At 48.5% G+C, this 57,671-nt stretch carries 42 protein-coding genes, 3 tRNA genes and 1 rRNA gene (2 of these 46 only partly in view); 36 read left to right on the forward strand and 10 right to left on the reverse strand.

The features are described 5' to 3' along the window. The 15 genes from K0036_RS00780 to K0036_RS00850 all read left to right on the forward strand — a co-directional run. Window positions 1-2,017: ribosomal RNA gene (locus K0036_RS00780) — 23S ribosomal RNA — on the forward strand (it extends 881 nt beyond the left edge of the window). 146 nt (window positions 2,018-2,163) lie between these two features. Then, window positions 2,164-2,235 (forward strand) — tRNA-Asn (locus tag K0036_RS00785). Window positions 2,236-2,454: 219 nt separating this feature from the next. Then, window positions 2,455-3,261, forward strand: coding sequence for a LytTR family transcriptional regulator (locus tag K0036_RS00790; protein ID WP_220430474.1), 807 nt, complete (start codon window positions 2,455-2,457; stop codon window positions 3,259-3,261). A gap of 201 nt (window positions 3,262-3,462) precedes the next feature. After that, the gene (locus K0036_RS00795; protein WP_220430475.1) at window positions 3,463-4,947 is read left to right on the forward strand and encodes a glycoside hydrolase family 32 protein; all 1,485 of its coding nucleotides are present in this window, start codon (window positions 3,463-3,465) and stop codon (window positions 4,945-4,947) included. 28 nt (window positions 4,948-4,975) lie between these two features. Continuing rightward, entirely contained in the window at window positions 4,976-5,965 is a 990-nt protein-coding gene (locus K0036_RS00800; protein ID WP_220430476.1) for a LacI family DNA-binding transcriptional regulator, read from the forward strand. Between the two features lie 141 nt (window positions 5,966-6,106). Further along, window positions 6,107-6,865, forward strand: a complete 759-nt coding sequence (locus K0036_RS00805; RefSeq protein ID WP_220430477.1) for an acyl-CoA dehydratase activase — start codon at window positions 6,107-6,109, stop codon at window positions 6,863-6,865. A gap of 15 nt (window positions 6,866-6,880) precedes the next feature. Further along, complete coding sequence (locus K0036_RS00810; RefSeq protein WP_220430478.1) at window positions 6,881-8,029, forward strand: double-cubane-cluster-containing anaerobic reductase; 1,149 nt, start codon at window positions 6,881-6,883, stop codon at window positions 8,027-8,029. A 318-nt stretch (window positions 8,030-8,347) separates the two neighbouring features. Further along, window positions 8,348-9,214 carry an Rpn family recombination-promoting nuclease/putative transposase gene (locus K0036_RS00815; protein WP_220430479.1) on the forward strand — a complete coding sequence of 289 codons (867 nt, stop codon included), beginning with the start codon at window positions 8,348-8,350 and terminating at the stop codon, window positions 9,212-9,214. A gap of 227 nt (window positions 9,215-9,441) precedes the next feature. Continuing rightward, on the forward strand, window positions 9,442-10,299 hold the full coding sequence (locus tag K0036_RS00820) for an SDR family NAD(P)-dependent oxidoreductase (protein WP_220430480.1): 858 nt from the start codon (window positions 9,442-9,444) through the stop codon (window positions 10,297-10,299). A gap of 24 nt (window positions 10,300-10,323) precedes the next feature. Further along, window positions 10,324-11,604: an MFS transporter gene (locus K0036_RS00825; protein ID WP_220430481.1), complete on the forward strand. Its 1,281-nt coding sequence runs from the start codon at window positions 10,324-10,326 to the stop codon at window positions 11,602-11,604. 155 nt (window positions 11,605-11,759) lie between these two features. Further along, window positions 11,760-12,320, forward strand: coding sequence for a TetR/AcrR family transcriptional regulator C-terminal domain-containing protein (locus tag K0036_RS00830; RefSeq protein ID WP_025646109.1), 561 nt, complete (start codon window positions 11,760-11,762; stop codon window positions 12,318-12,320). 214 nt (window positions 12,321-12,534) lie between these two features. Then, on the forward strand, window positions 12,535-14,466 hold the full coding sequence (locus tag K0036_RS00835; RefSeq protein ID WP_025646107.1) for an NAD(P)/FAD-dependent oxidoreductase: 1,932 nt from the start codon (window positions 12,535-12,537) through the stop codon (window positions 14,464-14,466). A gap of 290 nt (window positions 14,467-14,756) precedes the next feature. Then, window positions 14,757-15,926 (forward strand): MFS transporter, encoded by a 1,170-nt coding sequence (locus tag K0036_RS00840; RefSeq protein ID WP_238106934.1) that lies wholly within the window; start codon window positions 14,757-14,759, stop codon window positions 15,924-15,926. A 114-nt stretch (window positions 15,927-16,040) separates the two neighbouring features. Then, entirely contained in the window at window positions 16,041-16,481 is a 441-nt protein-coding gene (locus tag K0036_RS00845) for a MarR family winged helix-turn-helix transcriptional regulator (RefSeq protein WP_173694841.1), read from the forward strand. Window positions 16,482-16,494: 13 nt separating this feature from the next. Then, window positions 16,495-17,826, forward strand: coding sequence for an MATE family efflux transporter (locus K0036_RS00850; protein ID WP_025646098.1), 1,332 nt, complete (start codon window positions 16,495-16,497; stop codon window positions 17,824-17,826). Between the two features lie 158 nt (window positions 17,827-17,984). On the opposite strand, the gene K0036_RS00855 is transcribed toward K0036_RS00850, so the two are convergent. Further along, complete coding sequence (locus tag K0036_RS00855; RefSeq protein ID WP_025646096.1) at window positions 17,985-18,587, reverse strand: AAA family ATPase; 603 nt, start codon at window positions 18,585-18,587, stop codon at window positions 17,985-17,987. A 213-nt stretch (window positions 18,588-18,800) separates the two neighbouring features. On the opposite strand from K0036_RS00855, the gene K0036_RS00860 reads away from it, so the two are divergent. From K0036_RS00860 to K0036_RS00915, 12 genes are all read left to right on the forward strand, one after another. Further along, the gene (locus K0036_RS00860; protein WP_173694840.1) at window positions 18,801-20,429 is read left to right on the forward strand and encodes an ABC transporter substrate-binding protein; all 1,629 of its coding nucleotides are present in this window, start codon (window positions 18,801-18,803) and stop codon (window positions 20,427-20,429) included. Further along, window positions 20,429-21,424 (forward strand): ABC transporter permease, encoded by a 996-nt coding sequence (locus tag K0036_RS00865; protein ID WP_220430482.1) that lies wholly within the window; start codon window positions 20,429-20,431, stop codon window positions 21,422-21,424. Before K0036_RS00860 ends, K0036_RS00865 begins: the two co-directional genes overlap by 1 nt. Continuing rightward, complete coding sequence (locus tag K0036_RS00870) at window positions 21,421-22,245, forward strand: ABC transporter permease (protein ID WP_220430483.1); 825 nt, start codon at window positions 21,421-21,423, stop codon at window positions 22,243-22,245. The genes K0036_RS00865 and K0036_RS00870 overlap by 4 nt, the downstream gene beginning before the upstream one ends. An 11-nt stretch (window positions 22,246-22,256) precedes the next feature. Then, window positions 22,257-23,174 (forward strand): ABC transporter ATP-binding protein, encoded by a 918-nt coding sequence (locus K0036_RS00875; RefSeq protein WP_025646089.1) that lies wholly within the window; start codon window positions 22,257-22,259, stop codon window positions 23,172-23,174. 88 nt (window positions 23,175-23,262) lie between these two features. After that, a complete protein-coding gene (locus K0036_RS00880; RefSeq protein WP_220430484.1) occupies window positions 23,263-23,883 on the forward strand; it encodes an ABC transporter ATP-binding protein in 621 nt (206 codons plus the stop codon). Window positions 23,884-24,014: 131 nt separating this feature from the next. Continuing rightward, the gene (locus K0036_RS00885; RefSeq protein WP_220431254.1) at window positions 24,015-25,352 is read left to right on the forward strand and encodes an MATE family efflux transporter; all 1,338 of its coding nucleotides are present in this window, start codon (window positions 24,015-24,017) and stop codon (window positions 25,350-25,352) included. Next, window positions 25,327-25,965 (forward strand): YczE/YyaS/YitT family protein, encoded by a 639-nt coding sequence (locus K0036_RS18910; protein WP_025646084.1) that lies wholly within the window; start codon window positions 25,327-25,329, stop codon window positions 25,963-25,965. Before K0036_RS00885 ends, K0036_RS18910 begins: the two co-directional genes overlap by 26 nt. 86 nt (window positions 25,966-26,051) lie before the next feature. Continuing rightward, complete coding sequence (locus K0036_RS00895) at window positions 26,052-27,155, forward strand: DUF3810 domain-containing protein (protein WP_220430485.1); 1,104 nt, start codon at window positions 26,052-26,054, stop codon at window positions 27,153-27,155. Between the two features lie 269 nt (window positions 27,156-27,424). Beyond that, window positions 27,425-28,180: a proline reductase cluster protein PrdD gene (gene prdD, locus K0036_RS00900; protein ID WP_220430486.1), complete on the forward strand. Its 756-nt coding sequence runs from the start codon at window positions 27,425-27,427 to the stop codon at window positions 28,178-28,180. Window positions 28,181-28,210: 30 nt separating this feature from the next. Beyond that, window positions 28,211-28,696: a glycine/sarcosine/betaine reductase component B subunit gene (locus tag K0036_RS00905; protein ID WP_025646078.1), complete on the forward strand. Its 486-nt coding sequence runs from the start codon at window positions 28,211-28,213 to the stop codon at window positions 28,694-28,696. A 5-nt stretch (window positions 28,697-28,701) separates the two neighbouring features. Continuing rightward, entirely contained in the window at window positions 28,702-29,331 is a 630-nt protein-coding gene (locus K0036_RS00910) for a DUF1847 domain-containing protein (protein ID WP_025646076.1), read from the forward strand. Window positions 29,332-29,398: 67 nt separating this feature from the next. After that, entirely contained in the window at window positions 29,399-31,465 is a 2,067-nt protein-coding gene (locus tag K0036_RS00915; RefSeq protein ID WP_220430487.1) for a HelD family protein, read from the forward strand. 63 nt (window positions 31,466-31,528) lie between these two features. Here K0036_RS00915 and K0036_RS00920 read toward each other — a convergent pair whose 3' ends face one another. Continuing rightward, on the reverse strand, window positions 31,529-33,739 hold the full coding sequence (locus K0036_RS00920) for a DNA topoisomerase III (protein WP_220430488.1): 2,211 nt from the start codon (window positions 33,737-33,739) through the stop codon (window positions 31,529-31,531). A gap of 207 nt (window positions 33,740-33,946) precedes the next feature. On the opposite strand from K0036_RS00920, the gene K0036_RS00925 reads away from it, so the two are divergent. Next, window positions 33,947-34,018: transfer RNA gene (locus K0036_RS00925), tRNA-Glu, on the forward strand. Window positions 34,019-34,047: 29 nt separating this feature from the next. After that, window positions 34,048-34,118 (forward strand) — tRNA-Cys (locus tag K0036_RS00930). A 129-nt stretch (window positions 34,119-34,247) separates the two neighbouring features. On the opposite strand, the gene K0036_RS00935 is transcribed toward K0036_RS00930, so the two are convergent. Continuing rightward, complete coding sequence (locus K0036_RS00935; protein WP_220430489.1) at window positions 34,248-35,423, reverse strand: Gfo/Idh/MocA family protein; 1,176 nt, start codon at window positions 35,421-35,423, stop codon at window positions 34,248-34,250. Between the two features lie 189 nt (window positions 35,424-35,612). On the opposite strand from K0036_RS00935, the gene K0036_RS00940 reads away from it, so the two are divergent. After that, entirely contained in the window at window positions 35,613-37,079 is a 1,467-nt protein-coding gene (locus tag K0036_RS00940; protein WP_220429927.1) for an ISLre2 family transposase, read from the forward strand. 363 nt (window positions 37,080-37,442) lie between these two features. Next, entirely contained in the window at window positions 37,443-38,318 is an 876-nt protein-coding gene (locus K0036_RS00945; RefSeq protein ID WP_220430490.1) for a LysR family transcriptional regulator, read from the forward strand. 12 nt (window positions 38,319-38,330) lie between these two features. Here the strand turns inward: K0036_RS00945 and aroE are convergent, their stop codons facing one another. The 7 genes from aroE to K0036_RS00980 form a co-directional block, all read right to left on the reverse strand. Then, window positions 38,331-39,200 (reverse strand): shikimate dehydrogenase, encoded by an 870-nt coding sequence (gene aroE, locus K0036_RS00950; protein ID WP_220430491.1) that lies wholly within the window; start codon window positions 39,198-39,200, stop codon window positions 38,331-38,333. Between the two features lie 126 nt (window positions 39,201-39,326). Beyond that, window positions 39,327-40,508, reverse strand: a complete 1,182-nt coding sequence (locus tag K0036_RS00955; protein WP_220430492.1) for a quaternary amine ABC transporter ATP-binding protein — start codon at window positions 40,506-40,508, stop codon at window positions 39,327-39,329. A gap of 18 nt (window positions 40,509-40,526) precedes the next feature. After that, window positions 40,527-42,386, reverse strand: coding sequence for a glycine betaine ABC transporter substrate-binding protein (locus K0036_RS00960; protein ID WP_025646069.1), 1,860 nt, complete (start codon window positions 42,384-42,386; stop codon window positions 40,527-40,529). Between the two features lie 41 nt (window positions 42,387-42,427). Further along, on the reverse strand, window positions 42,428-43,045 hold the full coding sequence (locus tag K0036_RS00965; protein WP_025646067.1) for a TrkA C-terminal domain-containing protein: 618 nt from the start codon (window positions 43,043-43,045) through the stop codon (window positions 42,428-42,430). A 127-nt stretch (window positions 43,046-43,172) separates the two neighbouring features. Then, entirely contained in the window at window positions 43,173-44,678 is a 1,506-nt protein-coding gene (locus K0036_RS00970) for a catalase (RefSeq protein ID WP_173694332.1), read from the reverse strand. 175 nt (window positions 44,679-44,853) lie between these two features. Further along, window positions 44,854-48,660, reverse strand: a complete 3,807-nt coding sequence (locus K0036_RS00975) for a PAS domain-containing protein (protein ID WP_220430493.1) — start codon at window positions 48,658-48,660, stop codon at window positions 44,854-44,856. 183 nt (window positions 48,661-48,843) lie between these two features. Beyond that, window positions 48,844-51,456 carry a hypothetical protein gene (locus K0036_RS00980; protein WP_220430494.1) on the reverse strand — a complete coding sequence of 871 codons (2,613 nt, stop codon included), beginning with the start codon at window positions 51,454-51,456 and terminating at the stop codon, window positions 48,844-48,846. Between the two features lie 320 nt (window positions 51,457-51,776). Between K0036_RS00980 and K0036_RS00985 the strand changes: the two genes are divergently transcribed. The 5 genes from K0036_RS00985 to K0036_RS01005 all read left to right on the forward strand — a co-directional run. Next, window positions 51,777-53,390 (forward strand): response regulator transcription factor, encoded by a 1,614-nt coding sequence (locus tag K0036_RS00985; RefSeq protein ID WP_220430495.1) that lies wholly within the window; start codon window positions 51,777-51,779, stop codon window positions 53,388-53,390. A 10-nt stretch (window positions 53,391-53,400) separates the two neighbouring features. Next, complete coding sequence (locus tag K0036_RS00990) at window positions 53,401-54,426, forward strand: sensor histidine kinase (RefSeq protein WP_220430496.1); 1,026 nt, start codon at window positions 53,401-53,403, stop codon at window positions 54,424-54,426. Between the two features lie 2 nt (window positions 54,427-54,428). After that, complete coding sequence (locus K0036_RS00995; RefSeq protein ID WP_173694327.1) at window positions 54,429-55,886, forward strand: ATP-binding cassette domain-containing protein; 1,458 nt, start codon at window positions 54,429-54,431, stop codon at window positions 55,884-55,886. 93 nt (window positions 55,887-55,979) lie between these two features. Beyond that, entirely contained in the window at window positions 55,980-56,972 is a 993-nt protein-coding gene (locus K0036_RS01000) for a sugar ABC transporter substrate-binding protein (RefSeq protein ID WP_220430497.1), read from the forward strand. 86 nt (window positions 56,973-57,058) lie between these two features. Then, a protein-coding gene (locus K0036_RS01005) for a sugar ABC transporter ATP-binding protein (RefSeq protein ID WP_220430498.1) crosses the window boundary here: on the forward strand, window positions 57,059-57,671 show its beginning. The gene runs 872 nt beyond the window's last position; 613 of the gene's 1,485 nt are visible here — the first part of the coding sequence; it begins with the start codon at window positions 57,059-57,061; its stop codon lies off the right edge, out of view.

Genomic DNA, 57,671 nt, shown 5'->3' on the forward strand with positions numbered 1-57,671 from the left:
GAGTCTTGCGGAGGTAGAGCACTGAATTTCCTAGGGGGCGTCAAAGCTTACCGAAGAATATCAAACTCCGAATGCCGCGTAGATGATGTATGGGAGTCAGACTGCACGAGATAAGTTGGGCAGTCGAAAGGGAAAGAGCCCAGACCTGCGGCTAAGGCCCCAAAATGTGTGTTAAGTGGAAAAGGATGTGGGATTTCGAAGACAACTAGGATGTTGGCTCAGAAGCAGCCATGCATTCAAAGAGTGCGTAATAGCTCACTAGTCGAGAGGTCCCGCGCCGAAAATGTCCGGGGCTGAAACACACTGCCGAAGCCCAGGGATGTACGAGGTACATCGGTAGAGGAGCATTGGATGCGGGAGGAAGCGGCACCGGAAGGAGCCGTGGACCGCATCGAAGAGAGAATGCCGGAATGAGTAGCGAGAGGAAGGTGGGAATCCTTCCGGCCGAATATCCAAGGTTTCCAGAGTAAAGCTGATCTGCTCTGGGTAAGTCGGGGCCTAAGGCGAGGGCGGGAGCCGTAGCCGATGGACAACAGGTTGAGATTCCTGTACCGCGATATGACAGAACTGTGGGGACACGCGTGGAAAGCATAAGCCGGGAATGGAAAGACCGGCGCAAGCGGGGTAGGGGCTGCATAGGCAAATCCGTGCAGCGCAACCCGAAGCCGCGACGCGAACCGAACTACGAGTAGGGAAGTATGCGAGCCATGCGTCAAGAAAAGCCGCTATCGCTCATATCGCGCCCGTACCGCAAACCGACACAGGTAGATGAGGAGAGAATCCTAAGGCCGACGGGAGAAGCATTGTCAAGGAACTCGGCAAAATGACTCCGTAACTTCGGGAGAAGGAGTGCCATAGAGATATGGCCGCAGAGAATTGGCCCAAGCAACTGTTTAGCAAAAACACAGGTCTATGCGAAGCCGCAAGGCGAGGTATATGGGCTGACGCCTGCCCGGTGCTGGAAGGTTAAGGGGAGAGGTTAGGAGCGATCCGAAGCCTTGAACTTAAGCCCCAGTAAACGGCGGCCGTAACTATAACGGTCCTAAGGTAGCGAAATTCCTTGTCGGGTAAGTTCCGACCCGCACGAAAGGCGTAATGATTTGGGCACTGTCTCGACAATGCACCCGGTGAAATTGAAGTACCAGTGAAGATGCTGGTTACCCGCGCCAGGACGGAAAGACCCCATGGAGCTTTACTCCAGCTTGATACTGGGATCCGGTATTGCATGTACAGGATAGGTGGGAGGCTAGGAAGCGATGACGCCAGTCGTCGCGGAGCCGCTGTTGGGATACCACCCTTGCAGTGCTGGGTTTCTAACCAGCAGCCGTGAACCGGCTGGGGGACAATGTCAGGCGGGGAGTTTGACTGGGGCGGTCGCCTCCGAAAGGGTATCGGAGGCGCTCAAAGGTCCTCTCAGAATGGTCGGAAACCATTCGCAGAGCGCAAAGGCAGAAGAGGGCTTGACTGCGACACCGACGGGTGGAGCAGGTACGAAAGTAGGACTTAGTGATCCGGTGGTATAAAGTGGGATTGCCATCGCTCAACGGATAAAAGCTACCCTGGGGATAACAGGCTTATCACTCCCAAGAGTTCACATCGACGGAGTGGTTTGGCACCTCGATGTCGGCTCATCGCATCCTGGGGCTGAAGTAGGTCCCAAGGGTTGGGCTGTTCGCCCATTAAAGCGGTACGCGAGCTGGGTTCAGAACGTCGTGAGACAGTTCGGTCCCTATCCGGCGCGGGCGCAGGATATTTGAGAGGAGCTGTCCTTAGTACGAGAGGACCGGGATGGACTGGCCGCTGGTGGATCTGTTGCGCCTCCAGGCGCATGGCAGAGTAGCCAAGCCGGGACGGGATAAACGCTGAAGGCATCTAAGCGTGAAGCCCCCCTCGAGATGAGATATCCCTGGCGACAAGCCAGTAAGACCCCTTGAAGACGACGAGGTGGATAGGATAGAGGTGGAAGTGCAGCAATGCATGGAGCTGACTATTACTAATCGGTCGAGGGCATGACCAGAGAGGCCGGAAGGCAAGGAGGCCCGGATCCGGGGCGTTGGATGGAAGTATTTCCCGTATGCGGTTTTGAAGGTATATATAGGGCACCAGGAGGCCATACTAGAATGTGTGGAGGCCGGTGTTTTTCTTCAATTAAAGATAGCATAGTCCTCGATAGCTCAGTGGTAGAGCATTCGGCTGTTAACCGAAGGGTCGTTGGTTCGAGCCCAACTCGGGGAGTTCTGGAAACATTTCATAGACGTAAGTTTATGGAATGTTTTTATTTATTTAAAAATCAACGAACCTACGTAGACGGAATATGGGACAATAATTCATAATGAAAGGAGATTAAACAAAAATAAACAGAAGAAATAGGGAAAACCAAATGGTAGCATTCTGGTAATGGCGGTATTCTTGCCTGCTATAATTAACTCAGTTTTAGGAAAAGGAGATAGTAGCATGGCAAGACCAGCATTTACAGAAGCGCAGATCATACAGAAGACGTTGGAGAATGTCCGTAGTTTTTACAATCGCAAGCAGGAGATAGCAGTACTTCCAACGGCCGATGATTTTGTCTGGATCGGGGCGTATGATTCCCAGTGGAGTGAAGGCCGGGACCAGTTTGTTGAACTGGCTGGTATAGAGCATGAAGAGTTTCCAATCCTGTTGTCAGATGAAGAATATCATCTTCTCTTTCATGAGAGGAATGTATGGGTTGTATATGGACGTTATAAAGTCACTGCGACAAAGGAGGATGGGAGCGTATTTCATGTGCATGTCCGGGGTACCTATGTGTGGCGTATGGTAAATGGCGAACTGAAATTGGCCCATGTCCATGATTCTCATGGCGATATGCCAACAGGTCAACGGGCTTCTGAAGCAGGGCAGTATCTGGCTGATGCGGATTTCCTGGAATATATGAAGCACATGGATATGCAAAAGGCGAATCAAGAGAAGATTGTATTTCGGGATAAGGAGAAGAATTACCATTATCTATTTCCTTCCGATATTCTTTATCTGAAGGCAGCGGCGCAGTATTCTATTGTGCACACGAAGTCGGATCGTTTTAAGACTTGGGGGCTGCTGGCTGATTTTGAGAAAAAAGTGCCGGAGACATTCAGACGTATTCATAAGAGTTATCTTGTGAATACGATGTATATTGACAGCGTCAGACGCTATCGGGCGTCCTTAACGGATGGGCAGGAACTGCCTATTGGAAAAGAACGCTATATGGAACTGAAGAAGCATCTTCAGAATGGAATATAAAGCAGAGGATTCGTGGCTTTTCCTGTAAAGGCCGCGGATCCTTTTATTCTTTACATATGTTTTATAGTAAGTGTAAAGGTGTTGACTTTTTATGCCGAAGGAATATAATGAACCTTAGGAAACGGTGAAGCCGTTTTTATTTTCGGAATTTATGGAACGGGTTCCACATCCTGTTATCAGAATTATAATTGGAGGTTACATATGTCAAAGGAATTAATGCAGATGAATATTCAAAGGGCGCAATTAAGAATCGAAGCGGAGAAGGAAGAAGTCGCCAAAGGCAGCATGCGCCAGCGCTATCATTTTATGCCGCAAGCCGGCTGGATGAACGATCCGAATGGGCTGCTATATTATAAAGGGAAATACCATTTCTTTTTTCAGCACAATCCATATAGCAGTTTCTGGGATTGTATGCATTGGGGCCACGCGATCAGCGACGATATGCTTCATTGGGAGTATCTGCCGGAGGCGCTGGCTCCAAGCGAGGCATATGACAGCCATATGAAGGGCGGATGCTTTTCCGGAAGCGCGATAGAGCATGAAGGCAGGCTGTACTTAATCTATACAGGCGCTACGAATGTGGGAAACGGGATGGAACAGACGCAGTGCATCGCTTATAGCGAAGATGGAATCCATTTTGAGAAATATGATGGAAATCCGGTGATTGAAGCGCCGGAAGGCGTGCCTGCCTGTTTTTTCCGGGATCCAAAGGTATGGAAGCACGAAGATTTATTTTATATGGTATGCGGAGCCAGCCGGGGGGAAAGAGGACAGGCTCTGCTGTACAGATCAAAAGACCTGCTTCATTGGGAATATGTAAATGTATTGGCGGAAAGCCGGGGAGAGTGGGGATACATGTGGGAATGTCCGGATTTCTATTCCCTTGGGGACAAGTATGTCCTGACATTTTCTCCCATGGGAGCCGGTGATAGAAAAAGCGTATATCTGACCGGGGATTTTGACTATTCCACCGGGAAATTCTGCTACCAGACATCGGGGGAGATTGACTGGGGACATGATTACTATGCGCCGCAGTCATTTCTTGCGCCGGACGGACGCCGGCTGATCGTAGGATGGGCCAATGAATGGGAATGGATGTCCTATTGGAAAGACTGGGGGCCAACCTACAAGGAAGGGTGGTGCGGCTCTTTCAATATTCCAAGGGAGGTCAGGCTTATGGAAGATGGCACGCTTCAGTTCCGTCCGATCGAAGAAATCAGATCCATCAGGGAGGGTGCTTACAGGGAGGATGCCTTGCTTCTGGAGCCGGGAAAGGAATATGACCTTAAAGCGGGCGACGGAGTGGCATATGAACTAAAGATGAAGATAGATCTTGAACATACGGACGCTTCCCGGATAGAGTTGATGCTAAGAGGTGACGGGCAGAGGAGGACCAGATGCGTCATAGACCTTAAGAAAGCCCAGATAAGCGTGGACAGAAGCCTGGCGGACGGCTGGAGCAAAGGGGTATCCAGAAGTCCTTTATTCCTGAAGAATAAGAAGAAGCTGGATATCCATATCCTGTCAGACCAGAGTTCCTTGGAACTATTTACGGATGACTATCGAAATAATCATTCCATGAACGTGTTTGCGGGAAATGAACAGGATAGAATGTACATATGCGCCGTAGATGGCCAGGCGCGGATCGAGGATATAGAATCCTATGGCTTGAAAAGAACAATGTAGTTAATGGGGAAGAAAAGAGGGAAGAAGCATGGCAAGTATCAGAGATGTGGCGAAAAAAGCAAATGTAGGACCGGCTACCGTATCCAGGGTCCTGAATAACAGCGGCTATGTATCGGAAGAGTCACGGCGCAGGATAGAGCAGGCGATGATGGAACTGGACTATACGCCGAATGAACTGGCCAGGAATCTGTTTCGAAAGAAGACGGGGATCGTAGCGTTACTGGTCCCCAGCATCTCCCATCCGTTTTTTGCCGCGTTTGTGGAAAAAGCCGAGGAAGCCCTCCATAGTCGAGGATACAAGACGATGCTCTGCAATACGGCAAAAGAGGAAAATGCAGAACTGGAATATCTGGATATGCTGAACCGCCATATCGTAGACGGGATTATCAGCGGCGTCCATTCGCTGGAGATCGAAGAATATCAGAAGATTAAGAAGCCGATCGTTGCATTGGACCGGTATCTTGGGGCGGATATCCCTGTTGTGGCGGTGAACCATGAAAAGGGCGGCCGGATGGCGGCAGAAGAACTGGCGGGCAGCGGGTGCAGGATGGTGCTGCACTTTAGAGGCGATCAGGCGGTAGAATCCCCTTATCATGACCGCCATCATGCATTTGACCGTATCATGAAAGAAAGACAGGTGGAAGTGTATTCTTATGAATTGGAACGAAACCGTTTTGACATGGAGTATTTTGAGGCAGTCATCCAGGACATATTTTCCAGAGAGATAAAGTTTGACGGCGTATTTGGCACGGATATGCTGGCGGCTTTATACTTAAGGGAGGCAAAAGGAAGGGGCCTTCGTGTTCCGGAGGACGTTCGGGTTGTATCCTATGATGGAACCTATGTGTCCAGGATGACACGACCCGGGATGACGGCAATCATACAGCCAGTAGAAAAACTGGCCAATGAGGCGGCGAAAATGATTGACCTTCTGATTAACGGCGAAGCCTGCCATGAAGATAAGGTGGTGATGGAAGTCGGATTTCAGCAAGGAGAAACTACATTCCGGGACAGATGACATAGATTCATTTATGAAAGCGGCTACTTATTTGTATTTTCAATAAATGCCATAATATAACAAAAAAAGCAATAAGACACATAAGCCGGGAAATGATAGACTTAAACCATACGGGATTAAACCAAAAAGAGGTGATGGCTTATGAATTATATTGGGATTGACATCGGCTCTACTGCTTCCAAGGTCGTAGTACGGGGAAGCAAAGAGGCGTATTTTGTGCTGCCCACAGGCTGGAGCAGCAAGGAGACGGCCCAGACTATCCGGGCCAGGCTAAAAGAGATGGGGATTGATGTGGACGATGAGGCAACGAAGGTGGTTGCCACAGGATATGGCAGAATCGTGGTAGACTATGCGGACCGGACGATCACGGAGATCACCTGTCACGGGCGGGGAGGCCGGGAACTGGCAGGCGAAAACTGTATGATCATCGATGTGGGGGGACAGGATACGAAGGTTATCTCGTTAAAGGATGGCGTGGTATATGACTTCCTGATGAATGATAAATGCTCCGCGGGAACAGGCAAGTTTCTGGAGATCATGGCCAACCGGCTGGGGGTTACGCTGGAGGAATTATTTGATCTGGCAGATCAGGGGACGGCCATCCCGATCAGTTCCCTGTGCACGGTATTTGCGGAGACGGAGATCATCAGCTATATCGGAGAAGGCAGGGAACGAAGAGACATCGCGGCCGGAGTGGTAGAATCAGTGGCGGAGAAGGTAGCGCAGCTTGCGAAGCGCCAGTCTTTGCAGGATCAGATCATCCTCACCGGAGGATTGAGCAACAGCCCTTATTTTGCGGGACGTCTGTCGGAGAAACTGGGAAAGACGGTGCAGACAAGGGAAATGGGAAAATACGCGGGCGCGCTCGGCGCGGCGTATCTTGCGGAAGAGAAAGGTTAACAGGAGGAAGAGAAGATGGAACTTATCAAGGAATTGCCAGAGGTATTTGAAGAGTTTGCGGAACAGAGACAGAAATCGTTCCTGGGTATTAAGAAACTGAAAGATGAAGGAGTGCCGATCGTAGGCGTATACTGTACATATTTCCCTCAGGAAATTGCGGTTGCCATGGGTGCGGCGGTGGTTGGGCTTTGCTCCACTTCCGATGAGACGATCCCGGCAGCGGAAGAAGACCTTCCAAAGAATCTATGCCCTCTGATCAAGTCCAGCTACGGGTTTGCCAAGACCGACAAATGTCCGTTCTTTTACTTTTCCGACGTGGTGGTTGGAGAGACGACCTGCGACGGAAAGAAAAAGATGTACGAGTATATGTCTGAATTCAAGCCAGTATATCTTATGGAACTTCCGAACCGACAGACGGAGGAAGGACTGATTCTGTGGAAGAAGGAGATTATCCGATTCAAAGAATATCTGGAAGATAAGTTTGATATAGAAATTACTGATGAGAAGGTACGTGAAGCCACACATACCATGAACGAGGTAAGGAAGTCCATGAAGCGGCTGTCCGCGCTTATGGCATATGATCCGGCTCCGGCTACCGGACTGGATATGTTCCATGTCATGTATGGAAGTACCTTCAAATTTGATAAGTCTGTAATTCCATCAGAAGTAGACGCGCTCACAAAACAGCTGGAGGATGAATACGCGCAGGGCAAGCATCTTGACAAGCGGCCGCGCATCCTTGTGACCGGCTGCCCTATCGGCGGCGCGACGGAGAAAGTCATCAAGGCCATCGAGGATAACGGAGGCGTTGTCGTTGCTTTTGAGAACTGCGTAGGCGCGAAGAATCACGACCAGCTGGTGGATGAAGATAATCCGGATATCTACGATGCCCTGGCCCGCAGATATATGGACATCGGATGCTCAGTCATGACGCCGAATCCCAACAGGATTGACTTAATGGGAAGGCTGATCGACGAATTCCATGTGGACGGCGTGGTAGAAGTGATCTTGCAGGCCTGCCATACATACAATATTGAGACCAAGGGTATCCGCAAGTTTGTAAATGAAAAGGGCAAGCCCTACATCAGCGTGGAGACGGACTATTCTATGGCAGACTGCGGACAGCTGAATACAAGAATGGCAGCGTTTGTGGAAATGCTGTAGAAATCCATTCCGGCAATTATAAAAATTCGCACTAACCGGTCAATTGATAAGGAAGAATCGATTGACCGGTTTTTCTGCTTAAACTGTGGAGAAAAGTTTGCAAATACTTCGTATGTTTGCTTGAATAGCAAAGAGGGGTATGCTAATATTTACCATATCAGACATTCTGATTTCTAAAATTAATCAATGGCAGTTCGCCGACAAATCCAATGTTCAGATCAAATTTAAAAATGACGGGAGGGATGGCCTATGGGGGAAGTTTCTTGTTTTGTGTCTGTTAAGTAACTGATGGTTGTGATAAAATAAAAGGAGAAACATATGAGTAAACAACAGAATATGATACCATTGCAAGAATTAAACCTTACCAGCCGTTTTTTATTTGAAGAGGTATTGGAAGATCCCAGGACCCATCAGGATATATTAGAGATTATCTTCCAAAAAGAAATCCCTCTGCTTGAAAAGAATGAGACCGAAAAAGAATTAAGAGTGTCTCCGCTGCTTCGCTCCATCCGAATGGATGTATTTTCCATGGATCAGGAAAAGGTTATTTATAATACGGAAATGCAGCAGAAAAGAAGGGCAGATTTGGCGAAGCGCAGCAGATACTACCAGTCCATGACGGATACATCATTGCTGGAGCCAGGAGTACCGGATTACAATCGGCTGAATACGTCGTATATTATAATGATAATGCCGTTTGATTTATTCGGTTATAAAAGGTATGTATATACATTTCGATCCAGGTGCGAGGAGGAGGCAGAGTGCATTCTTGAAGATGGGGCAACCCGAATATTCTTGAATACCCGGGGAGAGAATGATAGCGAGGTTCCCCGGGAACTGGTAGAGTTCCTGCACTATCTGGAAAATACGACGGATGAGGCAGCAGCCGGGACGGACAGCGAGAGGATTAAAAGGATCCATAAACGGGTTTGCGAGGTAAGGCTTAGCGAGGAAGTCGGGGTGAAGTATATGCAGGCATGGGAAGAGAAATATTATGAGAAACAGGAGGCCAGGGAGGAAGGCATAAAGCTTGGCATTGAGGAAGGCATTCAAACAGGCGAGAGAAGAAAATTGAGGGAATTGGCTATAAAGAAGCAGCAAAAGGGAAAATCTATAGAGGAGATTGCGGAAATCCTGGAAGAGGATGAAGAGACGATTCGGCAGTTGCTGGAAGAGCAGGCCTGATTATATCGTAAACGCAATATTAATTTTAGTAAGAGAAGAGATACATGAACAAAGCAGGCAAGAGATATGCCTGCTTTTATATTGCTTGAAAACGTAAGATTAGACAAATAGAAGGGTCTGTCTACATAAAAAACATTTACGCATGTTTGTTCCTTTATCTTTTGCGGATATGTGCCTAGAATGTTAATTAAATAACAAAACTTTAGCAGAAAGGAGAACAAAAAGGAATGAAAGATTATCTAGGTTTTAAAGGAAAGGTATGCGTTGTATCTGGAGCAAGAACAGGTGTAGGAAAAGCGGCTGCGGAAATTCTTGTTGATCTTGGAGCGAAGGTATACGCGGCAGGCAGAAACAGGGGGGAGATTGAGGGGATTGAGAAATTTGTCATTATGGACTTATGCAGTAAAGAGTCAATTGACAAAGCGTTTAAAGAATTCCCGGAGAAGATTGACTGTTTTATCGGCTGCGCTGGATTATTTGGGGATGTAAATGATTTTATGTCTGTAACTATCACGAATTTTGTCTCGAATAAATACATAATCCAGGAATATTTAAGTAAGCGTATTGTCGACAAAGGTACGATTGGTTTTGTAACATCTAATAACGGGACGCACTGGGAGCAGGAAAGATTTAGAAAAGAGTGTCAGGCAACCATTGAGGCAGAGGGCTGGGAAGGAACGATACAGCAGCTTATCGATTCCGGATTAAGCCAGAAAACAGGGATGGATGGGTATAATTTTTCTAAAAGGTGCATGAACAATTTTCTGACCAGGACTGCCCATGATCTAAGCAAGCGTAATGTCAGGGTCAATTATGTCCTGCCTGGCCCCATTGATACCAAAATGCTTCATGCGTGTATGGATAATGCGGGAGCGCCAGTGGAAAGCCTGCTGAATTCAGTGCTGGAAAACGCTGACCATATCTGCGCGCCAGAGGAGGTTGCGGCTCCATTGATCGCTATGTGCTCAAATATGATGACCTATGTAACAGGGGCGGGGATATATACGGATTTTGGCCTGGATTCCTATATCCGGCTTGGACTTATAGAAGACCGGGTTGCCGGACAATATGAACCGTTGATATAAGAAATCAAAGGAGGAGTAGGAAAGATGACGAATAAGACAAGAGCTTGGCTTACATGGCTTGGCCTGGCGATAGTAGGGAGTTTAATGGGGGTTGCATATGGCGCTCCTACGTTGCTGTATGAGACTATACTGGAAAATACCGGGTGCACGCCGACGCAGTTTGGATTTATTTTTTCAGCAATGGGAATTAGCTTATTGATAGGCAGCCTGTTAGTGGGGAAAGCGATTGAGATAAATAGCAAAGCGTTTTCTATGGCAGGCTCGCTTTGCGCATTAATTCTTTATGCGGCAATTGGGCTAAGCAATAGTATTTTTGTAATTATTGTTGCGGGATTTTTGTATGGATTAATCTTCCAGTTTTGCGGAAATTCATTGCTGAGTGCCATGTGCGCGAGATGGTTCAATATAGGCAGGGGGAAAGTCGTATCTATTGCATTTGTATTGCAGGCATTAGCGAGCGTTATACTGAATCCTATTTTGGCAAAACTGGTAGTAGCGATAGGAGGAAAGGCAGCGGCCCTGCTATTAGGAATTGTATTTTCGGGAGTATCCTTTTTCCTCCTGGCATTTGCGGTGAGCAGATTCCCGGAACATTATAATATGAAAGCGATTGATCTCGGGAAAAATATGAAGGAAGAAAAGATATCAGAAGAAAAAGAAGCAGAAGGATACGAGTGTTCTTTGCCAGTGTTAAAAATCATTATGACACCCGCGTTTTTACTGCTTGCGGTCAGTGTATTCCTTATGTCTATGGGCTCAAATATTTATTTTAGCAATTCAACCATGATCTTCCAAAGTTTTGGACTGGATTATGAAAGCGCTGCTCTGGCAATGTCCATATATGGAATCGCGGGCATGGCCATTAGTTTTTTGAGCGGCGTGATCATTGATAAGCTTGGGCCGAAGAAAGGGTTATCAATATTTTTTGGGCTTGCGGCAGCAGTCTGCCTTGCGTGTCCGTTATTAAAGGGTTGGACAGGCGCTGTGATTTTTGCTGTATTTATCCCCTGCTGCTCGGTTTGGAATATGATTGCCGCTATGGCGCTGCCAAAGATGTTTGGCGTAAAAAGAAGCGCTTCGCTTATGGGCTATATTAATTTCTGCGGAAGCCTGTGCTCGATCATTATCGGACCGATAGCCACCGGACTTTATGGGATGACAGGCTCATATGTAACGCCTGTCGTTATTACCGGAGCAGGCATAGCGATTGCTACAGTATTTGTATGGATTTCCTTAGGAGATAAGATGGCTGCAGGCGTGCGCAGGCGGGATGAGATGTTTCGGATTAGGAAGAACGCTAATTAAGCGGCATTGAATATTTTTTGATTTCTAGATGGCCGGGATGTCAAGTATTTCAACTAGATTAAAGCGGAATTTATGGTATAATGAACACAATGAGCCAGGCGGGAAGCGTTTGGCGAATGTGTGATAATCACTAATATTCTATATGAGGTGTGCATATGGCTTTAAAAGTTGATACCAGGAGAATACTGGCTGAGTCATTGGAAAATTTATTAGAGAAGAGGGAATTGAAGGATATAACGGTTAATGAGATCGTAGGGAACTGCGGGGCCGCAAGAAGTACGTTTTATCATCATTTTAAAGATAAATACGATCTTGCGAACTGGATATACGAGGATTTCCTGACCGGATATCTGAATACGCAGGAGCACGTGGATATGGATTACTATTCCATGCAATTGGAGCCATTAGAATTCATCTATTCAAAGAAAACTTTCTTTTCGAAGATCTGTAAATATAAGGGCCAGAACTGCTTTTATGAATTTGTGTTTCAGATCACGCAAAAAAGAGCGGTTGAAATGGCCAGGAGAATTCAAAAAACGGATAATCTCCCGGAGGAAATCCTGATAGCAATAGATTATATGTCATCGGGGCATGCCTATCTGCTCAACAAATGGGTGGTGCAGGGATTTTTTATCAAGCCGGATAAGATGGCGCAGTATCTGCTAGAGAATACGGCGCCTGGTATTGAACGCATCTGCAGGGTGGAAGAGTTATAATAGGGAAAGCGTTTAAACCCCTGAAGCATTGGAGTTCCTTTGCTTCAGGGGTTTTGTATTGATTGATAGTGTTAAAAATAAAACAAAATAATCCAAGTGTTGTTTGGATGGACATTCAGGGGTGTTTGTTCATTGTATTTGGAGGGCAGCGAGGTTATAACTGAATCATAGATAATACATAGAACAAATCAAATGTCAGAAAGGATGAAAGGAAATGGAGTTTAAATCAATTTTTACCCCGTTGAAAATCGGGAACATGGTACTTAAGAATCGCCTGGTTATACCTGGAATGGGAAACAATCTTGGCTCAGAAGACGGGGCTGGAGATATGACGCCAAAGGCACAGGCATATTATGCAGAAAGAGCAAAGGGCGGGTATGGGCTCATCATGACAGAGGTTGTCCGTGTAACAGAGGACGGCAATTCCATACCACAGGAAATTAGTATTTATGACGATAAGTTCATTCCTGGCTTAAGAAAGATGGTGGAAGAAGTACATCAATATGGCAGTAAAATCTGCGCGCAGCTTCATCACGCTGGACGTGAAGCAGAAAGAAGCCAGAAAGCACCTTCCCCGATTAAGATGTCTTCTTCGCCATTCTTCAAATCTGTGGCACCTAAGGAACTGACAACACAAGAATGCTGGGAACTGATACATGCATTCAGCGATGCCGCCGTACGCGCTAAGAAAGCCGGATTTGACTGCGTAGAGCTTCATGGTGGCCATCAGTATCTGATCGCACAGTTTCTCTCGCCTTATACAAATAAGAGAACAGACGAATTTGGCGGAAATACGGATAACCGGGCTCGATTCCTTACAGAGATCATCAAGGAGATCAAAGAAAAATGTGGAGATTACCCGGTGATCGTACGTATCAGCGGAGATGAACGGGCATACGGAGGGCGCACGCCGCTTCAGAGCGCGGTACTTGCAAGAATTATTGAGGCAGCAGGCGCCGATGCCCTTAATATCAGCGTAGGGAATGGAGCAACCAATGCAACGGTGGCACCGCCTTCCTACCCCATGGGCCATATTCTTGATGATGCCTCAAGAGTAAAGAAGGCAGTATCAATACCAGTAATTGGAGTAGGACGTGTCCATGATCCCTATATGATTGACGCGGCAATTGACGAAGGATGGGTAGATGCCGTGGCAGTAGGCCGCCAGTCTATCGCTGATCCATACTTCCCGAATAAACTTCTGGCCGGGCATCCGGAAGAGGTATGCCCCTGCGTATCCTGCCTTCAGGGCTGCGTGGGCAGATTAAATGATCCAGATTACCTTGACATTAACTGCCTGATGAACCCATTTGTATCCCGGGAGCATGAATGGAAGATCGAAGAAGCAGGACAAAAGAAAAAAATCGTCGTTATCGGCGCGGGGGCGGCAGGTATGCAGTATGCCCAGATTGCGGCGCAGAGGGGACATGAAGTTATTATTTTTGAAAAGAATGATCGTGTTGGAGGACAGGTTCTTCTGGCGGCTATGCCACCGTCTAAGCAGGCATTTTGCTCGGCAATCCGTTACTGGGAAACGATGTGTCGAAAGTACGATGTTGAGATCAGATTAAATACGACTGCGACAGTAGAATTAATAAATGCGGAGAATCCTGATGTCGTGGTCATCGCAACCGGATCTTTGTCTGCCCATCCTCCGTTCAAGGGGCTTGAAGAACATGCGGTTATGGATGCAAGAGAGGTTCTTATAGGCAAAGTCACTCCAGAACATAAGTCAATGGTTATCGGCGGCGGCCTAGTAGGATGCGAGCTGGCATCCATGCTGGCAGAACAGGGACATGAGATTACGATCGTGGAAATGGGAGACCATCTGCTGCCGGAACTTGCGCTGTGGCAGCAATGGGCACAGCAGGATCTGCTGGAGTTTGTAACCGAAAAGTGCAAGATCCAGACTAGTTCTAAGGTGATGGAAGTATTAAAGGATGGTGTCGTCTTAGAATGCAATGGAGAACAACTGACTCTGGACGGCTATGGCAGCGTGATACTTGCGTGTGGCGCAAAGCCGCTGAATGTATTCTCTGATAAGCTGGGGGATATTCCTGAAGTCCAGGTCATCGGGGATGCTGTGAAAGTGAGCAAGATCATTGATGCGGTTGAAGAAGCGACGAGATATGCGCTCTATGTATAAATAGTATAAGTTATGGCAATTAAGGAAGGGGGTGCGTCAGCCCCCTCCTTTTTTTGTTAGGACAGTTGGAATGCGAGACATTTCAGCTGTTTTGTTTATCCAGTATACAGAGTTAATGATTTGTATATATATTTCTGCCCCAGGCCATGTGATAATTTTAACAAAATATTGAAGGATAACCATGTGGAAAGGAGAAGAAAGTCTTGAAATCAAAAATATATTATGGATATTTTGTGACGTTCCTGGCAGGCTTGACAATTATGGGATCTTATGGAATCTTGTCGTCTTGTATGGGGAATTTTATTGCCGCGGGCATTCTGAAGAAAGGGTGGAATGCAGCAATTGTAGGCCTGGCATATTCTATGCGGCTTATTCCTTCTGCAATATCTCCGCTCGTAGGCATTATACTGGCCAGGTTTGGCCCCCGGCGGACTATTTTTTGGACAACATTATTAACTTCTATAATTGTTATTATATGCGGATACTTTGATTCAGCATGGGGATTCGTATTTGGATTTGGCCTGGCTGTTGGCGTATCAATGTATTTTAATGATAATCTTGCCTGTACTACAGTAATCAATAATTGGTGGGAAAACAGAAGAGGCCAGATGAGCAGTATGTTAATGACGTTTTCATATGCAGGAGGAGTTATCTTTCCTCTTATAATCGCCTGGATGTTAAGGACTTTTGAGTGGAAGACCACAATGTGGCTTTGCGGGCTTCTTCTTTTCTGTATAACAGCCCTTCCGCAGTTTTTCTGGATGAAAGATCGCCCGGCAGAAATGGGATTAAAAATTGAAGAAGGCCTGAAGCCAAAGCAATTGAAGAAAAAGAAGCGGATAACGAATGAGCCGGCGGACGAGCCGGAAGATTGGGATGTGAAATCGGCTCTTAAGACTCCGCAGATATGGATTCTTGGAATTTTGTATGGATTCATCTGTACGCCATTTATTGTAGTTATGAATTATTCCATCACTCATCTTGAAATGAATGGGATGGGAGGAATGCAGGCCACTTATTTTATATCGGGCCTGAGTGTTACGACGTTTATTTTCACGCTGTTTATCGGGACCATTGTTGACTATCTTGGGGTAAAGAAAAGTTTTATACTCGCGTTTTTAATGGGGGCGGTTGGAATTATAAGCATAGTATTTGTAAACTGCAGTTATCTTACCTGGATTATCCCTTTGATATGCTGTCCATTTCCGATGAGTATGGGGCTGCCTATCGTGACTACTGCTGTTGGCGATTATTATGGCAAAAAGAATTTTTCGATAATATGGGGATTTGCGCTGCCGCTTACTACGCTTGCAACGATTGGAATATCACCATTAGTAGGCATTATGCTGGCTCATTTTAATTCGTTGACGCTGGCGTTTGTGGCAGCTTCGCTTCATCAGCTAGTAGGAATTGTCCTCGTGCTTTTTCTGAAGAAGCCGGTTGGGCAACGCTGCCAATAAGTAAATTAAGACATTCTCCCAAGGGACGTTTTCCTGCATGGCGGGTTGACACAAGTCCGATTCCGTACTATAATACGTCTGTTGTGAGTACGGAATCGGACTAAGGAGAGGCTTATGGAAAATACGTTTGGAAATGAATTGAGAGAGTTTAACTGCCTTTATAAAGAAGTGGATGAGATATATCATGAGATAGCCTTGAAGATGGGAATATCGGACAGCGGATTTATTATACTGTACGCTTTGGCGGAACTGGGAGACGGGTGCCTGCAAAAAGATATTGCGAAGATTTATTATATCAGCAAGCAGACGGTCAATTCTTCCATCAGCAATCTTAAGAAGAATGGGTATGTATGCCTCCGTCCGGGAAAAGGCCGCGATATGCATATCTGCCTGACGCCTCGAGGCGAGGAACTGATCCGGGAAAAGATTGTTCCGGTAATAGAAGCGGAAAACAGTACATTTGCCGCTATGACCCAAAAAGAAAGCAGGGAACTGATCAGGCTGACCAGGAAGTATGCTTCTCTTTTACGGGAAAAAGCGGAACAAATATTATGATTTAGGGGGACTCATGAGAATACAGCTATCAGATCACTTTACTTATAGAAAACTTATTAGGTTCGTGCTGCCATCTGTTGTCATGATGGTCTGCACATCCTTATACAGCATCGTAGACGGGCTCTTTGTATCCAACTTTGTAGGGAAGACTCCATTTGCGGCGATTAATCTGACCATGCCTCTTCTGATGGGGCTGGGCTCCATTGGATTCATGATCGGAACAGGAGGCAGCGCCATAGTTTCCAAGACATTAGGAGAAGGAAAGGAAGACAGAGCCAGCCAATATTTTACCCTTCTTGTTGCTGCCGCGGCAGTATTAAGCCTGGTATTCGGGATTACAGGCTTTATCTTTGCGCGCCCGATCATGGCCGCCATGGGAGCCAGGGGCGAGATGCTGGAATATTGCGTGATATACGCGAGAATCTCGCTGTGCTCGATGCCGGCGTTCTTCCTGCAGAATGTATTTCAGAACTTCCTGGTGGTTGCCGAAAGGCCAGAATTAAGCCTGAAAGTATCTATAATGGCGGGACTTACGAATGTGGTGCTGGACTTTGTATTTATTGTAATCTTCAAGTGGGGAATCGTAGGAGCGGCGGTTGCCACGGCCATGGGGGAAGTGGTTGGAGGAGTCGCGCCTATCCTGTATTTTGCGGGGAAGGGAAACAGGCTGATCCGATTTACGAAAACCAGGCTTTATGGAAATGTGATTCTCAAGGCTTGCGCCAATGGCTCGTCAGAACTGATGACCAACGTCTCTATGTCCCTGGTAAATATGCTGTATAATTTCCGGCTGATGGCAGTAGCGGGAGAAAACGGGATCGCGGCCTATGGCGTCATCATGTATGTGAATTTTGTGTTTTCTTCCATGTATATTGGCTATTCTATCGGTGCGGCACCCATCGTTTCATATCATTATGGGGCTGGAAACCGGACGGAATTAAAGAATCTGCTGAAAAAGAGCCTGGGGCTTATCGGCTTAACGGGGATCGTGCTGACTGCTTTGGCGGAGATTACTTCCGGTCCATTGGTGGAGATCTTTGTAGGCTATGATAGGGAATTATTCGAGATGACTTGCCATGGATTCCGGATTTATGCCCTGTTCTTTATCATCTGCGGCTTCAATATCTGGAGTTCTGCCTTTTTTACCGCCCTTGGAAATGGAGTGGTATCCGCCACTATCTCATTTCTCAGGACACTGGTATTCCAGAGCGGCGCGGTTATGCTCCTGCCAATATTCCTGGGGCTGGATGGCGTCTGGCTGGCGGTGGTGGCGGCAGAAATCATGGCGCTTTGCGTGTCAGCCATCTTCTGTGTGGCACAGAGAAAGAAATACGGATATCTGTAACGTGCGAAGAGAGGGCTGTCGGTTAGTACCGATTTTAGCCCCTGATATTTAAGAAAGAGAGAACCCTGTAGAATTCAGGCTTTTTCAAAGCCTTGACCTTCCACAGGGTTCTCTCTTTCTTGACGGACAGGTTTTATGCGATCTATGCGATAGCGATGTCAGATCTGTTCATAGACTTTCGCCAGGATATCCAGAAGCTGTTCTCTGTCGAAGGCAGCGGTATCCAGGCAGAGGTCGTAATTCTCCATATCTTCCCAATACTGATCCGTATAATAGTTGTAGTAGTAGCTCCTGTCTTTGTCTACCTTGCGGATCAGCTGCTCCGCCTTCTTCTCATCCAGAGAATAACGCTCCATGACTGTCCGGATACGGTCGTCATAAGGCGCATACAAGAAGACGTGGCGGCTCGTCTGGCAGTCTTTAAGGACATAGTCAGCGCAGCGGCCTACGATGATGCAGTCCTCCCTTTCGGCAAGTTTTAAGATCACGTCAGACTGGGTCTCAAACAGTTTCTCGTCAATGTGCTCATATCGATATCTGCGGTCCAGGCCGGAATCCAGATCGACTTGATAAGACCAGGGCTTTTCACGTTTTTCATCTACACGCTTTAACTGCTCATAGGGAATATCGATCTGTTCGGATGCCAGTTTGATGAGTTCCTTGTCATAACAGTTGATCCCAAGCTTTGCTGCCAGAGCGTTTCCGATGATGCGCCCGTCACTTCCGAATTGCCGTCCGATGGTAATTACACGTTTACTCATATATATACCCCGCTTTCTATTAGGAAAGTCCTTTGTTAGGGTGGACTCCTTTACTAATTTCAGTGTAACATGCCCGGAAAAATGTGTAAAGAAAGAAGTGGAAATGATATTCTGTCCAGCTTTTTTGGCTGTTTGAAAGGACCCCCTACCGGGGTTGTGACCCCCAAAATGCAATGATATACTTGGTGAAAAGGATGGTTTTGGAGGAGGAAAATGGTGAAGAAAAGGCTGATAAGTATTTTAGGAAGCATTGCGCTGGTGGCGGGCCTTCTTGCAGGCTGCGGCAAAAGCGGCTCTCCAGATGGAGGTTCTGTAGAGAGGGAGGAAGACCGGCTGATGGATGAGGTTGTGGTAACCATGCCCGCAACGTCAGAGCCTGAATCTGGATTTGATCCGGCTTATGGCTGGGGAGCGGGAGAACACGTCCATGAGCCGCTGATCCAAAGCACTCTTACTAAGACGACAGAAGATCTTAAGATTGAAAAGGATCTGGCAACAGACTATCAGGTAAGCCCTGACGGCCTTACCTGGACGGTCACGATCCGTGATGACGCGGCGTTCACGGACGGGGAGCCTCTGACGGCGGAGGATGTGGCATTTACTTATAATAATTGCAAGGATAAGAGCACAGTCAATGATTTTACCATGCTGGATAAGGCTGTGGCAGTGGATGATAAGACTATTGAGTTCCATATGACAAGAGCATTTTCTATCTGGCCTTATACTATGGCGGTAGTGGGAATCGTCCCGGAACATGCCTATGACGAGAAGTATGGACAGAATCCGATGGGTTCTGGCCGCTATATCATGAAGCAGTGGGATAAAGGACAGCAGGTGATCTTTGAGGCCAATCCGGACTATTATGGGGAGAAGCCAAGAATTAAGAAAGTTACGGTTCTGTTCATGGAAGAGGACGCTGCGCTGGCAGCAGCAATGGCTGGAAAAGTGGATGTGGCGCATACTGCGGCTTCTTACAGCGAGCAGAACGTAGAAGGCTACAGTCTTTTGGCCGTGCAGACGGTAGACAACCGGGGATTTAACCTGCCGTGCGGCAAGCCGCGGGAAAAGGAGGGCATTACTTACGGCAACTCGTTTACGGCAGATGTGAATGTAAGGCGGGCGATCAATATCGGAATAGACCGGGAAGAGATGATTGAAAATGTGCTGAATGGATACGGAACCCAGGCCTATAGCGTATGTGACAAGATGCCCTGGTATAACAGCCAGTGCGAGGTGGAATATGACCAGGAGGAAGCAAAAAGGCTTCTTTCGGAGGCCGGATGGGAAGAGGGCAAAGACGGCATCCGGGAAAAGAACGGGGAAAGAGCAGCCTTTACCTTGATGTTCAGCACCGGGGACAGCGTCCGCCAGGCGCTTGCGGAAGATACGGCCAATCAGCTGAGGGAAATCGGGATTGAAGTGAAGACCGAGGGCGTAGGCTGGGATGTGGCGTACGACAGGGCCCAGTCAGAGCCGCTAATGTGGGGCTGGGGCGCCCATACGCCGATGGAACTGTACAATATTTATCATACTCTTGAAGGAAAAGGTATTGGACAGGCGGAGTATTCGCCTTACGCTAATGAAAAGGTAGACCAGTATATGGATCAGGCGCTTGCCACAGGCTCATTGGAAGATTCCTATGAATTATGGCAAAAGGCCCAGTGGGATGGAAACACTGGCATTACCCAGGAAGGGGATATCCCATGGATCTGGCTGTGCAATATAGATCATCTGTATTTTGTAAGGGACGGCCTAGCGATCGCGGATCAGAAGATCCATCCTCATGGGCATGGATGGTCTATAGTAAATAATGTGGATCAGTGGTTCTGGGAGGACAAATAATGAAAAGGCGCTATGCCATTAAGATCACTCAAAACATCATACGGGCGCTGCTTTTGGTGATCCTGACCAGCATGGTGGCATTCGCGCTTATGAAGGCCTCCCCGGTAGACCCGCTTCAGGCGAACGTCGGGCAGGCCGCGCTGGGCAGCATGAGCCAGGAGCAGATTGAGAAGCTGCGTGAATATTGGGGAGTCGGGACATCCCCTGTCCGGCAGTACCTGTCCTGGGCCGCCGATTTCGCTACAGGCGATATGGGGACATCCCTTTTGTATCGTCAGCCGGTCAAGGACGTGATCGCGGTCAAACTGTCGAATTCCCTTTTCCTGATGGCGCTTGCCTGGGTGATCTCGGGGATACTGGGATTTGCGCTGGGAGCGGTCGCCGGGATGAATGAGGGACGTTTGATAGACAAGGGAATCAAGGGCTATTGCCTTTTGATCTCCAGCACGCCCACCTTCTGGCTGGCGCTTCTTCTGCTGGTAGTATTCGGAGTATGGCTGAAAATACTGCCTATTGGGCTTAGCGTGCCGATCGGAGTGGAGGCCAGCGGGGTTACATTCATGGACCGGGTGTATCACGCGATTCTGCCAGCGGTTACTTTGAGCATTACCGGCGTATCAAATATCGCGCTTCATACCAGGGAGAAGACGATAGATATCATGGAAAGCGACTTTATGCTGTTTGCGCTAGCCAGAGGAGAGAGGGGCTGGAGGCTTTTCTGGCGCCATGGATTCCGCAACGTCCTGCTTCCCGCGATTACGCTGCACTTTGCGGCCATCAGCGAGATTATCGGAGGCTCCGTCCTTGTAGAGCAGGTGTTCTCCTATCCGGGGATTGGGCAGGCGGCGGTAGCGGCAGGGCTTGGAAGCGATATGCCGCTTTTGATGGCGATTACCATCGTCACCGCCCTGTTCGTCTTTGGAGGCAATCTGATCGCCAATCTCCTCTATGGGCTGGTTGACCCTAGAATCAGAAGAGGAGGGGAGGCACAATGAAGCATTTGAACCGTAGAAAGAGAGTAATGGCAGGGGTGGCGCTGGCGACGGCCTTCCTTCTTGCCGTATTTATCGGAGGTTCTATCTGCTCTGAACTGGCAGTGGCGACAGACTTTACTCAGAAGAACCTTCCTCCGGGAGCGGGACATCTTTTTGGCACGGACTGGATGGGACGGGATATGCTGGCGCGGACGTTGAAAGGACTGTCTTTGAGCATTTTTCTTGGAATCCTGGCAGCCGGGGCCAGCGCATGTATTGCCCTGATTCTGGGGATTGCTTCCGCGACACTTGGAAAGACTGTGGATAAGGTCATTACGTTTATCATTGATCTGATACTTGGAATCCCGCATATCCTTTTGCTGCTTTTGATCTCAGTGGCTCTGGGCAAAGGGCTTAGAGGCGTGGCCCTGGGAATCGCGCTGACGCACTGGCCATCCCTTGCCCGCCTGATACGGGCGGAAGTATTACAGCTTAAAGAAAGTCCGTACATACAGGTTGCGCAGAAACTTGGAAAGAGCAGATGGTACATTGCCCGAAAGCACATGCTGCCCCATCTGCTGCCCCAGTTCCTGGTAGGGCTGGTGCTTTTATTTCCCCATGCGATCCTGCATGAGTCCAGCATCACCTTCCTGGGATTCAGCCTGTCTGCACAGCAGCCCGCGATCGGTATCGTGCTGTCAGAATCTATGAAGCATCTGGTGACGGGAAAATGGTGGCTTGCCCTGTATCCCGGAATATTCCTGGCACTGACTGTAGCCATGTTCTATGTAGCAGGGGAAGGGCTTCGCAAGATTGCAGATCCAGGAAGCGTGCACGGATAGGAGAAGAGAAAATGGAATTACTGAATATCAAGGATCTGAATATATCGTTTACGCAGTATGATAAGGGGATGCGCCAGACCGAGCTGAACGTGATCCGCAGCCTGGATGTGACGGTGAACGCCGGGGAGATGGTGGCAGTGGTAGGCTCCAGCGGTTCAGGGAAAAGTCTGCTGGCCCATGCGATTCTGGGGCTTTTGCCTTATAATGCTTCCATAAAAGGCGATATGGCCTATTGTGGCAGCGAACTGACACAGGAGAGAATTGAAAAACTCAGGGGAAACGAGATCGTCATGGTTCCCCAGAGCATTGCGTATCTGGATCCTCTGATGAAAATAGGTCCACAGATCCGCAAAGGGAGAAAAGACGGAACTACGAAAAAGAAGTTAAGAGACATTTTTTCCAGGTATGAGTTGAAGGAGGATGTGCAGAATCTGTACCCTTTCGAACTTTCCGGGGGAATGAACCGGAGGATTCTGATCTCAACCGCCCTGATTGAAGAACCCAGGCTGGTGATTGCCGATGAGCCGACGCCGGGTCTGGACTTAAAGGTGGCAAAGAGGGCCATGGGGCATTTTCGGGAACTGGCGGATATGGGGGCTGGTGTGCTGGTGATCACCCACGATCTGGAACTGGCGCTTGAAGTGGCAGACCGGATTGTCGTCTTCTATGCGGGATGCACGGTGGAAGAAGCCAAAGCCTGTGATTTCGAGAAGGAAGAGACGCTGCGCCATCCTTATACCAAGGCGCTGTGGAGGGCCATGCCAATGCATGGATTCCAGACTATTGAAGGCACGCAGCCGTATGCCAAGGATATGCCTGAGGGGTGTCCGTTTTCTCCCAGATGCCAGTCATATACAAAGGAGTGTGTGAGGGAAGTTCCACTGCGACATCTAAGGGATGGGCGCGTCAGATGCCTGCATGCGAGATAGTCGATCTGCCGCAGGGTGAAAAATCAGGAGGTCCAAGGCCTGGTGGCCGCAAGGCAAGTGAGATTAAAGAGATAGGAGAGGCAGGAATATGAGATTAGAGGCACGCGGGGTTGCTTACCAGTATGGAAATGGAAGTCCAAGGATTCTTGAAGACTTTGATTTTGAAATGGAACACACGGAGAGGGTGGGCATTATGGCACCCAGCGGATATGGGAAGACAACTCTGTGCAAACTGCTTTCCGGTTATCTGAAGCCGGAAAGAGGCCAGGTTCTTCTGGATGGAAGGCCTCTTAGCCAGGAGAACGGCTACTGCCCGGTTCAGATGATCTGGCAGCAGCCGGAGATGGCTGTCAATCCAAGGATGCGTATGAGAGACGTGATTCTGGAAGGAGACCAGGTTGAAGAACGAGTCTGGAGGGAGCTAGGGATCGAAGAAGACTGGATGAACCGGTTTCCCACAGAGTTATCCGGCGGCGAATTGCAGCGATTCTGCATAGCCAGGGCGCTGGGGAAAAGGACAAGGTTTTTACTAGCAGATGAGATCAGTACCATGCTGGACTTGATCACTCAGAGCCAGATATGGGACTTCCTGGTCAAGGAAGTAGGGCGAAGGCAGATCGGACTGATCGTAGTCAGCCACAACAAGCCCTTGCTTGATCATGTCTGCACGAGAATTGCAAATTTGAGCAAGACTGCATATAATAAGTAAGTAGGGACAATATTTTGCCCTTATTTACTTATTTTATTGTATACATATAGGCATAGAAGAAGGGAAAGCGGCTTGGGGGGAATAATGTGGACAGGATAGAGAACGAACGGCAGACGAGACAGTACATAAAAATGACGGAGACGCCAGTGCCACGGCTCATAACGCGGCTTGGCATCCCCACGATCATCAGCATGCTGATAACGAATATCTATAATACGGTAGATACATATTTCGTGAGCATGGCAGGGACCAGCGCCAGCGGGGCTGTGGGCATCGTGTTCAGCCTGATGGCGATTCTTCAGGCATTCGGATTCATGTTCGGCCATGGGGCAGGGAGCCTCATTTCCCGCAAGTTGGGGAAGAAGGATAAGGAAAGCGCCAGCAGGTTCGCGTCCACCAGTTTCTTCATGGCGTTGCTGTTTGGAACATTGATTGGAGCCCTGGGAATTCTATTCCTGACTCCATTTATGCGGCTGCTGGGCAGTACGGAGACGATACTGCCTTATGCCAGGCAGTATGGATTCTTTATTCTGCTTGCAGGGCCATTCATGACCAGCAGCTGCGTGCTGAATAACATCCTGCGTTATGAAGGGCGGGCGGCCTACGCCATGGTGGGGCTTACCGCGGGCGGGATTCTGAATATGATCGGGGATCCCATCCTGATGTTCTATCTGAACCTGGGCGTTGCCGGAGCCGGGCTGTCTACGGCGCTGTCACAGATGATCAGTTTCCTTATCCTCCTTGGCATGTTTCTTACTGGGAAGACAGAGAGCAAACTTTCGATCCGTCTGGTGACGAAGAAGGCGGAAGATGTGATAATGATCGTAAAGACGGGATTCCCCAGCCTGATCCGTCAAGGGCTTGGCAGTATATCCACCATGCTTCTTAACCATCAGGCTGGCGTCTACGGGGATGCGGCGGTGGCTGCCATGAGTATTGTGAACCGGATCTGCATGCTGATCTTTTCTGTAGGGCTTGGCCTGGGGCAAGGCTATCAGCCGGTGGCTGCGTTCAACTATGGTGCGGGAAAATACGACCGGGTGAAGAAAGGCTTCTGGTTTACAGCAGCATCAGGCGAGATCATCCTGGGCGGGCTCGCGGCGATGGGACTGCTCGTGTCGGCTGATGTTATCGGCCTGTTTCGGGATGACCCGGAGGTTATCCGAATCGGCGTGACGGCGCTTCGGCTCCAGTGTGTCGCCTGCTTCTTCCAGCCGCTTACGGTATGTACGAATATGATGTTCCAAAGCGTAGGGGAGAGTGGGAAGGCATCTTTTCTGGCATCGCTAAGAAGCGGCATCTGCTTCATCCCGCTGATATTGATCCTTCCGTCTTTTATGGGGCTTGCAGGCGTGCAGATTGCCCAGACGGCGGCCGATCTTATGACATTCGCAATATCGCTGCCGCTTTTGATACCATTTTTACGAACATTGGAGAAGACGAATGAAAAAGAAAGTTGTGAAATATAGTTTGCTTGCCCTGCTGATCATACTGGCGGCATTCTCCCAGACATTAAGTATGAAGGCCGATATCGGCGTGTGCGCCTGCTGGGATTCTGTCAGCATGAATGTATATCAGATTACCGGAATAAAGGTAGGGACATTCAGCATAGTGGGGAATCTGGCCTGCGTGGCGATCCAGCTGCTGATTCTGAAGAAAGAATTTCCACCTGTGAAATTCTTACAGATTCCAGTAGCCATCCTTTTCGGTATTGTAACGAACGCAGTATACTATCATGTACTGGTTTTTGAGATACACAGCTACTTTGTCAGGATGCTGTTGTGGGCGTTATCCTATATAGGTCTCGCGCTTTTTATTGGAGCGCTGACGATCATGGATATCATTACCATGCCTGTAGAGGGAACTTGCTATATCATAAGCAGCAGGTATGGAATTGATTTTGCCAAACTGCGCCTGTCAGCGGATGCAGCCTGCATTATAATCTCTCTGGCCCTGACATTTGCCTTTGGCCTGACCTTGAAGATTCGCGAGGGGACGATAGCGGGAATGCTGGTGCTGGGGCCACTGATGGGATGGTGTATGAAATGGGAGAAGAAAGTACTGGAACATATTGACTTATAGTGTCCGCCGCTTTCCTATTCTTTGCTGGTATGTTAGAATATTGGCAGGACATATCGCGAAGGAAAGACAAGATGGAAAGGCATGTTATGAAGAGGAAGAGACTACATAGAACGAACCGAATAAAAGGAATCGCCGGCTGCATATTATTGGCAGCCGGTTTTGCACTGCTTTTTATCTCCAGATTATCCCAGGAGTTTGCCCACTGGTACAGCACGAAGGTGTATCCGGTCTGGGTGGGAACCACAGGCAGGCTGATGAACCTTTTTCCTTTTTCCGTGTCTGAAGTTCTTCTGTATATCATGATTGTCATTATTCTATTGTCTGCAGGAGTGCTGATTATAAAAGAAGTGAGAGGAAAGGCAGGGAAGAAGGAGGCGTGTTCCTGGGGAATGGGCGTGTTCCTGCTTGCGGCCTCTCTGTTCTTTCTCTATGTATTAAACTGCGGGGTCAACTACCACCGGGAATCCTTCTCGGAGAGTTCGGGCATCCAAGTAAAAGACTATACGGCGGGCGATTTAAAAGAAGTCTGCCAGTGGCTTACCCAGAAGGTAAATGAGACAAGCAGCCAGGTGGAGCGCGATCAAGACGGAGTGATGGTACTGGATATCCCGATGGAGAAATACGCAGCAGAGGCAATGAGGAGCCTGGGGAAGGAATATCCGGAACTGGCCGGATATTATCCCCGGCCTAAGGGATTGCTGGTGCCTTGGATACTCTCTATCCAGAATCTGACAGGGGTCTATTCGCCGTTTACCGTAGAAGCGAATTATAACAGCGGGATGACAGATTACAATATTCCTTTTACCGCCTGCCACGAACTTTCCCATCTGAGAGGATTCATGCAGGAAGAGGAAGCCAATTTCATCGCCTATCTGGCCTGTAGCAGATCAGTTAACGTCCAGTTCAGATACAGCGGGAATCTGCTGGGATGGGTCTACTGTATGAGCGTTCTGCATACGGTAGATTATGACGCGTGGGAAGAAGTACGGCAGACGCTGGCGCCGGAAGTGGAGCCGGATCTTGCGGCAAACCGGGAGTACTGGGCCAGATATGACGGGGCAGTGGCAGAAGTATCCAACAAGGTGAATGATACCTATTTGAAGGCAAACGGCCAGGATGACGGGGTGAAAAGTTATGACCGCATGGTCGATCTGATCGTCGCCTATTATTTGCAAGTTATTCTGGCGTAGACATTCAGTCTATGCTAGAATATGAATAAAGCATTATATTTCTAATACTCTAGCGGCATATGCCGTATCTTCAATCTATTGCCTACCGGCATCTATTCGGAAATCTCAATGCTTAAAAACCCCAGGAAAACAGCAGAGAGGTTCCGGAATGAATAGGGTGCGAGAAGGGAGCCTCCTGCAATTAAACAAGGAGGAAAACCTATTTCAGAGAATCCGGAATTAGACAAGGAGGAAGGAATCAGTAGGATAAAGAAGGAGGCTGATAGTATATGAATGTAGGATCAAGGCTGACGGTTAAGGCGTACCCTGTCACAGAATTGTGCTATGGGGATGAGAATCGGGTGACGGTGGATGGCAGGATGACGGTCTGCAAGAATATTGCAGACAAGATTCTGGCGCAGGAACCATTGATTAAGGAGATTGATATCCGTATTATCATGCCGGATGAGCACCAGCAGCATACCAACACGGTGATGGATGTGATTCCTCTGGCAACAAAAGTGCTGGGACGGGTGGGGGAGGGCATTACCCATACCCTGACAGGCGTATATGTGCTCCTTACCGGCGTGGATGAGAGCGGGCGCCAGGTGTGCAATTTTGGAGCCAGCGACGGAATACTCGAGGAGAAGATTGCCTGGGGGCGGGCAGGAACGCCGCTTAGGAGCGATATGCTGATCTCCTTTGACGTAGTCCTTAAGGAAGGATCCTGGGCGGACCGTCCGGGCCCGGAAGCAGCCCATCGCGCCTGCGATACATTCTGCCAGATATTCCGGGATCAAATGAAGAAGTTCAATGGATACAAGTGCGCAGAAAAGCATGTTTTTCAGGAGACGTATGAGCCGGGGAAAAAAGATGTCTATATTGTAAAGGAAGTATCCGGGCAAGGCGCCGTATATGATACACGGATGTTCGGACATGAGCCTTGCGGATTCGAAGGCGGGAAGTCTGTCATTGATATGGGCTGCATGCCTGCGCTGGTGACGCCCAATGAATTCAGGGATGGCATTATGCGCGCGATGGACTAGGATTCGACGATAAAGTATGGAGGTGCAGTTATGGGAATTGGAACAAGCATGAAAGAAACTTCCCTGCATTATTACAGGGATCCTTTGGTAGAAGCCGTATCGGAAGACCCGGAAGTCAATCTGAGGGGCATCATCATTGTGGGATCGCCGGATAAGAATGAGGATAAATATCTGTCAGCGGAGCGGGTCGGGGTCAGCCTGGAATGCATGAGGGCGGACGGAGCCATTTTCTCCTGCAATGGGATTGGCAATAATCACGTTGATTATGCCCATGCCATTGAAGCGGCAGAAGTAAGGGATGTGCCAGTGGTGGCTCTTAGCATGTGTCCGGCGAAGGACTTCGTGGTGCAGAATGATCATCTGGATGGCGTGCTGTCCTACTATAAGACGATCGACAAGATGGGGCAGGCCGGGGATGAGACGACGGTACTTGCCGAGAATACGGTAAATAAGCTGGATGCCAGAAAGGCGCTGGCAATGCTGAAATTAAAAATGAGAAAGAAAGAACAGAGGTAGGAAAAATGGAGATTGAAAAGATGTCATGTATTGACTGTGCAGTAAAGAATTGTGATAAGGAAGATAAGGCGTTTCCAGAATTCTGCGTGACCACGCATCTGAACCAGGAAGTATTGCAGGATGCGCTGGAGTGCTATCGGGAAGAAGAGAATCATGCGACGATGGTAGCAGCGGCGGAAGTGGAATACGAGCATTACTGCCAGTACACAAGAGTACAGGAGATCATGGCTTTTGCTGAAAAGATCGGGGCGAAGAAGATTGGTATCGCCACCTGTGTCGGCTTGCTGTCAGAGAGCCGTACTTTAGCAAGAATATTCAGGAATCATGGATTTGAAGTGTATGGTGTTGCCTGCAAAGTGGGCGTCGTGCCAAAGGTTGACATCGGAATACCAGAGAAATGTACCGGGATCGGGAAGAACATGTGCAATCCGATTCTTCAGGCCAAGCTTCTCAATGAGCAGAAAACGGACTTGAACGTAGTGGTTGGCCTGTGCGTAGGACATGACAGCCTGTTCTATAAATATTCGGACGCGATCGTGACTACAGCGGTGACAAAAGACAGAGTGCTGGGGCATAACCCGGTGGCTGCGCTTTACACGGCGGATAGTTATTACAAAGAGAAATTAAATAAATAAAAACTGGACAGAATAGAAGCAGACAGCCTTAAAAGGTCAGCTTGACAGGAGAGGATATAAGAATCAGATGGACAGACAGTATGATGGCGCGCTGTTTTTAGCGGACGTGACAGAAAAAATAAAAACCAGGCTTGAAGAAATCGACCGGTCTCTTGCAGAAGGCCAGCAGGAGATTGAAAACATGCACGAGTATTACTGGGAGAATTATACGGAGATGGACCAGTATGGCTATGAGGATTACGATAATCAGCAGGCGCTGCTGCATCAGGTGAATGCCAATCAGGAAAAATGGATGCAGAAGCACAGGTATGAGAAGATGATCGCTTCCCCATTCTTCGGGAGAGTAGACTTTATCTGCGAGGGAGAGATGGAGCCATACTATATCGGTATCGGAAACTTTGCGCCGCATCTGGGGATGAGGCCTATGGTGTACGACTGGCGGGCCCCGGTCAGCGGCCTGTTCTACGATTATGACAGCGGCCCGGCCTTCTACGAGGCCCCGGCTGGCCGGATAGAAGGGGAGATCCGTGCTAAGTGGCAGTACAAGATTAAGAACGAAAGACTCATCTATGCCTTTGAGAGCGATACGAAGATCGATGATGAGATTCTAAAGGAAGAACTGGGAAAGAACGGCGATGTCAGGCTTAAAAATATCGTGCGTACCATACAGAAGGAGCAGAATGCCATTATCCGCAACACCAAGGATAAGATCCTGGCAATCCAGGGAGCAGCGGGGAGCGGCAAGACGAGCGTCGCCCTGCACCGCATCGCGTACCTTCTTTACCATGACCGTAAGAACCTGAAGTCTTCCAACATACTGATCCTGTCGCCCAACAGCGTCTTTGCCGACTATATTTCCCATATTCTTCCGGAACTGGGGGAGGAGAACATCCGGGAAATGAGTTTTGACCTGTTTGCCTATCGGGAACTGAAGGATACGGCAGCGGACTGCGAGGACAGATACCATCAGCTGGAACGCTTGATGCGATGTTCGGATGCCAGGAGCGCAGAACGATACCACGAGAAGCAGTCGGAGGCATTCATCGGGCAGACGGAGGGCTTCCTTGCTTCGTTGGAAGATGCACTTCTGGATTTTAAGGATGTGGAATTCCGGGAAATGAAATTGACCGAGGAGGAATTGATCCGTCTGTTCTACTTCAAGTTTAAAGAGACGCCGCTTCTTGCAAGGATGGATGCGGTAATGGAGTATTTCATTGACGCATACGAGACCTTGCATGGCAGGTCCCTTTCTGACGAGGAGAGGGAACGGCTTCAAGGTAAGTTTGATCAGATGTATGTGACAAAGGATATCTATGAGATCTACAATATGCTTATGGAAGAATGCGGGTATCCGAAACTTCCCAAGGCCTCATATGAGAAGCGCCTGATCGAGTATGAGGATGTGTTTCCCATGCTCTATCTTAAGTACAGGCTGAAGGGAACGAAAGCCCATAAGCATATCAAGCATCTGGTCATAGATGAGATGCAGGATTATTCGTATCTTCAGTATGTCATCCTTCAGAATCTGTTCTCCTGCAGGATGACGATCCTGGGAGACCGGGCGCAGACGCTGGATGAAAAGCCCCATGACGTGCTTGCCTTCCTGCCCCGGATATTCGGAAAGGGAATCCGTAAGATCGTGATGGATAAGAGTTACCGCAATACGGTAGAAATTGCAGACTATGCAGCACGGATCAGCGGCATCGAAGGAACGGAACTTCTGAACCGGCATGGGAAGCCAGTAGAAGAACAGACATTTTCCAAAGCGGAAGAGATGCTGGATGCAATCTGCGAGAATCTGAACTTGGGAGAGAATGAGGAAAATAGCGCCAACGCTGCGAGGAGCAGCGAGGGATACGAGACGGCAGCAGTTCTTACAATGACGGAAGGGGAAGCCATTGCTATCTATCGGCTCCTTAAGAACAGAGGCATTGAGGCATCCTATGTTGACCGGGATAGCAGTTTATTTAAGAAGGGACTGACGGTTACGACCTTCTATCTCGCGAAAGGACTGGAGTTTGACCAGGTATTTGAGATTCAGGGGGACAAAGAGAATCCACTTCTTGGGCAGGCCGCCTATATCTGTGCCACCAGAGCCCTTCATGAATTATATGTATATTGCCTGGAGGGGTAAGAAAAGCAGGCACGGAATGGGAGAGGCCATTCCGTGCCTGAATTATGGATATGCATTTGCAATCTATGTGTCAATCTTGATATTCGCCAGCGCGTTTGCAAAAGCATTATTGATTGGTTCTTCCTTCTGCTTCTTCAGATAGTTCTGGACATCTTTTTTGGAAACTCCGGCGCCTTCTTTTTCTCTTCGCTTCTTGAAAGCGGAGAGTTTTTCTTTGTATCCGCAGGCGCAGACAAAGGTCTCTTCTTCGCCTTTTTTGATAATCTCCATCTTCTTGTGGCAGTTTGGGCAGCGGGCATTGCTCAGCCGGGCAATGGTCTCCCGGTAGCCGCATTCCCGGTCCTGGCATACCAGGAGGCGCGCGTTCTTTCCATTGACCGCCAGCATCCGCTTGCCGCATCTTGGACACTTGGTATTGGTCAGATTATCATGGCGGAAGGTACCGTCCGCTGTCTTGATCTCCTGGATAAGTTCCTTGGTGTAATCCTGTATCTCGGCAAGGAACTGGGCATCTTTGTGGGCGCCTTTGGCAATGTTGGAAAGTTCCAGTTCCCACTTGGCCGTAAGTTCCGGCTTCTTTAAGTCCTCGGGAACTAGTTCCAGAAGCTGCTTTCCTTTGGAAGTGATGAGAATCTCATTTCCTTTTTTCTCTATCAGGAAGGAGTGGAATAGTTTTTCTATAATATCCGCCCTTGTGGCCACGGTTCCAAGCCCTCCGGTCTCGCCAAGCATCTTGCGCGCCTTTGCGTCCCGGGACTCCATGTATTTGACCGGATTCTCCATAGCAGTCAGCAGGGTCGCCTCGGTAAACCTTGCAGGCGGTTTTGTCTTCCCTGTCGTCAGGGAAATCTGGCTGATGGATAGTTGCTCTCCTTTCTTAAGGAGCGGCAGGGGCTGTTCGCAGGACTGCCAGGAGGCATCGTCTTCTTCCGGATCATCCAGGAAAGAACTGTCAGCTGCGCTGGAGGAATCATAGATAGCCTTCCAGCCAGGAGATCGGATGACCTTTCCTTTGGCAGTAAAGGCCTGGCCGCAGGCGGAGGCCTTCAAAGTAGTCTGCTCATATTCGAAGGCCGGATAGAGGACGCTGATAAATCTCCGTATCACCAGATCATAGATCTTGCGCTCATCGTTGCTCATATGCTCCAGCTGGACATATTCTTCCGTCGGGATGATGGCATGGTGGTCGCTGACCTTCGCGTCATCTACGAACGCCTTGCTGGTCTTTATAGGCGCTTTTAAAAGCGAAGGTATGAACTTCTTGTAAGGTCCGATATTGCATGCTTTCAGGCGCTCCTTGATGGTTGGAACGATGTCGGAGCCAATGTAGCGGGAGTCCGTTCTGGGATAAGTCAGGACCTTATGCTGCTCATAGAGGCGCTGCATGATATTCAGGGTCTCTTTGGCGGAGAAGCCAAAACGCCGGTTGGCATCCCGCTGTAGTTCCGTTAAGTCGTATAAGCCCGGAGAAAACGTTTTCTTGGCGGACTTCTGGACATCCGTTATCTGCAGAGCCTGACCCTTGAGGCTGGATTCCAGATCCGTGATGAAAGAACGCTGAAACGAGCGCAGGCTTCCATTTTTTTCATTCTGCCAGGACCATTTTACATTGCCGGCGACGCAGGAAAGGCCATAGTATTCTTCCGGCTTGAAGGTACGGATCTCTTCTTCCCGGCGGGCAATGATTGCCAGGGTAGGCGTCTGTACCCGTCCGCAGGAGAACTGGGCATTATACTTGCAGGTCAGCGCCCGGGTGGCGTTGATGCCCACCAGCCAGTCGGCCTCAGCGCGGCTTTTTGCTGCGTAATACAGATTATTGTATTGGCGCCCGTCTTTTAAACTTAAGAATCCTTCCCGGATAGCCTTATCCGTAACGGATGAGATCCACAGCCTTTTGATCGGCTTATGGCAGCCGGACTTGTCAAGGATCCAGCGGGCGACCAGTTCGCCTTCCCGCCCGGCATCTGTGGCAATGATAATGTCCGATACATCCTTGCGGAAGAGTTGGGTCTTGACATTGTGATACTGCTTGGAGGTCTGCTTGATGACCACCAGCTCCCATTTTTCCGGAAGCATGGGGAGGTAGGACATATTCCATTCTTTGAACTTTTTGTCATATTCCTCCGGGTCAGCCAAGGTTACGAGATGCCCCAGGGCCCAGGTCACGATATATTTGCTGCCCTCGATGGCACCCGGCAGGTTCTTGTGACAGTCCAGAACCCGGGCAATGTCGCGGGCTACAGAAGGCTTTTCAGCCAGTACGAGTGATTTCATATATGATAGTCTCCTTTGATATTCGGTTGAATGTACCTATTCAACATAGCGGATTTAAGCCAGTTTGTCAACGGATAGCCCATATAAGCCGAATATCCTGTCAGATAATTTTTACATTTTATTGGAGAAAAATAAAAAAAGGAGTTGCAAATTCTAGCGGATTATGATAACATATATCTCGGTCACGCTTAAGGATAAGCAAGATATGGCTCCGTGGTCAAGCGGTTAAGACATCGCCCTTTCACGGCGGTAACACGGGTTCGATTCCCGTCGGAGTCATTTGCGCGAAAGCGCTTTATATATAGAATGGCGCCATAGCCAAGCGGTAAGGCAAAGGTCTGCAACACCTCTATCACCAGTTCGATTCTGGTTGGCGCCTTTTTGATAAGACGAAAATTAATATCTAACAAACTTAAAAAAGAGCCGGCAACGAGATGCATGATTAAATGACATCGCGTTGCCAGTTTTTTTTCTAAAAATAGTACGTCCTTTCATCCTGGCGCTCTATTTAAAGTTCAATTCTTCTGCCTTTCTCGGCGGAAAGATATGCGGCATACATAATCTTTGTTGTCTCCAGCGCGATATCGATTCCTGATTCAGGCTCTCTGTTATAGGCCACATCCTCAGCAAACGCCTGTAATTCCGCTGTGTAGCCTCTTAATGTCTCCTCCGCCACAAACACATTGTTCCAGCCGGTTTTACACTTCAGATTCTCGGAGATATAGACGTCATCCAGTCCCTCATCGTCCATAAAGAAACTTCTCATGTTATTTGGAGGCGTCATGAGGCACTCGAGAACTCCGTCATTTGTGATGAGATTAATATGATTCTGAATTCCCCCCATATAGTGTTCGGAACTTAGTATAACTGCTTTTGTGCCGTCGGAGAAGGTAAGCGTGATATGTCCGAAATCTTCCACATCATTAAATTTACTCAGGATATGCTTCTTATCTTCTTCCGGGAAATCGGCTACAATTCTTCCAGTATCCGCGACGACGCTTACTGGCTTGATCTTATAGCCGCGTATCTCGGACTCCACCTGTTTCAGATACAGCACGCCAGCAATCGGGTGAGAGCCAAGACGCATGATGCTGCCGCCTCCTACGAGACTCCAGTCTTTGGACAGCGGCGAGGTAGATCCGTGAACGCTGCATTCTGCGTTCATATAGATCACGCGGCTTTTTTTCTTTCTCAGAATTTCCGCTGCCTTTACAATGGCAGGGGAATAAATATAGTTTTCCGCATACATAAAGAGTTTGTCGCTGTTTCCTATTTTCTCTTTTGCCTCCTTGAGGTCTTTTAAAATTCTTTCATACATTTTCGCTTTTGAAACTTTGTCCCCCACCGGCTTCTCATCCGTCTCATCTCCAAAATACCCGGTCAGAGGCTTGTCGCAGATAACATGCTTGCCTGCCTCCATTGCCTTATAGGCAAAAGGCAGATGGAGAAACGGGGGAAGCGTAATGTCAATAATATCCACTTCCGGGTCGGAAAGTACTTTCTCGTAATCCGCCGTTGCATATTCATAATTCCACTTCTCCTTCAATGATTCCGCGCGCTCGATCTGGCTGTCAACCGCGGCTTTCAGCTTGATATCCAGATAATTAACCTTTACCCATGCGTTTGAATGAAAATTTCCGGCAAATCCGCATCCGATTACCGCCACACCAATTGATTTCATCATATTGTCCTCCGTTTTTTATTTTCAGGTTCTTCACATCTGAGATAAGTATAAAATTAACGAAGTGCATATACAATTTGCTAGCGTAAAATTTTACTCGGAAAAATGAAATAGAAATTAAAAGAGGACACCACTTTGTGATAAAGTATTTAGGCCGACAAGCAAAAATACACACAAAGGGAGGTGTCCTCTATGATTAAAAGTATAAAATATTTTGAGGAAGAATGCATTAAAAAATTTGAAAAACTTGTAGATGATTTTATGAAAGAGCCAACAAAGATAGCAGAGTATGTTCTTGGCGTAACAGATGAATTACACAAGCTTGGTCTGGAAATGATTAAAGAATCGCTGGAGTCTATGGATCAAATGCTTCAGGAAAGTCCCATTCGTAAGAAAAACTGGGTTGTAGAAGCTCATGATACAAAGCAACTCACAACGTCTCTCGGAGATGTGCAGTTTGCTAAAACATTATTTAAAAATCGGGAGACAGGAAAAAGTGAATATCTGCTAGATAAGATAATCGGACTCGAACCAAAGGAAAGAATGACTGAAGATGCAGAGGCAAAACTGCTAGAGGAGGCTGTGCAAACCTCATATCGTCGTGGAGGGGAAGCTGCCAGTTTAACTACTGATGTAACAAAACAGACTGTGAAAAACAAAATCCATGAATTGAAATTTCCTAAAAATGCAGAGAAACCAAAAATAAAGAAGGTGGTCGATTATCTATATATTGATGCTGATGAAGACCATGTATCCCTGCAATTTCGCGAACATAAGGGCGATTTGATAAGGAACGATAATAATCAGAAAAACAACTGCTTAATTACAAAGTTAATCTACGTGTATGAAGGAACTGAAAGAGAAGCTCCTAAGAGTCACAGGTACCGGTTGGTAAATCCTTACTATTTCTGTGGTGTAAACACTGGCGAGGAAAATCACAGATTCTGGGACGAAGTGTATGAATATTTAGACAGCCATTATGACTTAAGCAAAGTAAAGAAAATATATGTAAACTCAGATGGCGGGGCTTGGATAATGGCAGGTATTAAGCGAATTGAAGGAGCAATTCACGTACTGGATGGATTTCATCTGGAAACATATTTAACGAAACTCACAAGCCACATGAAAGATACAAAGGATGATGCAAAACAGGAACTGAGAGACTGTATACGAAGTCAAACAAAAGCAGACTTTATAAAATTGGTTGATAGGTTAGAAGAATACCCGAATGCAGGGCTAGAGCGAATGGAAAAAGCCAGAGAATATATACTGTGTAACTGGAGTGCCGCAAAGCGCAGATTAAAACATAAAGATGGTGTAAAAGGGAGTAGTACGGAAGGTCATGTAAGTCATGTTCTTTCAAGTCGAATGAGTTCACGCCCATTAGGCTGGAGTGTTATTGGTGCAACAAACATGGCTAGACTCAGGGCTTATTATTACAATGGTGGAGATATGCTGGAACTTGTACGTTTTCAGGAAAAAGAGATTCCGAAAGCTGCTGGAGCAGAAGAATATAATCTTCTAAGCAGTGCCCAGATAATATCATCAGAGAGAGACCGCCATGGCGAACTAGGAAAATATGCGGAAACAATTAGTCACAGTATATCATTACAAAGCAAAAAGAAAATGTATTTCAACAGTCATATCTGGGGCTTATAAGAAGCACATGAAATGTGAGAAAGAGGCTTATTCCTCCTGATTACAAATAGACCGAAGTATTTCCAGTTGTCAATACCATAGCCGCAATGCGGTGCGAAGCAGCATTGACAACTGGAAACCTTCGGTCAAAAGAACACCCAAGAGGAATAAGCCATAGGGTGCCCGCTTAAAATCGGGCTTGCTTGTGATACGCAAAAATAGTATAGTTAAACCACAAGTCATTGCCTGATACTTTATCAGAGCATCGTGGGTGGACTCTACACCAATTTTTCCGAAGATAAATTTACGCAGCCTATACAATTTCATTTATCTTTATAATTTATAACATTTGTGTTATGATAATTCTAATTAAGGAGGAGCCATATGAATCTGAATCAGCTGCGTGCCTTCTGCACGCTTTCCCGTACCCTTCATTATTCCCGTGCTTCGGAGGAACTCCAGATAGCCCAGCCTTCTCTGAGCAGAATGATAGCCCAGCTGGAGAAAGAACTTGGAACCCCGCTGTTTGAAAAGCAGGGGCGCAACATTATTCTCACAAAGCAGGGGGAAATATTTTTAGATCATGTCAGCCGCGGCGTAGGAGAGATCGACCAAGGAGTGTCCGTATTAAAAGAGTTCATTGATCCAGGGCAGGGAACGATTGACTTTGCTTTCATCTATGCGCTGAGCCCGTCCTTTGTCCCGCATCTGGTGAAGAAATTTCTGGACGCCCCGGAGAATAAGAATATACACTTTCATTTTTACCAGGGGAATTCCAGAGATATTATTAGAAAAATAAAAGAAGGCAGCTGCGATGTGGGATTCTGTTCTTACGTAGAAGATGAACCCCTCGTCGAGCTGCGTCCGATCACGAGGCAGGAATATGTACTTATGGTCTCCAGGCATCATCCGCTTGCGAGAAAGCATACCGTGACCTTAAAGGAGGCGGCCTGCTATGACTTTATCCTTCCGCTGGACAAGACAAGCTTCGTGGAGCAGCAGTTGAAAAAAGCCAGCATCACTCCAAGCGTATCCAGCCGAGTGGAGGAGGATCACGCCGCTGCCGCCCTTGTATCCATCAATCTTGGGATTGCCATAATCCCTAAAAATAAAATGCTGGAGCATTACGACGTGAAACTGATTCCTTTTGGACCGGAACCTTTGTACCGCGTATTTTACATGGCAACCTCAAAGGGGCACAGTTTTACTCCAGCTGCCGGTAAATTTTACCGGTTTCTACTGGAAGAGACAAAAAGATAGACCATTCCCTTCTCAATGTCCTTCCACGATCGGCCTTACAAGTTCCAGCGGCATCTTTCGGCCTGTCCATATGTGAAAACTTTTGGCACCCTGGAAGAGGAGCATGTTCTGCCCGTTCATAATCGTGCAGCCGTTTTGCTCAGCCATTTCAAGAAATCTCGTCTTTCTGGGATTGTAGATTACATCCATGACTGCCAGTCCCGGACGGAAGAGACTCGTATCATTCACCGGGCTCTTTCCTTCCATTTTCCCCATTCCTACAGGCGTTGCATTTCCGAGGACATCGCTTTGCGCCACATGCTTTCTGAGAAGTTCTTCGTCAGACAGTTCCAGCACCTCTACTTTGCATTCCGTAGATTCATTCAGTCTTTCGGCCAGCCTGCGCCCGCTCTCAAACGTAGGGTCCTTAATCCCGAACAGCGCGATTTCCCGCATGCCGTCCACAGCTGCCTGGGTGCAGATGGCAGCGCTTGCGCCTCCCGTTCCGATCAGAGTCATCTTGGCACCTTCGATGGTAACGCCATTGCTTCTAAGCGTTTCCATAAATCCATATCCATCCGTATTGTAACCTTTCAGCCGGCCATCTTCGTTCAGCGCACAGTTCACTGAACCGCTGAGTCTGCCCTCCTTGCTGACCTCATCCAGATACTGGGCCGCAATCTGCTTGTTTGGCATGGTGACGCTGAATCCCCTGGCTCCGAGCGCCCTCAGTCCCTCGATTGCCTGCCCGAGCGTTTCCGGCCCGACGTCAAATGCAAGGTATTCATAGTCCAGTCCGAGCGCTTCAAACGCCGTATTGTGAATCTTTGGCGAACTGCTGTGCTCAATGGGGGTTCCGAGTACTCCCAGCAACTTTGTTTTAGCCGTCACATCTACACTCATCTCAAATAGTACCTCCTTTATGCTATCGTTCATTCTACTGTTCAAGATACCATTTGCCTGTATCAAAATCAAATTGCAAAAATGTACGAATTGATAACATTATTGTTATAGAAGTGCTGAATCGGGTTATGCCAGGGAAGAAAGCACCTTGGCCTTGGTTACGATTCCTTTTAACTGTCCATCCTTGCCGACTGCCGCGATCGGGTAAGCTGTTTCTGCCGCCAATCCCATGATATCCCCAACAAGCGCATCCGTATCTACCGTGGGGACATCCTTATGGATAACGGAACGAATGGAGAGGCTGTTCTTTTTGGCCTCGATTGCGTCGGCGATGGTAAGAATACCGGCTAGCTGGAGGCTGGCATCCACCACATATACGGTAGAGAGTTCGTTCTTCTTCATCACCCGGATGGCATGGTCTACGCCGTCATCTTCCTTAATCAGGGCCTTTGGCGTTATCATGATGTTGTGGACGCTTAGAACCTTGGATTTATCGGCATTGTTGATGAAGGCTTCTACGTATTCATCAGCGGGATGCGCGCTCATCTGTTCCGGCGTGTCCGTCTGGATCAGTTTTCCGTCTTTCATGATTGCGACCATATCCCCCAGCTTGAAGGCTTCATCAATGTCGTGCGTGATGAAAATGACGGTTTTTTTCAGTTTGCGCTGAATCTGCAGCAGTTCAAACTGCATGTCCTGGCGTACCAGCGGATCAAGGGCGGAGAAGGGCTCATCCATCAGAAGCACGTCCGGGTCATTGGCAAGGGCGCGGGCGATGCCTACGCGCTGCCGCATACCGCCGGAGAGGCTTGCGCAGGACTGGCGCTCCCAGCCGTTGAGCCCTACCATAGAGATAACTTCCATGGCCTTTTCTTCCCGATGCGCTTTTGGAATGCCTTTAACCTCCAGCCCATAAGCCACATTGCCGAGCACGTCCCGGTGGCTCATAAGGCCGAAGGACTGGAAGACCATGGAGATTTTTTCCCTGCGGAATGTAAGGAGTTCTTTTTTCGAAAGGTCTGCAAGATCCTTTCCTTCAAAAAGGATATGTCCATAGGTCGGCTTATTTAGTTGGTTAAAGCATCTTACCAGGGTGGATTTGCCTGAGCCGGACAGGCCGATGATCACGAAGATCTGGCCTCTGGGAATCTTCATATTGATATCCCACAGTGCCACAGAAACGCCGGTTTTCTTCTGCACTTCTTTTTTCGTGCTTCCATTGCTCATCATATGTGATGCCTCCGGCTTGTTAAGGCCATATAGCTTCGTTACATGCTGTACTTCAAATACAGTGTCTTTGCATTCCATATTCATCATCCTCCCTCGCTATTCTTCACTCTTGGCTTCTGACTCTGTCTTGCTTCTGGTGAACCATCCCTGCGTCAGACGGTCTATCACGACTGCCAGAATGACCACGCAGCCTCCGGCTATCAGACCCCGGCCGATCTCCGTACGGTTTACCGCATTCAAGACTTCCATTCCAAGACCCCGGGCCCCGATCATGGAGCAGGTCACGACCATTGCCATGGCCATCATCAAGGTCTGATTCACGCCGGTCAAAATAGTCGGGATTGCCTGTGGAATCTGCACCTTAAATAGTGTCTGCCATCTGGTAGAGCCAAAAGACCGCGCGGCCTCCACCACTTCCTTGTCTACCTGGCGGATGCCAAGGCTGGTCAGGCGGATGACGGGGACTATGGCATAGATGACGGTTGCAATGACTGCGGAAGCATTTCCAAGCCCGAAAAGAAGCAGGGCGGGAATCAGATATACGAATACGGGCATGGTCTGCATCGTGTCCAGAATGGGACGCACGATGCGATTGGCACGTGGCGAGTTAGAAATCAGTATTCCGATAGGGAGTCCCAGAAGAAGGGCAAGCACGACGCTGGCAAGCACGATGGAGAGGGTGAGTATCATCTCATCCCAAAATCCCACTATGCCTACCAGGCTTAGGATCGCGGCATACAGGACGCCGGTTCGAAGCCTTCCTTTTGCGCGCCATCCCGCAAGGAATACCAGAATCAGGAATAAGAACCAGGGAATGTGCTCCAACAGCCATTTGAATCCGTTGACCATTCCGCCAAGCAGGGCCTGGATCTTCTCAAGGACAGGCTCTGCGGAAACCGCAAAGTGGCGGACTGCATTATCGATGGCATCGGTATTGGGCTTATGTACGAAAGGAAATCCGCTAAGCCAGTCAGTCCCTTTCTTATTCGCCCCATTCTGAAGGCTGGAAGCCATAGTCTTAGCCTGCTTGGGCGTCAGCCATTCTTCGATCAATTCAGGGTGCTGCTTTAGCAGCCATCTGGCGGCCTGGGAGTGGTCTGCCTTATGGTCCTGCATATAAGCAAGCCCTTCGCTGATCAATTTGGAACCTGTGTGGTATTTAGAGAGAAATTTGCAGAAATCAGGATTAGACTTGGTAAATTCGTTGCTTGCCGCTACCGTAACCGTGACTGCCGGGCAGGCGCCGATGCCGTCCTGGAAGGTGGCAGCATCATAAGGACTGTCCTCAAGCAGCACAAGGTCGTATTTCCCCATCAGCCAGGTAGGCTCCCAGTAGTAGGCTACGAAAGGCGTCTTCTTATCCCAGGCGGAAGTGATGACGGAATCAAGAGCGGGATTGCTTCCGGGAATGACATAGTTGTAGTATTGATTCAGACCATAAGCATTGATTTTCTTCTGCATGATCTCGGTAACTTGCCATCCGGGAATCCCGCCGTAGATAATCCCCTTCCCGGGATCCTCCGGATCCGCAAATAGTTCCGGATATTTTGCCAGATCCTTAACGGTCTTAAGGTCCGGGTATTTTTTTGCTACATACGCGGGAATATAGAGTCCCTGATAATTGTCATCGAAGTTGACCCCTAATTCCGTAAATTTTCCGGCAGACAGATCTTCCTGATAAGTGGTGATATTATCCGTCCATTCTTCCATGTGTACATCGATCTCATTATTCATTAAGGCTTCATGGGTGATTGGCGTAGAGCCTGGAACCTCTGACCAGGTGTAGCCGAAGACTTCTTCTGCAATCAGGCCTGCAATGGCATTGTTCAATTCTATGGAATCCCACCCCACGTCCGCGAAGACGATTTCCTTCTTTTCATCTGCGGCAGATACCATAGTTACAGGCGTCATTGCTGATAACGATAAGACTGCAAAAAGTAACAAGATTTTTTTCATATCCAATGCCCTCCCATGAAGATATAAATAACGTGCAGGAGTCAGCGGACAAGTTCGGACACATAACTGAGATTGGCAGCGTTACATGCCACTACAATGATTGTGTCTTCATGAAGCAGTGTCTGCGGGCCGGGAGAAAACTGGATTTCCCCATCCTCGCGGACAGCGACTATGGTGCCGCCTGTCTTCTGGCGGAACTTTAGTTCTCCAATCGTCTTTCCGACAGCCTCGCTGCCTGGCTGGATTGGAAACTCATAAGTCCTTAGCTGGTCGCTGTGCTGGAAACGTTCTTCCAGCGCCATGATTTTTTCAAAAAGGCTGCTGATCTCTTCGTTCAGCTTATTTCTCTGAAGCGTCAGAGTCTTGAGCCGTTCTTTCAATCCGCGAAGATCATTATCGATCCCGTATTGTTCCACGTATTCGATAGCGAGCGTTCTAGATGCCACGGTTACGCCTACATTCTGGCGGATATCCACTACGTTCATGTTAGCCAGAAGATTCATAGCCCGGCGTATCGTCTCGGAAGATACGCCATACTGGGAACTGAGAATGGTACGTCCTGAAAGACGCTGTCCTTCCTTTAGTTTTCCGTTTGCGATCTGGGAGGCAATATCATAAGCGACCTGCGCATAGACAGGTACATTCGTCGAAAGTTTCATTGCTTGCTGTTCTCCTTGAAATATACATACTGACAACCTTATTTTAATGTAAAGGTTGTCGGATGTCAAGCGCATAGGACGAAAAGAAGGCAGGAGTCCTATGCTCCTGCCTCCCTGAATATTGAACTTATGGATTCAAGGTTGCTTTTACCAATTCGCTGTGTGACAGGGCAGATAGTTCTTTTACCTTCCCAAAGTCAAGCCCCATGGCCTCGGTTATGCGGCGGCCGTAATCCTCGTCTGCCAGATAGCAGTGAACGGCATGGCGGTATTTTACGTTGTCGGTTACCGGCGCGATGTTGCGTGCCGTATTCTCTATCAGCAGCGCCTTCTTCTCTTCGGTCATCAGACGGTACAGTTCTCCGCCTGCCCGGAAGCAGTCGTCGGTTGGATCATCCTTGGGGTCATACGCATAAAGCGCGCCTGACAGATCAAGCGGCGGCTCCATCACATCCGGCTGGGCGGCCCAGTCTCCGGCACTGTTAGGAGAATAGGCGGGCGCTCCGCCATAGTTGCCGTCCGTACGCATAAGCCCATCCCGATGGTAGTCATGCACTTCGCATTTGGCCTGGTTTACAGGAATCTGGTTGTAGTTAACGCCGAGACGATAGCGCTGAGCATCGCCGTATACAAAGAGGCGGCCCTGCAGGAACTTGTCCGGCGAGAAGCCGATGCCCGGTACGACATGGGCCGGCGTAAATGCGGCTTGCTCTACCTCTGCAAAATAGTTCTCCGGATTGCGGTTCAGTTCCAGTACCCCTACTTCATGGAGCGGATATTCCTTATGGCGCCAGATCTTCGTAATGTCGAATGGATTCTCATAATGCTTCCTGGCCTGTTCCTCCGTCATGATCTGGACATACATTGTCCAGCGTGGATAATCGCCCTTTTCAATGGATTCATATAAGTCCCGCCCATGGCTCTCGCGATCCATAGCGATAATTTTTTCAGCCTCCTCATCCGTCAGGTTCTTGATGCCCTGCTGGGTGTGGAAGTGGAACTTGCACCATACCCGTTCATTGGCGGCATTGTAGAAACTGAAGGTATGCTCGCCATAGAAATGCATATGCCGGAATGTGGCAGGGATGCCTCGATCGGACATTACGATGGTGGTCTGATGGAAGGTCTCCGGAAGCAGCGTCCAGAAGTCCCAGTTATTCTGGGCCGAGCGCATGCCTGTACGCGGGTCCCGCTTTACTGCCCGGTTAAGGTCCGGGAAATTATGTACATCCCGCAGGAAAAAGGTTGGCGTATTGTTGCCTACCAGGTCCCAGTTGCCTTCTTCCGTGTAGAACTTGCAGGCAACCCCGCGGATATCACGTTCCGCATCCGCAGCCCCGCGCTCCCCGGCAACCGTGGAGAACCGAACAAAGACATCCGTCTTCTTGCCGGGCTCAAATACCTTCGCTTTGGTCCACTTGGTGATATCGTGGGTTACGGTAAATGTGCCATACGCGCCCCAGCCTTTTGCATGCATTCTTCTCTCAGGAATTACTTCACGGTCAAAATGCGCCAGCTTCTCAAGAAGCCAGACGTCCTGCAATGCCACCGGGCCACGGGGGCCGGCGGTCAGTGAATTCTCGTTTTCCGCTATGGGAGCGCCGACTTCATTGGTTAATTTTTTATTATCCATAGTGTTCCTCCTTCTGTAATTATGAATCCAAAAACAATAATAGTTATTATAATTATCATATTCCTTTTGGAGAAAAATGTCAATAAAAAACTTACGGCGCATTACTGGGCTGTGTAACGCGCCGTAAGTTTTTTATTGATACGATTGGCATTCTATATAGGGACAGATGCGTGGCCTATGATCCGGTAGAATTCCGGCGGATACATTTGCTTAGAAGCTCCAGCAGTTCTTCCACCTGGATTGGTTTGGAGAGATGGCCGTTCATGCCGCTTTCCATGGATTTCTTCAAGTCCTCGTCAAAGGCATTGGCAGTCAGCGCCAATATCGGGATCGTACGTGCATCCGGGCGGCCGGAGGTGCGGATGCATCGGGTCGATTCCAGGCCATCCATTACCGGCATCCGGATATCCATAAGGATTGCATCAAAGTATCCGGGCGCGTGGCTGACAAAAAGATCCCGGGCCTTCCTCCCATCATTTGCACAGCATACGGTAAATCCATTCATCTCAAGAATTGTCTGGGCAATCTCCTGGTTCAGTTCATTGTCCTCTGCCAGAAGGATTCTATAGCCATGGAAGTCAGGAAGCGCCGCCGATGGCTTTTTACTACTGTTGGCCATAGGAGAGGCCGAAGCCAGAGCATATTCGAAGGAAAGGGTAAAGTAAAATAGGGAGCCCTTGCCTACCTGGCTTTGAACTTCCAGCGTACCACCCATCATCTGTACCAGGCTCCGGGAAATAGACAGTCCAAGCCCTGTGCCCCCATGGAGGGAGGCAGTGCGGGAATCTGCCTGCTCGAAGGCGTTGAAGATCCGCTCCATTGCGGAAGCTTCGATGCCGATGCCGGTATCCTGGACAGAAAACTTGAGCACGCTCTTTGGCGAAGTCTCTAATTCCTCCACACGCAAGGTGACAGAGCCTTGGCTGGTAAACTTGATTGCGTTGCCGATGATATTGACCAGCACCTGGTTCAAGCGGAGGCTGTCGGCGATGAGGCATCTGTCCGTAACACGCATGTCCTCAATCCGCAGCAAAAGCCCCTTCTCCGTGGCCTGGGCCCGGAACAAGGATTCCAGGCTTGATAATAGATGGGAGAGATCCACGGTTTCATAGTTGAGTTCCAATTTGCCGCTTTCGATGCGGGACATATCCAATATATCATTGATAAGGCCAAGCAGATAGGTGTTGGCCGATTCGATCTTCTCCAGGCAGTCCAGAGTCTTTTCGCGATCCGACAGCACGCTTTTGGCAATCGTGGTCATGCCGCTGATCGCGTTCATGGGCGTACGGATCTCATGGGACATTCTGGAGAGGAAATCTGTCTTGGCCTGGCTTACGGCATCCGCTTTGGACTTCATGATAAAGGAAGGAACAATCTTAACCATCTCTTTTAACAATTTCCGCTGCTCAGGGGTCCATTGGTAATTCTCACGATCCACTTCAAAACTCATGGATCCCGCATATTCCCCATAGTTCCATATACCTGCGTGGAGACAGGAAGGGAAGCGGGAGATTCCTTCCTTCACATTGTGGTCCGCAAGGCCTTCTTCATCGTACATAGTGGCGCAGGCGTCAAAATCCTCCGCAGCAGCATAAAAGTTGCACCCAAGCTGCAGATCCTCCCGGCTGCGTGCCCACTGGTAAGAGAAGTGATAGCTTAGGTAAGAAGGATTGGCTTCGATAATGGATACCCGGTCAAAATGATATAATTTGCCGATCCTGGAAAGCAGCAGGAAGACCGCGTCATCCAGGTTCTTTGCCTTGCCAAGAAGATCCAGCGCAAAAGCGACAAAGTCGCCCTTGGGCTGCGGGATATCCGGCTCGATGGCATTGACAGGATGCTCGTCCGTATACAGCTGGGTCAGGAACACTCCAAGTTCATTGGACGTATCCAGATAGCAGGCAGCCTGTCCCTTTCCATGTTCTTTGACATATTTCAAGGTACTCTCCGCACAGCGGTAGAGCGCATGATACTCACCCGTCACTTCCGTGCTGCACATGCCGATGCTGACGGATACGTGAATATCCTTTTCCGGAGCTGCCAGGATACTCTGTACCTGGCGGGCAATTCTGGGTCCGATGACGGAGGCCTGGGCCTTATTACTGTTCTTGACAAAGAACATGAATTCATCCCCGCCCAGGCGCATGGAAATACTGTCCTGGGGGGATTCGGCACGGAGAATGTCAGCAACCTCCAGAAGGAGGGCATCGGCAAATACATTGCCTTCCTTCTGGTTGATTTCTTTGAAATTATCCATGTCAAGCAGCATCATTACCCCATGCTCATCGGCTGGCCTGTGCGCCAGGTAATTTTTTACCATCTGGATGCCGCTTTCCTTATTATAAAGGCCGGTCAGTTCATCCTGAGAGCGGGCTTTTATCAGCGCTGCCTCTATCTCCTTCTGGTGGGTAATATTTTCTGTAATACCGATGACCAGCTGAGGAGAGCCGTCTTCATTGGCAAGTATGACAGAAAGGGTTACCCGGCACCAATAAACGCCGTCTTGCGCCAGAAATTCACAAGATGAAGTCCGCTCCCCCTGGCTTATGCACTCATACATTTTATAGAAGGCCTCATGATACGCGGGATCCACCTGGTCAGTGGCAAAATCATAGGGCATATTGCCATACCTTTCCTGACAATGATAGATAGAGCAGGTGCGTGGCGGAACAAGGCACTCCCGGGTTTGGGGGTAGTAGTAGAACTCGCAGGTTGTGGTATGTTCCAGTGCCAGATGGAGAATCTCGTTGCTGGCCTCAAGCTGTTCGGATAAGCGCCGGTTGCTCAGTTCTGCCCTTTTTCGGCTGTCAATGTCAAGAAATACGCTTTGGATCACCTGTTCTCCGTCAATATCCAGAATGACCTCCGCGCTGCCGATGATCCACAAGGGGGTACCGCCTTTTTGAAGGAGGCGGTATTCATAGGGACTCTTATCTCCTGGAGCTTGGAGGGTCTCGATCTCTTTAAGGATGCGGACCCGGTCTTCACTGGCGATAAGGGCCGTGAGATCCCAGTTCTTCTTGGCCCAGAATTCTTCCGGCGTGTATCCGAAGATACGGATGGCTTCCCGGTTCGCATTGATAAATATGACTCCCTGGGGCGTCAGCTTATACTGGACGATGCCGCAGAGAACAGACTCGAAGAGGTGGTTGTACCTCCGGGCCTGCCGTTCTAATCCCTCCCTGGATTCTACCTCCAAAGAGATATCACGGATAACGCTTATGCAGACCTTACGTCCATCTTCGGAAAGTCCCTTTTTGCCAATATCATTCACCCAGATATAATCCCCATTCTTCTTTTTCATGCGGTATTGAATCTCATAGGCACTGCCCTCCGAAAATGCCTTCGCAACCTGCTCGTCCACAGCCTTACGGTCATCCGGATGGATGCAGTTAATAACCATGCCATTAATGGCACGGTTAAATTCATCATAGGTATAGCCCAGATAGGACAGAAGGAAGTCATTGACATAGTAGAGAGGAAAGCCTGGCTCCAGATATCCGCCTATCATGCCGCCGGGAATACTCTTTCCAAGAATGTCCAGCGCCCTAAAGCCAAGCTGACGGTCCAGTTCGGCACGGCCGATAGAAGAAGAAGGAAAGAACTTAGCCTCTTCCTGCAAGGCATCCGGGGCGGAGGCATGGATGGAGGCGATCCGGTATAGTCCGCCTTCCTCGACACAGGTAGCGGTGACCTCAAACCTGAGCGCATCGGCACCGGGAACATCCGGGAATACAGAGGCGGCAAGGAGAACTACGGCACAGTGAGCCGCGATAGAGGTTTCCCGGATGTCGTCATATTCGATCCGGCAGGAGTACGGGACTTGAGAGAATGTGGCCCGCAATGCCTGGATCACCAGATCCTTTCCATTCCAATGGATGTCCTCTGTGAGGCATTTTAATGCACGTTCTATATTCCGCTGAACCAGGTATGCATGAAGGAATTCCTGAACCACTTCGGCTGCCTTGCCTGACTGAATCATATTTCCACCTCTTTCCGGGTCAAATACAGAGATTGTCCCCCTTGTAGATATTTATTACCATTATAAGCCAGGCAATTTAAAAACTCAATGTGGGAATGCGCTTTTGGTGATTTCCTGACATGAATCAGCGCGTAAAATGCAGTGGAAGAACGAACTGCATTTTACGCGCTGGATTAGGCTGGATTATTTGAATTTTTTACGTGATAGCAGGATGAGAGCCGCCAGCGATGCTGCCGCGAGCAAGCCATACTCATTCTGTCTTGCGGTATCCCCGGTCTTGGCCGCCCTGGCATTTGCAGAACCGCCGCTGGTATTTTGGGCCGATGAAGAACTGCCGTCCTGGCCGCCTCCATTTCCATTACCGCCATGATTGCCTTCGCTCTTTGCCTGCTTCTTATAGGCCAAAGAGTAAAGCGAGAACTTGTCTGTCTCAATGGTGATCGTAGAATCGTCGTTATCCAGATCGCTAAGAATATCCGTCTTTAGCGTTCCATCCTCCTGCTCATGGACGCGGATAACAGAGAATACCAGTTCCTCCGAGTCATCCAGGCCTTCCCGGAACTTCTCCGGGATCTGGATTGTAAGGCGTATTGGCGCGGAGGCCTCGCTAAGCTGTGTCTCAGCGCCGTTTCTTATCTTAAATAGATTGATATCCAAATGTAAAGCCAGTACCTGATCCTCGGCCAGGGCATTTTGCACTGCCTCGGCCAATGTATCATCGACTGCCTCCAGTTCCTTCATGCGCAAGTGGAAGCCGATGGTATTCCCGGCGCTGATATCCTGCCGGTCAGTATCGTCCAGAAGATGTTCTGCCATCTGAGCAGAATTATTCACCGATACTTTGACATCGGGCGTGGAAGCGTCAACGTGGACTTCGAAGTCGGTGTCCGGTCCGGGAACTTTCTTGATCCTCCAGATGGATTGCGTATCCGTTACTTCATAGTCCAGTTCCCCGTCCTTAAGGGAGAACCATCCTGTGTCAGAATCTGTATCATCGCAGGATACGATGATATCGCCGGCCTTGATGCCGTTATCGATCAATTGCGTAGGCACGCCGTCCTGCTTTCCGAGAAATGCCGTGATATGAAGCGGCTGATTCAATGTAATGCTGTCAAAACAGGTAACCGTTTCGGTTACGGCGCTGTCGTTCAGTATCAGAGTGGAACTACCGCTGATGGCTTCCGGATTGCTGGAATTCTCCGCTCCTCCCCAGATATGCTCTGCGGTAGCGGAAGTAAGCGTGACGGCTGTGCTGTCCCCGCCAGTCTTGCTTCCTTCGGCTCCGTCACTGCATCCGCCGGCCCATATAGAAGGATAGCACTGCGTGCCGCCGTCGCCCATTTCTTCACAGAAGTAACCGCTTATATCATCTAGGGCAATATGGATGGAACCGGCCTTGGCAGAACCTCCCTTGCTGGCATCGCCGCCACCGTAGATGTTGCCAGTTATGGCTCCGGTATCGCCTTCGCTGATTGCCAGACTAATGCTTCCTGCCACATTGGCCTGAGATCCGCTTCCATTCGCCGTGCCGCCGCCGTATACTGCCGCGGCTACCCAACTGCCAAACTGTTGTTCCACAGGTGTTACAGAATTCGTAATATGGATGGCAGTCTCGCCGACATTTGCCTTGCCGCCACTGCTGGCATCGCCGCCACCAATGGTGTATCCATATAGGCTGGAACAATTTTTTATATCAATAGAAACCTTTCCGGATACATTGGCAACAGAAGAACCAGATGCGGAACCGCCTCCATATAACATCATCATCTCATTGCCATCCACCTGGATATCGACGGATTCAGCATTCGCCTGGGCGCTGCCTCCGGCCGCGGTTGAACTGGTATTTGCAGAGCCTGCGCCGTAGACCTCCCGGATATCTACCTGAGATAACTGAATCTGTACCGCTCCTTTTACGTCTGCCGTGGCATTGCCGGAGGCTCCCCCTGTTACGGAAGCCGAACCGCCGCCCCGGACGGAGTAAGTCCGACCGCATATGGAAGTGCTGGATGACCCCACATTGGCGGAGGCATCATAAGCCCCGCTGGCAACGGCGGAACCGCCTCCATAGATATTACCATGGTTGCCAACAGGAATTGCAGAAATATCTATAGAAACACTGCCGGTAACATTGGCACTGGCGTTCCCGGACTTGCCAACGGCATATCCGCCCCCGTATACCTTGGAGGCATCGGCATTTCCTTTGACAGTGATAGAAACGCTGCCATTTACATCTGCATTGCCTGTCCCGTCAGAATATCCGCCGCCGTAGATAGTTCCTATGTTTACGCTGTCAACTACGATATTGACATCCCCATTTACCGGCTCATTCTTGCCGCCGCCGTAGATGGTCAAAGAACCTACTGGCGTTGCAATCAGCTTTTCATTGCCAGAACCGTCATAAATATAGGCCTTCTGGTCAGAGTCATCTTTTTTGATGACGACCGGAACGCCGTAAGTATATAAAGTATTTCCCTCTAAAATAAGCGGCAGGTCGTTTGAAGCCACCTCTTCAGATGCTGGTACCGCCAAAAAAGCGTCGGATGTTCCTTCCGGCACATCGCCGTCCGCTGGCGCTGCCTGTGGCTCTTCTGTAACTTCCGTCTCATCTGCCTCACCCGGATCTTCCTGTGGATCCCTGGTTTCGATGCCGCCTGTAATCGTTATCGTCTCGTTTGATTTTTCCCCTGTACTTTCTGACGAGCCGTCAGAATTTTCCTGCGCATAACAAGTAAACGCAAGATTAGCAGTCAGGATCAAAGCGGTCAGAACCGCCAATACCCGGCCATGTCTTTTCATTATGTATTCCCCCTGTATTATATTATTTTGACTATTGCTTAACCGTATCTGCGATACCGTCAATAAAACAATAATCTGCTCCCTTCCTTCATCATATTCTTGACTTTCTGATTTGTCAACAATAATGACGAAAAATTGTGTAATAAATGACGAATTTTTGATAGAATTTTACATAAATCATTTTTTTGTTTATTAGAATTGTACAATTGTGGTCAGGGGAATGTAACAATGGATGCTTGACATCTTTCGACATTTAGTAAAGAATAAACTATTATAAAGTAGTTATCGGTTTATTAATGAGTCAGGGGCGGGTGAATGGTATGTTAAAAGTATTGATAGCAGATGATGAGAAGATGATATGTTCCTTGATATCCCAATTGCTTGACTGGAATGCGCTGGGGTACGAGATTGTAGGGATGGCATACACTGGGGTGGATGCCTATGAAATGATCCGAAAGGAACAGCCGGACGTCATCATATCTGATATCCGAATGCCGGGATATGACGGCATCGAATTGATAAAAAGGACGAAGGAGGCCGGGATAGAGGCAGAATTCGTTATGATCAGCGGCTTTAAGCAGTTTGAGTACGCGCAGAATGCAATGAAGTACGGCGTCAAATATTATCTTTTAAAACCGATCGAGGAGGATAAGCTTCAGGAAATCGCAGAAGAGATCAAGGATGCCATTCTAAGCAGAAAGCAGCATGATCATTACCGGAACCAGCTGGAATTGGAGATTCAGGAGACTCGGGATAAGATGAAGAAACGGTTCCTGACTTCCATGCTGTTCGGAGAGCAGGAAAGCAGGAAGATTGCCGACTGCAACAGCATTAACCAGGAATACAGCACCAGTTTTAAAGAAGGCGTGTTCCAGGCGGTATTTATCAAGGTTGATACAGATGGAGGGGAGGAAGAAAGCATCGGCTCTATGATCGAAAAGTTGGAGAAATATACCGATATTCTGGGGGACGTGTGCGAGGAGCATATTACCACAGAGATGCATTCGGGGATTATTACCTTGGTGAATTATAAGTTCGAGCAGGAGGCGCTGGTCAGGAAGAAGATAGAAGAGATGTATGAGGAGATTAAGAAATATATAGACCGGTTCGAAGGGTTCTCTGTGGTACTTGGGGTAGGCCGCAAGATGGATCATTTCCTGGAATCCAATCTCTGCCTTCAGACGGCCATTGACGCGATCAAGTATCGGATCCGGATCAGCAATACCAATATCATTTATCTGGAGAATTATCAGTTCGAGCCCTATGATATTGATAAGATCGTGACAGAGGGTAAGAAGCAGGCCTACCTGTCTAAGGTGGTATCAGGCGATATCAGAGGCGCCCAGGAATGTCTGGCCGCTACGCTCAGAGAGATCAGATATAGTGGCGGCAGCTATTCACCCATTCTGTTTTTCGACATCCTGATCGCATACGTAGATTTGCTGACCGATTACTGCAAGCAGCAGGACTTGTACAGCGAGGAATATGAAAGAAACCTGAAAAAATGGAATGTAAGCACAGACAACATCAGAAGCGAGAAGATGCTCCTGGCTGTTACGGAAGATCTGATCAGAGAGACGCTGGAATATGCAGCGGAGGAAAAGAAGTCAAAAGATATCAAGCCAATCCGGGAAATAAAGAAGTATATCGAAGAAAATTATATGGAGGAGATCAGTCTTGGCCAGCTGGCGGAACTGGTGGATATGAATGCCTCGTATCTAAGTTCCGTATTTAAGAAGGAGACGGGCATGACTTACTCGGAGTATCTGATTCTCTGCAGAGTGAAGCAGGCAAGCCGGCTTCTGGTGGAGACGAATCTAAGCATCGGCGAGATCGCGCACCAGTCGGGATATCAAGATGCCAGGTATTTCAGCAAGCAGTTCTCCAAGCAGGTAGGGCTTAAGCCGTCCGAATATAGAAAACTGTATTCATAAAGGGGAAGACATGGATAAGAGAAAATATTCATCGAAGAAGATAAAGAAAATCATCCTGGCAGGAGTGCTCATCTACCTGCTTCTGGTGATTGCCTCGGCGATTCTGATGACCGGCATGATAGAAAGCCGGTATCTGCGCCTGTTCGTTATTCTGGCGGAGATTGCGCTGGGGACAGGTTATTATACGGTCTTCTACCGAAGCATCTACAAGCCCAACCTTCGGCTGGAGCAGATCATCAGGGATCTGAACCATGAGCAGATCAAAGAAGATGACGACATGCTCCGGGAGATTAAAAGCATTATCTCCTCCCTGGATTCTATGGCCATTAAGCAGAAGAACGCGGAGATATTGATGAAGAATGCCGAGATTAATAACCTTCAGGACCAGATCAATCCGCATTTCCTCTATAACACGCTGGAAGTCATACGAGGAGAGGCTTTACTTAACGGTGACAGGAAGATTGCGGACATGACGGCGTCCCTGGCCAATTATTTCCGCTATAACATCAGCAGGAGAGAGACATTCGTATTCCTGAAAGATGAGTTAAAGAACAGCATGAACTATTTTAATATACAGAAGAACCGGTTCGGGGACAAGATATCCTGTCAGATAGTGTACCATGATGTAGAAGAGGGCCAGGTAGAGAACTGCTACATTCCCAAACTGCTCCTTCAGCCGGTGATCGAGAACGCCATCTATCATGGACTGGAACTTAAGATGGGAGAGGGAAATATCAAGATACATATCACTGCAGCGGATTCCAGCCTGAAGATTAATGTTGCGGATGATGGTCTGGGAATGTCCCAGGAGAAGGTAGACGAGTTGAATCGGGATTATGAAGACGGAGAAGAAGAGGAATCCTCCGAGACAGGAGGACGGCGGCATAACGGCGTTGCCATCAGGAATATTAAAAAGAGGCTGAAACTGTACTGGGGGGATGCGGCGTACATGGTGATCGTCAGCGACCTGGGAGTCGGGACACAGGTGCATATATCGATGCCGCTTCTATATCAGATTGAGGAATATATGAGTTGACCATGAAAAAGAATGTTCTGTTATTGAAAAATATTACAAAAGAAAAGGCCGGCAGCAAAGTGCTGGATCAGTTCTATGTCGAGATTCTAAGCGGCGAGATCATGAATCTGATCGGGCTGGAAGGAAGCGGAAAGGAAGAGATATATTCTATCTTGTTCGGTGATGAATGTGCGGATAAGGGAGAGGTATGGTTTGCGGGAAAGAAGTATGAAAAAGGGAAGGAACTGCCCGTCGAAAGATCCAACGGGATATTTTTTATCGGAAATCAAGAACTGATCATTCCGAACCTGAGCGTGGCCGAGAACCTGTATATTATTGAGAAGATCAATTATTTCCAGTTCAGCGTATCAAAGAAGAAGATGGAACTGCAGGCGCGAAGGATGCTGGAACAGTTCGAGATTAAGATCGCCCCGGATAAAAAGGCCAATGAGCTGAACCGGTACGAGTGCTATATCCTGCGTCTGATGCGGGCATATGTGAAGCGTGCCAGGCTGATCGTGGTGGACGATATTCTGGACGACTTTTCCTTTGAGCGGATCGGCCAGATCGTGGAGATACTGGAACGCTTCAAGCAGGAAGGCATATCCGTGCTGTGGATCAACAGTTATCCGGACGCGATTACGGAAAGTTCCGATAAGGTCGTGGTCATCCGTCAGGGAAGGAACTGTAAGATGTTCTATAAGGAAGAGTACGACAGGCAGAAAGTGTTTGAGTGCATGATTGGAAAGAAAGGTCCAAAGGAGTCGGTACAGGAGTCTAAGGCGGGCAGCAGGATCATCTTCCAGGCAGAGAATATACAGAATGATTATTTTGATGGGCTGGATTTTTGCTGCAGGCAGGGCGAGATGCTTGGCATCTATGACCTCCAGGATAAGTTTAGCAGAGAACTGCGCAGATTGCTTCTGGGCAGGAGAAGCTACAGCGGCGGCTTGATCGTAGAAGGGTCACCCTATAAGGCGGATTCTGAGTATAAACTGGTGAGAAGCCATATCGGCGTGGTGGATGGGAATAAATACCAGTCACTGATCTTCCCGGATCTTACCGTCAGGGAGAATATGGAGATGGCTGTTTATAAGAAGACTACCGTGTGCGGGTGCTTTATTAACGGTAGGGTGAAAAGATATCTGGATAGAATTGGAATGGAGATCTGCGAGAATAGCCGGATCAACCAGGAGATGGTCAATGTCAGCAGAAGGGATGCCATGCAGATCATCTACCGCAGATGGCAGCTTACGAAGCCGAAGATTCTATTCTGCTTTCAGCCATTCCTCAGGCTGGACGCCGTATCCAGGCAGCAGCTGGAGGCTTTGCTGCTGGAATTTAAAAGCAAGGGAACGGGGATCGTATTAAGCAGCGCCAATATATCTCATCTGCTGCCGCTGTGCGACCGAATCCTTGTCATTGAGGGAAATCGGATCATCAGGGAAGTAGAAAAAGAAGCATTTTCCGAGTATTTCTAATAAAAGTGCACATATTCCAAAATCCCCGGCATTGTCCGGGAGCCTCCGGAAGGTTATACTACACATATCAAATAACCAAAAGGAGGAAAAAGAATGAAAAAGATGTGGAGAAAGGTGCTGGCAGCAGCGATGGTTCTAACAATGATCCTTTCCCTGGCAGCGTGCGGGAGTAAAGGAGACGATAAGTCTGACGACAAGAAGTCATCCGAGAAATCATCCGATGTAAAGATTGGCTTTGTAGTCAGCGATATGTCAGATGCATTCTTCGCGCACCTGGTGCAAAAGATGCAGGATGATGCTGACAGCAAGGGCGTAACGCTCACGGTAAAGGAGTGCCCAGAGATCAGCGATAAGATTACCGGAATCGAGAACTTCGTGGAGGCTGGATGCACCACGATCATCTGCCACGTTACGGATGCAGACGCGCTTAAGGACGCGGCAATGAACGCAGAGGACGCCGGCGTTAAATTTATCTCTCATGATTCTGATATCGAGGGAACTTCCGGATTCATCGGAATCGACAACTATGAGTATGGATACGCTATTGGAAAGAATGCCGCGGACTGGATCAACGAGAATTTTGAAGAGTCTGATACCGTCAAAGTGGGCGTGTGCAACTATCCGGATTATCCATTCCTGGTAACCAGAGAAGAAGGAATCCTGGCAGCATTAAAAGAACTTGCTCCTAATGCCAAGGTAGTAGTTACCGCCAAAGCAGGCTACACCCCTGAAGGCGTGGATGTAGGAGACGCATGGGTGCAGTCCAACTCTGACTTAAATGTGGTTGTAGGCATCAATGACGCAGGCGTGCTGGGCGTATACGAATCATTCAAATCAGCGGGCATTAAGAATGACAAGCTGGGAATGTTCGGCGGGGATGCCGTAGACGATGCTCTGGCTGCGTTAAAAGAAGGCGGCGCATTCAAAGCCACGGTTACCACGAATATGCTGCTCCATGCGGACTATTTCATCGATATGGCAATCGAGCTGACGGAAAAAGGAAAACTGGACGAAAGAGAAGTCCTGTTCCCGCTTGATCCGATCACGCCAGAAAACGTAGACGAGTATATTGCAAGTCAGGAATAGTAAATGACAGGAATTAATGGTATAGCGTACAACCTATACCATTAATTTTTTAAGGAATGGATAATGGATGAGGCGGTGACTGATACATGGATCATATATTAGAGATTAAAAATGTTACGAAAAGATATCCGGGCGTAGTAGCCCTTGATAACGTCTCCCTTTCAGTGAGGAGAGGGGAAGTCCACGCGCTGGTTGGTGAAAATGGCGCGGGAAAATCAACTTTGATCAAGATTATTACAGGCGCGATCAAGCCTGATGAAGGAAGCATCATATACCAGGGTAAGAATTACCCGGAACTAAATCCGATCCTGTCGGGAGAGATTGGGATAGAGGCGATCTATCAGGAATTCAATCTTGCTCCGGATCTGTCGGTGGAAGAAAATATCTACATGGGAAGCAAGGTGAATAACAGCCTGTTCATAGATAAGAAGAAGTTAACGGAAAATACGATGGAAATCCTGAAGTCGCTGAATGCGGACATTAGCCCGAATACAAAGATCAAGGATCTGACGGTGGCCTATATGCAGCTGGTAGAGATATCCAAGGCGCTTGCAAAGAATGTAAAGCTGCTGATCATGGATGAGCCGACGGCGCCGCTTACGGACAACGAGGTGGAGATACTCTTTGAACTAGTCAGAAAATTAAAAGAAAAAGGAGTGTCCATTATCTACATATCCCACAGGCTGGATGAGATATTCG

The organism is [Clostridium] scindens (genome assembly GCF_019597925.1).
Taxonomy (GTDB): domain Bacteria; phylum Bacillota; class Clostridia; order Lachnospirales; family Lachnospiraceae; genus Clostridium_AP.

What these genes read in the sequence shown, in the direction of transcription:
- K0036_RS00790 (WP_220430474.1), top strand. Translation starts at nt 2,455, where the DNA reads ATGGCAAGACCAGCATTTACAGAAGCGCAGATCATACAGAAGACGTTG.
- K0036_RS00795 (WP_220430475.1), top strand. Translation starts at nt 3,463, where the DNA reads ATGTCAAAGGAATTAATGCAGATGAATATTCAAAGGGCGCAATTAAGA.
- K0036_RS00800 (WP_220430476.1), top strand. Translation starts at nt 4,976, where the DNA reads ATGGCAAGTATCAGAGATGTGGCGAAAAAAGCAAATGTAGGACCGGCT.
- K0036_RS00805 (WP_220430477.1), top strand. Translation starts at nt 6,107, where the DNA reads ATGAATTATATTGGGATTGACATCGGCTCTACTGCTTCCAAGGTCGTA.
- K0036_RS00810 (WP_220430478.1), top strand. Translation starts at nt 6,881, where the DNA reads ATGGAACTTATCAAGGAATTGCCAGAGGTATTTGAAGAGTTTGCGGAA.
- K0036_RS00815 (WP_220430479.1), top strand. Translation starts at nt 8,348, where the DNA reads ATGAGTAAACAACAGAATATGATACCATTGCAAGAATTAAACCTTACC.
- K0036_RS00820 (WP_220430480.1), top strand. Translation starts at nt 9,442, where the DNA reads ATGAAAGATTATCTAGGTTTTAAAGGAAAGGTATGCGTTGTATCTGGA.
- K0036_RS00825 (WP_220430481.1), top strand. Translation starts at nt 10,324, where the DNA reads ATGACGAATAAGACAAGAGCTTGGCTTACATGGCTTGGCCTGGCGATA.
- K0036_RS00830 (WP_025646109.1), top strand. Translation starts at nt 11,760, where the DNA reads ATGGCTTTAAAAGTTGATACCAGGAGAATACTGGCTGAGTCATTGGAA.
- K0036_RS00835 (WP_025646107.1), top strand. Translation starts at nt 12,535, where the DNA reads ATGGAGTTTAAATCAATTTTTACCCCGTTGAAAATCGGGAACATGGTA.
- K0036_RS00840 (WP_238106934.1), top strand. Translation starts at nt 14,757, where the DNA reads ATGGGGAATTTTATTGCCGCGGGCATTCTGAAGAAAGGGTGGAATGCA.
- K0036_RS00845 (WP_173694841.1), top strand. Translation starts at nt 16,041, where the DNA reads ATGGAAAATACGTTTGGAAATGAATTGAGAGAGTTTAACTGCCTTTAT.
- K0036_RS00850 (WP_025646098.1), top strand. Translation starts at nt 16,495, where the DNA reads ATGAGAATACAGCTATCAGATCACTTTACTTATAGAAAACTTATTAGG.
- K0036_RS00855 (WP_025646096.1), bottom strand. Translation starts at nt 18,587, where the DNA reads ATGAGTAAACGTGTAATTACCATCGGACGGCAATTCGGAAGTGACGGG.
- K0036_RS00860 (WP_173694840.1), top strand. Translation starts at nt 18,801, where the DNA reads ATGGTGAAGAAAAGGCTGATAAGTATTTTAGGAAGCATTGCGCTGGTG.
- K0036_RS00865 (WP_220430482.1), top strand. Translation starts at nt 20,429, where the DNA reads ATGAAAAGGCGCTATGCCATTAAGATCACTCAAAACATCATACGGGCG.
- K0036_RS00870 (WP_220430483.1), top strand. Translation starts at nt 21,421, where the DNA reads ATGAAGCATTTGAACCGTAGAAAGAGAGTAATGGCAGGGGTGGCGCTG.
- K0036_RS00875 (WP_025646089.1), top strand. Translation starts at nt 22,257, where the DNA reads ATGGAATTACTGAATATCAAGGATCTGAATATATCGTTTACGCAGTAT.
- K0036_RS00880 (WP_220430484.1), top strand. Translation starts at nt 23,263, where the DNA reads ATGAGATTAGAGGCACGCGGGGTTGCTTACCAGTATGGAAATGGAAGT.
- K0036_RS00885 (WP_220431254.1), top strand. Translation starts at nt 24,015, where the DNA reads ATGACGGAGACGCCAGTGCCACGGCTCATAACGCGGCTTGGCATCCCC.
- K0036_RS18910 (WP_025646084.1), top strand. Translation starts at nt 25,327, where the DNA reads ATGAAAAAGAAAGTTGTGAAATATAGTTTGCTTGCCCTGCTGATCATA.
- K0036_RS00895 (WP_220430485.1), top strand. Translation starts at nt 26,052, where the DNA reads ATGAAGAGGAAGAGACTACATAGAACGAACCGAATAAAAGGAATCGCC.
- prdD (WP_220430486.1), top strand. Translation starts at nt 27,425, where the DNA reads ATGAATGTAGGATCAAGGCTGACGGTTAAGGCGTACCCTGTCACAGAA.
- K0036_RS00905 (WP_025646078.1), top strand. Translation starts at nt 28,211, where the DNA reads ATGGGAATTGGAACAAGCATGAAAGAAACTTCCCTGCATTATTACAGG.
- K0036_RS00910 (WP_025646076.1), top strand. Translation starts at nt 28,702, where the DNA reads ATGGAGATTGAAAAGATGTCATGTATTGACTGTGCAGTAAAGAATTGT.
- K0036_RS00915 (WP_220430487.1), top strand. Translation starts at nt 29,399, where the DNA reads ATGGACAGACAGTATGATGGCGCGCTGTTTTTAGCGGACGTGACAGAA.
- K0036_RS00920 (WP_220430488.1), bottom strand. Translation starts at nt 33,739, where the DNA reads ATGAAATCACTCGTACTGGCTGAAAAGCCTTCTGTAGCCCGCGACATT.
- K0036_RS00935 (WP_220430489.1), bottom strand. Translation starts at nt 35,423, where the DNA reads ATGATGAAATCAATTGGTGTGGCGGTAATCGGATGCGGATTTGCCGGA.
- K0036_RS00940 (WP_220429927.1), top strand. Translation starts at nt 35,613, where the DNA reads ATGATTAAAAGTATAAAATATTTTGAGGAAGAATGCATTAAAAAATTT.
- K0036_RS00945 (WP_220430490.1), top strand. Translation starts at nt 37,443, where the DNA reads ATGAATCTGAATCAGCTGCGTGCCTTCTGCACGCTTTCCCGTACCCTT.
- aroE (WP_220430491.1), bottom strand. Translation starts at nt 39,200, where the DNA reads ATGAGTGTAGATGTGACGGCTAAAACAAAGTTGCTGGGAGTACTCGGA.
- K0036_RS00955 (WP_220430492.1), bottom strand. Translation starts at nt 40,508, where the DNA reads ATGGAATGCAAAGACACTGTATTTGAAGTACAGCATGTAACGAAGCTA.
- K0036_RS00960 (WP_025646069.1), bottom strand. Translation starts at nt 42,386, where the DNA reads ATGAAAAAAATCTTGTTACTTTTTGCAGTCTTATCGTTATCAGCAATG.
- K0036_RS00965 (WP_025646067.1), bottom strand. Translation starts at nt 43,045, where the DNA reads ATGAAACTTTCGACGAATGTACCTGTCTATGCGCAGGTCGCTTATGAT.
- K0036_RS00970 (WP_173694332.1), bottom strand. Translation starts at nt 44,678, where the DNA reads ATGGATAATAAAAAATTAACCAATGAAGTCGGCGCTCCCATAGCGGAA.
- K0036_RS00975 (WP_220430493.1), bottom strand. Translation starts at nt 48,660, where the DNA reads ATGATTCAGTCAGGCAAGGCAGCCGAAGTGGTTCAGGAATTCCTTCAT.
- K0036_RS00980 (WP_220430494.1), bottom strand. Translation starts at nt 51,456, where the DNA reads ATGAAAAGACATGGCCGGGTATTGGCGGTTCTGACCGCTTTGATCCTG.
- K0036_RS00985 (WP_220430495.1), top strand. Translation starts at nt 51,777, where the DNA reads ATGTTAAAAGTATTGATAGCAGATGATGAGAAGATGATATGTTCCTTG.
- K0036_RS00990 (WP_220430496.1), top strand. Translation starts at nt 53,401, where the DNA reads ATGGATAAGAGAAAATATTCATCGAAGAAGATAAAGAAAATCATCCTG.
- K0036_RS00995 (WP_173694327.1), top strand. Translation starts at nt 54,429, where the DNA reads ATGAAAAAGAATGTTCTGTTATTGAAAAATATTACAAAAGAAAAGGCC.
- K0036_RS01000 (WP_220430497.1), top strand. Translation starts at nt 55,980, where the DNA reads ATGAAAAAGATGTGGAGAAAGGTGCTGGCAGCAGCGATGGTTCTAACA.